Origin of the sequence: Streptomyces sp. NPDC001480 (genome assembly GCF_042894725.1) — a bacterium.
In the GTDB taxonomy this organism is placed as follows: domain Bacteria; phylum Actinomycetota; class Actinomycetes; order Streptomycetales; family Streptomycetaceae; genus Streptomyces.
Genome location: NZ_JBIAVX010000016.1, coordinates 57672 through 115342, shown reverse-complemented (window position 1 = coordinate 115342; position 57671 = coordinate 57672). Strand labels below are relative to the sequence as shown.

General features: G+C 71.9%; 41 protein-coding genes and 2 pseudogenes (2 of these 43 cut by a window edge). 31 read left to right on the top strand and 12 right to left on the bottom strand.

Annotation, left to right across the window (positions count from 1 at the left end; all coding sequences use genetic code 11):
• From ACFY01_RS34165 to ACFY01_RS34155, 3 genes are all read right to left on the bottom strand, one after another.
• Positions 1-1573, bottom strand: the 5' portion of a protein-coding gene (locus ACFY01_RS34165; protein WP_390739646.1) for an ATP-binding protein. 452 nt of this gene lie to the left of the window's left edge; the window shows 1573 of its 2025 coding nt (coding positions 1-1573); its start codon is at positions 1571-1573; its stop codon lies off the left edge, out of view.
• Complete coding sequence (locus tag ACFY01_RS34160; RefSeq protein WP_390739645.1) at positions 1570-2253, bottom strand: DUF4255 domain-containing protein; 684 nt, start codon at positions 2251-2253, stop codon at positions 1570-1572. Before ACFY01_RS34160 ends, ACFY01_RS34165 begins: the two co-directional genes overlap by 4 nt.
• A gap of 154 nt (positions 2254-2407) precedes the next feature.
• Positions 2408-3070: a LuxR C-terminal-related transcriptional regulator gene (locus ACFY01_RS34155; protein WP_390739644.1), complete on the bottom strand. Its 663-nt coding sequence runs from the start codon at positions 3068-3070 to the stop codon at positions 2408-2410.
• A 245-nt stretch (positions 3071-3315) separates the two neighbouring features.
• Here ACFY01_RS34155 and ACFY01_RS34150 point away from each other — a divergent pair, with 245 nt between their 5' ends.
• The 6 genes from ACFY01_RS34150 to ACFY01_RS34125 all read left to right on the top strand — a co-directional run bounded on the left by ACFY01_RS34150 (position 3316) and on the right by ACFY01_RS34125 (position 8914).
• Positions 3316-6105 carry a LuxR C-terminal-related transcriptional regulator gene (locus ACFY01_RS34150; protein ID WP_390739643.1) on the top strand — a complete coding sequence of 930 codons (2790 nt, stop codon included), beginning with the start codon at positions 3316-3318 and terminating at the stop codon, positions 6103-6105.
• Positions 6106-6275: 170 nt separating this feature from the next.
• Positions 6276-6656, top strand: coding sequence for a sortase-dependent protein (locus ACFY01_RS34145; RefSeq protein WP_390739642.1), 381 nt, complete (start codon positions 6276-6278; stop codon positions 6654-6656).
• Positions 6653-7261 carry a class F sortase gene (locus tag ACFY01_RS34140; RefSeq protein WP_390739641.1) on the top strand — a complete coding sequence of 203 codons (609 nt, stop codon included), beginning with the start codon at positions 6653-6655 and terminating at the stop codon, positions 7259-7261. The genes ACFY01_RS34145 and ACFY01_RS34140 overlap by 4 nt, the downstream gene beginning before the upstream one ends.
• Positions 7262-7362: 101 nt before the next feature.
• The gene (locus ACFY01_RS34135; RefSeq protein ID WP_390739640.1) at positions 7363-7854 is read left to right on the top strand and encodes an RNA polymerase sigma factor; all 492 of its coding nucleotides are present in this window, start codon (positions 7363-7365) and stop codon (positions 7852-7854) included.
• Positions 7838-8332 carry a hypothetical protein gene (locus ACFY01_RS34130; protein ID WP_390739639.1) on the top strand — a complete coding sequence of 165 codons (495 nt, stop codon included), beginning with the start codon at positions 7838-7840 and terminating at the stop codon, positions 8330-8332. Before ACFY01_RS34135 ends, ACFY01_RS34130 begins: the two co-directional genes overlap by 17 nt.
• A gap of 57 nt (positions 8333-8389) precedes the next feature.
• Entirely contained in the window at positions 8390-8914 is a 525-nt protein-coding gene (locus ACFY01_RS34125; RefSeq protein WP_390739638.1) for a hypothetical protein, read from the top strand.
• Here the strand turns inward: ACFY01_RS34125 and ACFY01_RS34120 are convergent.
• Positions 8859-10070 carry a serine hydrolase domain-containing protein gene (locus tag ACFY01_RS34120; protein ID WP_390739637.1) on the bottom strand — a complete coding sequence of 404 codons (1212 nt, stop codon included), beginning with the start codon at positions 10068-10070 and terminating at the stop codon, positions 8859-8861. The two genes, ACFY01_RS34125 and ACFY01_RS34120, sit on opposite strands and share 56 nt — an antisense overlap.
• A 273-nt stretch (positions 10071-10343) precedes the next feature.
• Between ACFY01_RS34120 and ACFY01_RS34115 the strand changes: the two genes are divergently transcribed.
• Positions 10344-12041, top strand: a complete 1698-nt coding sequence (locus tag ACFY01_RS34115; protein WP_390739636.1) for an RNA polymerase sigma factor — start codon at positions 10344-10346, stop codon at positions 12039-12041.
• Here the strand turns inward: ACFY01_RS34115 and ACFY01_RS34110 are convergent.
• Positions 12023-12730 (bottom strand): glycerophosphodiester phosphodiesterase, encoded by a 708-nt coding sequence (locus ACFY01_RS34110; protein WP_390739635.1) that lies wholly within the window; start codon positions 12728-12730, stop codon positions 12023-12025. The two genes, ACFY01_RS34115 and ACFY01_RS34110, sit on opposite strands and share 19 nt — an antisense overlap.
• Positions 12731-12750: 20 nt before the next feature.
• Positions 12751-13874 (bottom strand): annotated as a pseudogene (locus tag ACFY01_RS34105) (adenosine deaminase).
• A gap of 99 nt (positions 13875-13973) precedes the next feature.
• Between ACFY01_RS34105 and ACFY01_RS34100 the strand changes: the two are divergent.
• Positions 13974-14759 carry a DUF4190 domain-containing protein gene (locus tag ACFY01_RS34100; RefSeq protein WP_390739634.1) on the top strand — a complete coding sequence of 262 codons (786 nt, stop codon included), beginning with the start codon at positions 13974-13976 and terminating at the stop codon, positions 14757-14759.
• A 21-nt stretch (positions 14760-14780) separates the two neighbouring features.
• On the opposite strand, the gene ACFY01_RS34095 is transcribed toward ACFY01_RS34100, so the two are convergent.
• Positions 14781-15341 carry an NADAR family protein gene (locus ACFY01_RS34095; RefSeq protein ID WP_390739633.1) on the bottom strand — a complete coding sequence of 187 codons (561 nt, stop codon included), beginning with the start codon at positions 15339-15341 and terminating at the stop codon, positions 14781-14783.
• 208 nt (positions 15342-15549) lie between these two features.
• On the opposite strand from ACFY01_RS34095, the gene ACFY01_RS34090 reads away from it, so the two are divergent.
• The 8 genes from ACFY01_RS34090 (at position 15550) to ACFY01_RS34055 (ending at position 25210) form a co-directional block, all read left to right on the top strand.
• On the top strand, positions 15550-17085 hold the full coding sequence (locus ACFY01_RS34090; RefSeq protein WP_390739632.1) for a gamma-aminobutyraldehyde dehydrogenase: 1536 nt from the start codon (positions 15550-15552) through the stop codon (positions 17083-17085).
• 66 nt (positions 17086-17151) lie between these two features.
• The gene (locus ACFY01_RS34085) at positions 17152-18399 is read left to right on the top strand and encodes a spermidine/putrescine ABC transporter substrate-binding protein (RefSeq protein ID WP_390739631.1); all 1248 of its coding nucleotides are present in this window, start codon (positions 17152-17154) and stop codon (positions 18397-18399) included.
• On the top strand, positions 18396-19553 hold the full coding sequence (locus ACFY01_RS34080) for an ABC transporter ATP-binding protein (protein ID WP_390739630.1): 1158 nt from the start codon (positions 18396-18398) through the stop codon (positions 19551-19553). The genes ACFY01_RS34085 and ACFY01_RS34080 overlap by 4 nt, the downstream gene beginning before the upstream one ends.
• Positions 19553-20482: an ABC transporter permease gene (locus ACFY01_RS34075; RefSeq protein WP_390739629.1), complete on the top strand. Its 930-nt coding sequence runs from the start codon at positions 19553-19555 to the stop codon at positions 20480-20482. Before ACFY01_RS34080 ends, ACFY01_RS34075 begins: the two co-directional genes overlap by 1 nt.
• On the top strand, positions 20483-21283 hold the full coding sequence (locus ACFY01_RS34070) for an ABC transporter permease (protein WP_390739628.1): 801 nt from the start codon (positions 20483-20485) through the stop codon (positions 21281-21283).
• A 37-nt stretch (positions 21284-21320) separates the two neighbouring features.
• Positions 21321-22739, top strand: coding sequence for an NAD(P)/FAD-dependent oxidoreductase (locus ACFY01_RS34065; RefSeq protein ID WP_390739627.1), 1419 nt, complete (start codon positions 21321-21323; stop codon positions 22737-22739).
• Positions 22740-22836: 97 nt separating this feature from the next.
• Positions 22837-23295: a hypothetical protein gene (locus tag ACFY01_RS34060; protein WP_390739626.1), complete on the top strand. Its 459-nt coding sequence runs from the start codon at positions 22837-22839 to the stop codon at positions 23293-23295.
• A gap of 85 nt (positions 23296-23380) precedes the next feature.
• Positions 23381-25210 carry a chitinase gene (locus ACFY01_RS34055; RefSeq protein WP_390739625.1) on the top strand — a complete coding sequence of 610 codons (1830 nt, stop codon included), beginning with the start codon at positions 23381-23383 and terminating at the stop codon, positions 25208-25210.
• Positions 25211-25250: 40 nt separating this feature from the next.
• Here ACFY01_RS34055 and ACFY01_RS34050 read toward each other — a convergent pair.
• Positions 25251-25472: pseudogene (locus tag ACFY01_RS34050) on the bottom strand (phosphatase PAP2 family protein); the annotation flags it as partial.
• Between the two features lie 700 nt (positions 25473-26172).
• Positions 26173-27507: a 4-aminobutyrate--2-oxoglutarate transaminase gene (gabT, locus tag ACFY01_RS34045; RefSeq protein ID WP_390739624.1), complete on the bottom strand. Its 1335-nt coding sequence runs from the start codon at positions 27505-27507 to the stop codon at positions 26173-26175.
• 290 nt (positions 27508-27797) lie between these two features.
• On the opposite strand from gabT, the gene ACFY01_RS34040 reads away from it, so the two are divergent.
• The 3 genes from ACFY01_RS34040 (at position 27798) to ACFY01_RS34030 (ending at position 33742) form a co-directional block, all read left to right on the top strand.
• Complete coding sequence (locus ACFY01_RS34040) at positions 27798-30179, top strand: ATP/GTP-binding protein (RefSeq protein WP_390739623.1); 2382 nt, start codon at positions 27798-27800, stop codon at positions 30177-30179.
• Between the two features lie 137 nt (positions 30180-30316).
• Positions 30317-31906, top strand: a complete 1590-nt coding sequence (locus ACFY01_RS34035) for a PucR family transcriptional regulator (RefSeq protein WP_390739622.1) — start codon at positions 30317-30319, stop codon at positions 31904-31906.
• 390 nt (positions 31907-32296) lie between these two features.
• Entirely contained in the window at positions 32297-33742 is a 1446-nt protein-coding gene (locus ACFY01_RS34030) for an aldehyde dehydrogenase family protein (protein ID WP_390739621.1), read from the top strand.
• 82 nt (positions 33743-33824) lie between these two features.
• On the opposite strand, the gene ACFY01_RS34025 is transcribed toward ACFY01_RS34030, so the two are convergent.
• Positions 33825-36665, bottom strand: a complete 2841-nt coding sequence (locus ACFY01_RS34025; protein WP_390739620.1) for a glycoside hydrolase family 3 C-terminal domain-containing protein — start codon at positions 36663-36665, stop codon at positions 33825-33827.
• Between the two features lie 344 nt (positions 36666-37009).
• Between ACFY01_RS34025 and ACFY01_RS34020 the strand changes: the two genes are divergently transcribed.
• The 7 genes from ACFY01_RS34020 (at position 37010) to ACFY01_RS33990 (ending at position 47978) form a co-directional block, all read left to right on the top strand.
• Positions 37010-38704: an extracellular solute-binding protein gene (locus ACFY01_RS34020; RefSeq protein ID WP_390739619.1), complete on the top strand. Its 1695-nt coding sequence runs from the start codon at positions 37010-37012 to the stop codon at positions 38702-38704.
• 27 nt (positions 38705-38731) lie between these two features.
• Positions 38732-39766, top strand: coding sequence for an ABC transporter permease (locus ACFY01_RS34015; RefSeq protein ID WP_390739618.1), 1035 nt, complete (start codon positions 38732-38734; stop codon positions 39764-39766).
• Positions 39763-40701 (top strand): carbohydrate ABC transporter permease, encoded by a 939-nt coding sequence (locus ACFY01_RS34010; protein ID WP_390739617.1) that lies wholly within the window; start codon positions 39763-39765, stop codon positions 40699-40701. The genes ACFY01_RS34015 and ACFY01_RS34010 overlap by 4 nt, the downstream gene beginning before the upstream one ends.
• A gap of 168 nt (positions 40702-40869) precedes the next feature.
• Positions 40870-43062: a 1,4-beta-glucanase gene (locus ACFY01_RS34005; RefSeq protein WP_390739616.1), complete on the top strand. Its 2193-nt coding sequence runs from the start codon at positions 40870-40872 to the stop codon at positions 43060-43062.
• Positions 43062-45029 carry a beta-galactosidase gene (locus ACFY01_RS34000; RefSeq protein ID WP_390739615.1) on the top strand — a complete coding sequence of 656 codons (1968 nt, stop codon included), beginning with the start codon at positions 43062-43064 and terminating at the stop codon, positions 45027-45029. Before ACFY01_RS34005 ends, ACFY01_RS34000 begins: the two co-directional genes overlap by 1 nt.
• Positions 45026-47230 carry a glycoside hydrolase N-terminal domain-containing protein gene (locus ACFY01_RS33995; RefSeq protein ID WP_390739614.1) on the top strand — a complete coding sequence of 735 codons (2205 nt, stop codon included), beginning with the start codon at positions 45026-45028 and terminating at the stop codon, positions 47228-47230. The genes ACFY01_RS34000 and ACFY01_RS33995 overlap by 4 nt, the downstream gene beginning before the upstream one ends.
• 34 nt (positions 47231-47264) lie before the next feature.
• On the top strand, positions 47265-47978 hold the full coding sequence (locus ACFY01_RS33990) for a hypothetical protein (RefSeq protein ID WP_390739613.1): 714 nt from the start codon (positions 47265-47267) through the stop codon (positions 47976-47978).
• Between the two features lie 75 nt (positions 47979-48053).
• Here ACFY01_RS33990 and ACFY01_RS33985 read toward each other — a convergent pair whose 3' ends face one another.
• Both ACFY01_RS33985 and ACFY01_RS33980 read right to left on the bottom strand, forming a co-directional pair.
• Positions 48054-50111 carry a TIM-barrel domain-containing protein gene (locus ACFY01_RS33985; RefSeq protein ID WP_390739612.1) on the bottom strand — a complete coding sequence of 686 codons (2058 nt, stop codon included), beginning with the start codon at positions 50109-50111 and terminating at the stop codon, positions 48054-48056.
• Between the two features lie 174 nt (positions 50112-50285).
• A complete protein-coding gene (locus ACFY01_RS33980; RefSeq protein ID WP_390739611.1) occupies positions 50286-51299 on the bottom strand; it encodes a LacI family DNA-binding transcriptional regulator in 1014 nt (337 codons plus the stop codon).
• Between the two features lie 234 nt (positions 51300-51533).
• On the opposite strand from ACFY01_RS33980, the gene ACFY01_RS33975 reads away from it, so the two are divergent.
• The 5 genes from ACFY01_RS33975 to ispG form a co-directional block, all read left to right on the top strand.
• The gene (locus ACFY01_RS33975) at positions 51534-52343 is read left to right on the top strand and encodes an endo-1,4-beta-glucanase (protein ID WP_390739610.1); all 810 of its coding nucleotides are present in this window, start codon (positions 51534-51536) and stop codon (positions 52341-52343) included.
• 327 nt (positions 52344-52670) lie between these two features.
• Positions 52671-54605, top strand: a complete 1935-nt coding sequence (locus tag ACFY01_RS33970) for an acyl-CoA dehydrogenase family protein (protein WP_390739609.1) — start codon at positions 52671-52673, stop codon at positions 54603-54605.
• Between the two features lie 155 nt (positions 54606-54760).
• Complete coding sequence (gene dxr / locus ACFY01_RS33965; protein WP_390739608.1) at positions 54761-56032, top strand: 1-deoxy-D-xylulose-5-phosphate reductoisomerase; 1272 nt, start codon at positions 54761-54763, stop codon at positions 56030-56032.
• A gap of 8 nt (positions 56033-56040) precedes the next feature.
• A complete protein-coding gene (locus ACFY01_RS33960; protein WP_390739748.1) occupies positions 56041-57330 on the top strand; it encodes a M50 family metallopeptidase in 1290 nt (429 codons plus the stop codon).
• A gap of 170 nt (positions 57331-57500) precedes the next feature.
• Positions 57501-57671: the beginning of a flavodoxin-dependent (E)-4-hydroxy-3-methylbut-2-enyl-diphosphate synthase gene (ispG, locus tag ACFY01_RS33955; protein ID WP_132856061.1), read on the top strand. Its footprint extends 987 nt past the window's final position; the window shows 171 of its 1158 coding nt (coding positions 1-171); the start codon lies at positions 57501-57503; its stop codon lies beyond the right edge, outside the window.

Here is a 57671-nt window from a genome sequence, read left to right as displayed (position 1 = left end):
GCAGCACGGCGTCCGTGCGGTCGGCCTCGGTGAAGATGCGTTCGAGGTTCTTCTCGGTCTCGCCGACGTACTTGTCGACCACGGACGACAGCTGGACCACGTAGAGGTCGAGCCCCAGCTCGGCCGCGACGACCTCGGCGGAGAGGGTCTTGCCGGTGCCGGACTCGCCGGCGAACAGGCCGAGCACGCCCCGGCCCCGCCCGCCGCCCGCGCTGAGCCGCCAGTCGCCGAGGACCCGGTCGCGGTGCCGGGCGCGCAGGGCGAGCTCCCGCAGCTGGGTCAGCGGACGGTCCGGCAGCACGAGGTCGGTCCAGTCGACGGCCGGGCGGATCCGGCGGGCGTGCTGTTCCAGACCGGAGGCGGACTGCTGGCGGGCGGCGAGGCGCAGGTGGGCGGGGGAGAGCGGGACGCCCTCGAAACCGGCGAGGCCCCGGGCGGCGCGGGCGGCGCGGGCGATCCGGTCGTCGGGCAGGTGGTACGGGGCGACGGTGGCCGCCAGGTCGAAACCGGGCTCCTCGCCGAGCACGGCCGACCAGGTGCCCACCGCCCCCGCGCGGCGCCGGGGCACCTCCAGGACGAGGGGGTCGTGGTCGCACCACTGGGGATCGTAGGGCCGCGGGCCGGTGATCAGGACGGTGACGTCGGACGCCGCCCACAGCTCCCCGAGCAGCGCGCCGGGCCGGTCCGGCAGCCCGGAGACGACGACGGCGTACCCGCCGAGCCGCGCCTCCCGCAGTAGTTCGGGCACCCGGTCCTCGGGTCCCGAGAAGCGCACGGCAGGGAGGCCTGCCCTGTCCAGGGCGGCGGCGACGCAGACCGGTCCGTCGCCCTCGCGGCCCTCGCGGAGATAGGCGGTGAGCTGGGGACCGGCGGCGAGCCGGGCGGCCAGCAGGTGCACGAAGCCGGTGAACTCGCCGTCATCCTCGGGGACTTCGCCGTACGACCGCGGGGGCGCCGGCAGCGGATGGAGCTGTCCGGCGAGCGCGGCGTCGGGCGTGTCGTCGCCCAGCAGGTGCGCCACGAGCCGGTCGGGCACGCGCAACGAGCGGCCGAGGAAGGGGCGTTCGGGTTCCTCCACCGTGAGCAGCCCCAGCGCGCACAGCGGCGCCGAGGGGTGCAGCCGGGCCCGGGCGCCCGCCGAGTGGGCGGGGATCCCGCACAGGTCGAGGGCGAGGGCGGCGGTGGCCCGCCGCCTGCTGACGTCGTCGTTGAGGTAGCCGTACAGCGGCTCGAACGTGCGGTCCAGGTCGGGGGCGAGGGCGATGAGCAGCAGGGCGGTGTCGAGCTCGGTCAGGCCGAGGCGGGCGGACAGGGCCGCCAGGCGGTCGTCCGGCGGCTCGGCGGGGCCGGGCGGTCCGGGTGGCAGGGGCTCCGCCGGGCGCAGCAGATGACGTACCGCTTCCTCCGACAGGTACAGGCCGCGCAGGGGGTCGCCGGCCGTGGGGTCGCCGGCCGAGCGGTGCTCGACCAGCAGCGCGACCCGGTCGCGCAGGGCGGCGAGGCGGGCGAGGAGCGGGGCGGCGGGGTCGGTCGGCGGTGCCGTCACGTCGTAGGCCGGGGTCCACGTGGTCATGTCGCCCGGCCCGCCCCGCCACGACGCCGGGCCGCGTTCCGGGCGGCCCGGGCCGCCGCCACCTGCCGGGGCCGGTGCGCGCGTTCCTCCGCCTCGGCCGGGACACCGTCCATGGTGCGCACGCGGACCGCCGCGCCCTCGGTGACCGGCGGCCCGGCGTCGTACTCGGGGTACGCCGGGAAGGGCGCGGTGACCACCAGGTCGAGGGACGGCTTCAGCTCACCGCCGAGCGCGGACCAGATCTCCGCCAGGGAACGCGACTCCGTCTGGATGCCGGCCACCGACAGCGGTACCGCCATGCCCAGCGCGCCCAGCGAACCGGGCAGTTCGGAGGGTGCCAGCAGTTCGCGCGGGATCAGGGTGGCCAGCACGGCGGACAGCAGCCGGTGCTCGTCCTGCGGCTGCTTGGTCCACGCCGTCACCAGGTACGACAGCCGGAACCAGCGCGGCGGCTGGCGGCGCTTGACGACCACCTCGCGCTCGTCGAGCACGGGGACGTGCCCGCGCTGGCGGCGGTTCACGTCCTCCCGGATGTCGTACAGGTAGGCGTTGATCGTGGGGGCGTTGCGGCGGGCGGCCCAGTCCCGGGTGGGGGCGTCGAACGCGACGTCGATACCGGAACCGGTCAGCGCGCCACCGCCGAGCAGGGCCTTGAGTACCTCGTCCACCTCGTGGATCACCGTCGTGCTCCCGCCCTGCCGTGCCCGGCCCCGCCCGTTCGCCTGCCGCCTTACCCGATCCTGCCCTCCGACGGGGCCGTCCCCGCAGGCACGCCGGGGACGGTGGCGGGGCAGAGCGGAGTGCCCGAAGGGCCGGTATCGGATGCCCGTTCGGTCAGATGTAGCCTTCACGCAGGGCGTGCGCCACGGCATGCGCCCGGTTGCGCAGGTGCAGTCGCGTGGTCAGCCCGTGCATGACGTTCTTGACGGTCCGTTCGGAGTAGGACAGCTTGCTGGCGATCTCTCCGGTGTCGAACCCCTCGGCGACCAGCCGCAGTACGTCCACCTCACGTGATGTCAGGCCCGAGGCGGGTGCGCCCGCCCGGCCGGCCGCACCGCGGTGCAGCGTGCCCACCTGGGTGATGAGCCGGCCGAGCAGGTCGGCGGGCAGGTCCCCGTCGCCGCGGGCCGCCGCCAGGACGGCCTGCACCAGCCGGGTCGCGGTCGCCTCGTGGCGCCACACGATCGCGCCCACCCCGCACTCGATCACGTCGAGCAGCTCGGCCTCCCGCAGGGCCCGCACGACGAGCACCGCCCGCGCCCCCTCACTGCGCACCAGCCGGCGCAGCCGGGTCAGCGCGGCCTCGTCGAGCACGTCGTCGACGAGCAGCGCCACCGTGCCCGGCCCCGACTCCTCTCTGAGGTCGATCTCCGGGTACCGGCGCAACTGGCTGAGCACCCCCTCGCGCAGGATCGGGTCCGGGGCGTGCACCGCCACCGGTATCCGCTCGGCGGAACCGGGCGCGCCGGGTTGTGTGGTCCGCGATGAGCTGAGCAAGCTTTTCCCCCATGTCCACGTGCGTGCCACCTCTGTGGGACCGGTGGCAGGCGGGTGGTCCCCACACTCCCGGGGCCACAGGGACCCGCGCAATCGTGGAGCACCACGAGCGGCACCACGAGATCGGCGGTACGACGACCACGAGGTCTGTGACCCGCAGCACGCCCGTGACTTCCGTGCCGACCACGACGACCACGACCACCGCGACGGCTACGACGGTGACCCGTCCGAGCAAGGAGGCAGGGATGTCCGGACCGCACGGTGACCAGCCGCGCGAACACCGCGAAGCCGCCGCGCTGCTGGCGGCCGGGGCCGCGCGCGCCCGGGCCGGCAGCGGCGGCCTGGTGCTGCTGCGCGGGGCCACCGGCACCGGCCGGACCACCGTCCTGGAGGCCGCCGCCGAGGACGCCGCCGGCCACGGCATGCGGGTGCTGCGCGCCCGCTGCGCACCCGGCGACACCACCGTCCCCTTCGCCGCCGTCCACCAACTCCTCGGCCCCATCCAGTGGTTCGGGCAGCAGCAGGGCAGCGGCGGCGAGCGCGAACAGGCCGCCCTGCTGTGGCGGATCCTGCGCGAGTACGCCGACGAGTCCCCGCTGATGGTCGCCGTGGACGACGTCCACCTCGCCGACGCCCCCTCGTACCGCTGGCTGGTGGAGTCCGCCCGGCACATGGACCGATTACGGATGCCGATCCTGCTGGCGGTCACCGAGCGCAGCCAGTACGACGTCGACCCGCCCGCGCCGGGCTTCACCCACACCCTCTCGCCCGCCCTCGTCCACACCCGCACCCTCGCCCCGCTCACCGCGGACGCGGCGGCCGCACTGGTACGCACCCGGGCCCCGGCGGCCGGCGAGGCATGGGTCGACGACTGTGTACGGGCCGGCGCCGGCAGCCCGATGCTGCTGCACGCCCTTCTCGACGACCTCGCCGGCCCGGACCGGCAGCCGGCCGTCCCGGAGACCGCCGCCGCGCTGTACCCGGGCGCGTACCCCGCCGCCGTGTCGTGGTGGCTGGACAGCGCGGGACCGGGCACGGCGGAGGTGGCGCGGGCGCTCGCCGCCCTGGACGAGGGCTGGGACGGCACGGCGGTCTGCGACCCCGGCTGCACCGGCGATGGCCTGGGCGGGCTGCTCGCCGAGCTCGCGGACGCCGACCCGGCCCGGGTGACGGGCTGGCTCACCGCGATGACCGGCCTGGGCGTGCTGTCCCCCGACGCCGACGGCCGCACCCGGTACGCCCACCCCCTGCTGCGGGACGCGGTGCTCACCGGCGTGCCCGCGGCCCGGCGGCGCGCGGTGCACCGACAGGCCGCCGAGCGGATGCTGCACCGCGGCGCCCTCACCGAGACGGTCGCCCGGCAGCTGCTGCTGTCCGGCCCGGTGGGCGACCCCTGGGCACCGGGAGTGCTCCAGGAAGCCGCCGGCCTGGCCCTGCGCGACGGCCGTTCCGACGACGCCGTCGCCTTCCTGCGCCGCGCCCTCGACGAGCCGCTGCCAGACGAGCGCCGGCAGCGGCTGCTGACCGAACTGGGCTCCCTGGAGTGCGCCGGCCCGGGGACCGCGTCCGGGATCTCCCGGCTCAGCGAGGCCCTTCGACTGCCCGGCGCCCCGCAGGACCGGGTCCGGGCCGCCCTCGCCCTGGGCACCGCACTGGCCGGACGCGGCAAGGCCCGCGCCGCCGTCGAGGTGCTGCGCACGGTGGACGGCCAGCTCGCCGACCGCCCCGATCTGGTGGGTCTGCTGCACAGTGCCTCCGCGCTGCTGTCCGACCAGGACCAGTCGATCCGCCGGGACGTGTACCGGTGGCTGTGCGACACCGCCGAACGCTCGCCCGAGCTCATCGGGCCGGCCACCCGGGCCCTGCTCGTCCGGCACGCGGCCACCGCCGGGCTCACCTCGGCGGACGACGCGATGAAGCAGGTGCGTGCCCTGCTCGCCGAGCCCACCGACCCGCTGACCGAGCCGTTCCTGCTGGGCACGGCCGCCGCGGTCGCCCAGTGGGCCGACGAACTGGACGAGGCCGACCGGCTCGTGGACCGCGGTCTGGCCGGTCAGCGTCCCGACCTGCTGCACCCGATGCACGAGGCGCTGCTCAACACCCGGGCCGACATCGCGGCGGCCCGCGGTGAGTACGGGCGGCTGCCCGTCGAACCGCCCGTGACCGCGGACACCGGGCCCGCCAACGCGCACGCCCTCACCCTGATCGCACTCGTGGAACAGGGCCGTACGGACGAGGCGCGGCGGCTCGCCGACGGCTTCGACCTGCACGCGGCGCCCGACTCCTGGGAGCTGAACCGGTTCCTGTACGCACGCGGCGTGCAGCGCGCCGCCTCGGGCGATCCGGCGGGCGCCCTGCACGACTTCCTGGAGTGCGGCCGACGGCAGTCGGCCCGCAAGGTGGTCAGCCCCGTCGTCACCCCGTGGCGCTCGGCCGCCGCCGAGTGCCGGTTCGCGCTGGGCAGCCCCCGGGAGGCGCTCGCGCTCGCCGCGGAGGAGCTGCGTCTGGCCAGGGTGTGGGGCACGCCCCGCACGGTGGGCCGCGCCATGCGGGTGCTCGGCACGGTCACGGGGGGCCGGCGTGGTCTGGAGCTGGCCGAGGAGGCCGTACGCCTGCTGCGGGACGCCGGTACCGGCACGGAGCCGGAGCTGGTCGCCGCGCTCGTCGCGCGGGGCCGGCAGCTGACCGCCGCCGGCGACCGCGTCCGGGCCCGGGAGGGCCTGCGGGAGGCGGTCGGACGCGCCGAGCGGCTGGCCGCGCCGCGCCTGCTCTCACTTGCCGAGGAGGCGCTGCGCGAAGGTGGCGCCCGCCGTACGGGCGCCGTCCGCACCGGCTCCGGCGCCCTCACCGGCAGCGAGCGCCGCATCGCCCAACTCGCCGCCGACGGCCGCACGAACACGGAGATCGCCGCCCTGCTGCACCTCGCCCGGCGCACCGTGGAGACCCATCTGACCAACGTCTACAAGAAGTTGGGGATACGGCGGCGGGGCGAACTGAGCACGGCGCTGAACGCGGACCTGCCCGACGGGCGTTAGCCGGAGGTCAGCAGCGCCGCGCCCCCTGCCCCCCGAAGCGGTCGCCACCGCCCGCCGCGGGACTTTGCCATCTCTTTGCAACCCGCCTGGCCGCTCCCTCGTCTCTCCGCTCGATCCAAGACACGGCCCGTCCCACGACGGGCGGGCCGGCCGACGAAAGAGAGCGATTCATGCGCCGAACTGTCCTCAGTGCCGCAGCCCTCGCGTGCGCCGCCGTGCTGGCGAGCACGGTGCCCGCGTTCGCGAGCGGGGCCGCGAGCCCCGTCCCGTCCACCCGACCGGCCGCCACCGAGGCACCCTCGCCGGTCCCGAGCGAGCGCCGCGGTGCCACCGAGGCCCCGAGCGCCCGGCCGAGCGCCGTCCCGAGCAAGGTGCGGGACCGGGGCCAGGTGGCCGTCGTCCCCAGGGGCGCGGCGAACACCGGTGTGGCCTCCGGGTCCGACGGTTCCGGAAGTGACGGAACGCTGGTCGGCGGGGGAGTCGCCGGAGCCGTCGCCCTGGGCGGTGCGGCGTTCCTGGTGGTCCGCCGCCGACGGGTGACCGGGGCGTGAACCGGCTCTCCAGGCGTGCGTTCGCCGGCGCGGCGGCCGCCGCGCTGCTCACCGGCTGCGGTGGCTCGCCCGCCCCACGGGCGACGGCCCGCCCCGCCGGCACGCACACGCCCGGGCGGCCCCCGGCCCACCCGGTCCGCGCGGCGGCCCGTTCGGTGCCGGTGCGTCTGCTGATCCCGGCCATCGGGGTCGACACCCCGATCGTCAGGCTGGGGCTGGCCCAGGACGGCACGGTGCAGGTACCCCCCGTCACGGCCCACGACCGGGCGGGCTGGTACCGGCACTCGCCGACGCCGGGCCAGGTCGGCCCGTCGGTGATCCTCGGTCATGTCACGGTCGGCGCCTATGGCGACGGGGTCTTCCGGCACCTCGACCGGCTGCGCCGGGGCGACCGGATCGAGGCACGCCTGGAGAACGGCACGTCGGCGAAGTTCACCGTCACCTCCCTGCGGACGGTCGCCAAGACGGACTTCCCGACCGACGCGGTCTACGGCGACGTAGACCGTCCTGAGCTGCGGCTCATCACCTGCGGCGGACCCCGCACCGGCGACGGCTACCTCGACAACGTGATCGTCTTCGCCGCGCTGAGCGCCACCGGCTCCTGACCCGCCGCCCGGAGCCCGGGCCGGCCCGGCGCACGCCCATGGAACGTGCGCGACCGGCCCGGGCTCTTCCCCACGAGTGTCCGAACCCCCCATGGAGAGCGTTGAAACGGTCCCGCGAGAAGGCAGCAGCCGAGCTGTTCGCCGCCCTCTATCCGCGCCTGGCCGGCTGGTGCCGCCGCCTGGTCGACGACGACGAGACGGCCCATGAGGTCGCCTCGGAGGCGTTCACCCGGCTCTGGGCACGCTGGACGTCCGTGGCTGAGCCCCGGGGCTTCCTCTACGTCACCGCCGCCAACCTCGTCCGGGACCACTGGCGCAAGCTGGAGCGTGAGCGCAGGGCCGTGCGCCGCGCCGGAGTCGAAGCGGCCGTCCGCCCGCCCGCCGAGCAGGCCGACCCGTCGGTCCGGCTGCTCGTGCAGGCGCTGCCGGAACGACTGCGCACTCCGATCCTGCTGCACTACTACGCTGACATGCCGATCCGGGAGGTGGCCGTGCTGACCGGGCGCAAGGAAGGAACCGTCAAGGCCGACCTGCACGCGGCCCGTGAACTGCTCCGCGCCCACCTGAGGAGAAGTCTTGATCACACACCCTGACGACGGTCCGGACTTCGACCCCGACGACCCCCTCGCCGTCATCCTCCGCCCGTCGTCCGAACATCTCGCCGCGCCCCCGGGCCGGTTCGAGGAGATCCGCCGGGGAGCGGCCCGCCGCAGGGTGCTCCGCGCGGCGGCCGGAGTCGGCGCGTCGTGCGCGGTCGCCGCCGTCCTCGCGCTGCCGTTCCTGCGGACGAGCCACGAGCCACCCGCGTCCCCCGTGGTCCCGCTCGCCCCGCCCCCCGCGAGCAGTCCGTCGGCCGTGCCGTCCCCGTCGTCCTCGCCCGGCCGCGGTCACACCACCGTCCCGAGCCCTCGCCCCACCCCCCGGCCCACCGGATCGAGCCCGGCCCGCGGTCGGGGACCGACCGAGAAGGTCCCCACGACCGTGCCCGGCCGCTCGGCTTCGGCGACATCGAGGGTGCCCGAGGCGGAGCCGTCGGTGAGTTCGGAGCGGACCACGCGCCCCCGGTCCTGAGCCCCGGTACTGAACCCCGGTTTTGAACACGTTCAACTCTGGGCGTACGCTCCTGTCATGAGCGACAGAGCCGCCCAACTCAAGGGCATCCGTGTCTGGCTGGTCTGCTTCGTCGTGTGCCTGGTGCTCAGCGGCGCCACCGCCTTTCCCCTGGTCCACGAACTGCGCTGGACGGAGGACGTACTGCGCTCGCTGTCCGTGCCGGAGCACCTGCCGGGACTGATGGACTGGATCTCGCGCGTGCGGCGGGGGCTGGACACCGCCGACGCCGAGTACCCCTTCCTCCTCTACGGCACGGACTGGCTGGCCTTCGCCCACCTGGTCATCGCGGTCGCCTTCTACGGGCCGTACCGCGACCCCGTCCGCAACATCTGGGTCGTCGAGTCCGGGATGATCGCCTGCGCCGGGATCATCCCGCTCGCGCTGATCTGCGGGCCGATCCGGCACATCCCCTTCTGGTGGAGCCTGATCGACATGTCGTTCGGGGTGTTCGGAGTCGTCCCGCTGTACGTCGTACGGCGGAAGATCAAGCGGCTGGAAGCGCTCGGTTCGCCGAACCCGGTTCCTGCTCCGGCTGCTTGAGCGCGGCCAGGGCGATCCGCTGGGCCACCGGGTTCATGGCCTCGCCCTTGGCGTCCGTCGAGCCGACCGAGTAGACGAGGGTGCGGCTCAGGTTCCTGGTCGCCGCGATGAGGCTGTTGTAGCCGTACCGGCCCCCGGACTTGAGCCAGTACACCTGCCCCTCGTACTCGAACCGCTGGAGCCCCGCACTGTAGGTGGCGCCGTCGATGCCCGCCGGGACCGTGAACATCTCCTCCAGTTGCGGCTCGGGCACGATCCGGCCCCGGAACAGCGAGGTGAGCAGCCGCTCCAGGTCGGCGGTCGTGGAGATCATGTCCCCGGCCGCCCACCGGTCGGCCTGGTTCCACTCCGTCACGTCGACGAACTCCTTCGTCCCGTCGGCGGCCTTGGTCACCTTCTGGTAGCCGTGGTTGTGCGGGCCGAGGATGCGCGGGTCGGTGCCCGGGAAGTACGTGTCCCGCATCCCGGCCGGGCGCAGCACCAGCCGGGTGGCCTCGTCGGCGTACGAGTGGCCCGTCACCTTCTCGATCAGCATGCCGAGGACCGTGTAGTTGATGTTCAGGTAGTCCTGCTTCTCGCCGGCGCAGAACTCCGGCCCCTTCGCCACCGCCGACTTCACGACCTGGGCCGGGGTGATCGTGTCGAAGCGGTGCGCGTACTGCTCCTCGAAGGAGTCGCCCCAGCCGTCGCCGGACTGGATGCCGCTGGTGTGGTTCAGCAACTGCCGTACGGTGACCGGCTCCCGGAACTTCGGCCCGAGTAGTCCCGGCAGGTAGCGCTCGATCGACGCGTTCAGGTCGACGCGGCCCTCGGCGGCGAGCCTCAGCACGGCCGCCGCCGTCACCACCTTCGTCGTCGAACCGGCCCTGAAGCGGGCGTCGGGGTCCGCGGCCCGGCCGCTCGCCAGGTCGTGCACCCCCGCGCTGCCCCGCCAGGTGCCGTCGGTGCCGCCGACCCGGACGAGCGCGGCGGTCGCGTCGTCGTCGGGGAGGTTCTTGATCGCCTCGCGCAGGGCGGCGGCGTCCGGATCGGACGCCTTGTGCGCGGAGGCCGAGGCGGCCGGCGCCGCGGCGAAGGCGGGCACGGCCAGCGGACCGGCGCCGAGGGCCAGGACGAGCGAGGCGGCGAGGAGGGTGGTGCGGCTACGGGCGCGCATCGGGTGCTCCTGAGGAGGTCGGCGGAAACTTCGTGATCATCCTCGTGGGGTCCGACCGTCCCCGGATCGTCGGAGAGGAGGGCGCGCACCCCTGACGCACCCCTCATCAAGTCGGCTCACTAATAGGGAAGTTGTCGGGGCCGCCCCCTAGGGAGCGGTGATCCGCGCCCACCCTGGCCCCCGAAAAACTGTTATCCCCGGCCCACGACTCCGTCTCCGCACTGTGATCCCCGACATTGCCAACAGCACGACCCCGCCTGAAAGGGTGCGGGCATGAGGACGCACGCGGGCGACAGGACCGGGCGGCAGTGGCGCTCGACCATCGCGGCGGCACAGGACGGCGACCGGCGGGCCATGGACGAACTGGTCCAGGGCTGGCTGCCGTTGGTGTACAACGTCGTCGGCCGGGCGCTGAACGGCCACGCCGACGTCGATGACGTCGTCCAGGAGACCATGCTGCGGGCCGTCGGCAACCTGGGCGCCCTGCGGGACCCGGACAGCTTCCGGTCCTGGCTGATGGCCATCGCCATGCGGCAGATACGGGACCGGTCCCGCCGCAGGACGGACCGGCGGCTGGACGAGAACGTGCCCGAGGACGCCGCCGACTTCGCCGGACTCACCGTGCTGAAGCTCCAACTGGAGGGACAGCGGCGCGAGGTCGCGGAGGCGGTGCGCTGGCTGGACCCCGAGGACCGGCAACTGCTGTCGCTGTGGTGGCTGGAGGTCGCCGGCGACCTGACCCGGCGCGAACTGGCGGCGGCCGTCGGCATCAGCCGGCAGCACGCCGCCGTGCGGGTGCAGCGGATGAAGGAGCGACTGGAGACCTCGCGCGGCATCGTGCGCGCCCTGGACGGGGCGTGCCCCGAACTGCGGGAGCTGACCGCCCGCTGGGACGGCCGCCCCGACTCGGTGTGGCGCAAACGGCTGGCCCGGCACGTCAGGGGCTGCGGCTACTGCGGCGACACCCGCGAGTCGGTCGTACCGGCGGCACGCCTCCTCGCCGGGATCGCTCTGGTGCCGGTCCCGGCGGGCTTCACGCTGTCGCTGGCCCTAGGCGGCAAGACGGCGGTGGCCGCCACCGCGGCGGCCACGACCGGCTCGGCCGGCTGGTCCGCCAAGGTGCTCGGTGCGCTGACCAAGCCGGCCGTGGCCGTGACGGCGGGCGCGACGATCGTCGCGGGCGGCGCGTACGTCGTCGTACAGACCCCCGACGACCCGCCCCCGCGCACCGCGCCCGCCCCCACGGCACAGCCCACGACCGCACCCCCGCCGCCGGGCACCCATCACCCGCCGTCCGCGGCCGCGTCCCCCTCACCGACGTCGTCCCCCTCGAAGAGGACGGACCCGTACGGCACGGTCGTCGACGCAGTCGACCGCGCCCCGGACCCGGACACCCCGCCCGGCGCCCTGCCGCACCGGCCCGCGTCCGGCGTCACCAGCAGCGGAGGGGCGCACGCCACCATGAACCACCGGGGGGACAGCGTGACGCTCAGCGGCCAGGGCTACGTCCTCGTCCGCTGGCAGATCTCGCCGCAGTACCGGGCCGGCAGCCTGGTCATGCCGAGCTGGACCGGTCTGAAGGGCAAGATCTTCCATGTGGCCTCGGGTGGTGGCCGCCGCATGGACGACCCCGTCAGCGACACCGACGCCTCCGCCACCGGCATGGGCGACTCGGCCACCGGCTACGCCGTCCTGCCCGCAGGCACCCAGCAGATGTGGCAGAACGAGTACTTCTACGTCGACGGCAGCGTCACCCTCACCGTGAACGAGCGCGGCGCCGACTACGGGCTGAACGTCTTCCCGACGACCTGGGACGCGGTGGAGAAGGACGTGACGACCGGCCCCGCCCAGGGGGCGAAGCGCTACGGTCTCGTCCGCGACACCGGCAAGGACGACGCCCCGGTTCCCCAGTACCTCACCCGCGCCGCACCGGCCGACCCGGCGACGGTCGCTCAGCGATCGACGGTGTAGCCGGCGGTACCCGGGCGCAGTGTGCTCAGCAGGTCGATGCGGTTCGTGGTGATCGAGTCCACGCCGAGGTCGAGCAGGCGGCGCAGGGAGCGGCGGGTGTCGGGGGTCCAGACCGACAGCAGGTGGCCGTCGCGGTGGACGCGGGCCGCGAGGGCGCGGTCGACCAGCGCGAAGCGGTAGTTCAGCCAGCGCGGCCGCACCACGTCGAGCAGGCCGGCCCGTGGTGGTGCCAGCGTCGTCCAGGTCAGCGCTATCTCGGCGGAGGGATCCGCGGCACGCACCGCGAGCATCATCTCGGCTCCGGCGCAGTAGTACACGCGGTCCCGCGCCCCGCAGTCCCGTACGACGCCGACGATCTCCCGCACCGCGCGAGGGTCGGCACGCCCGGGCAGGTCGATCATCGCCCGGGCGCCGTCCGTCGCGGCCAGCGCGTCCACCAGCGTCGGCACCCCGCCCGCGGTGAGCCCGCGCACCTCGTCGGCTGACAGCGAGCGCAGCGGCCGGTCGTGCCCCCACAGCCGCTTCAGCGTGTCGTCGTGCAGCAGGACGGGCACGCCGTCCCGGGTGAGCCGTACGTCGAACTCGACCGCGTCCGCGCCCCGGTCGAGCGCGGAACGCAGCGAGTCGAGCGTGTTCTCACGGAAGCGGTAGGGGTCTCCGCGGTGGGCCACGGCGGTCACTGTCTGCATGGCCCCCATTGTGCGGGGAGTCAGGAAGCGAGCCACGCCGAGGTGTAGGCGTCGATCTCCCCGGCGATCCTGGCCTTGCCCGCCGCGTCCAGGAAGGACGCCTCGACGGCGTTCTTCGCGAGGTCGGCGAGGCCGCGCTCGTCGAGGTCGAGGAGGCGGGCGGCGACCCCGTACTCGTTGTTGAGGTCGGTGCCGAACATGGGCGGGTCGTCGGAGTTGACCGTGACCAGGATCCCGGCCCGCACGAACTCCCGGATCGGGTGCTCGTCGAGGGTGCGGACCGCGCGCGTGGCGATGTTGGACGTCGGGCAGACCTCCAGCGGGATGCGGTGCTCGGCGAGGTGGGCGAGCAGCTTCGGGTCCTGCGCGGAACTGGTGCCGTGCCCGATGCGCTCGGCGCCCAGCTCGGTGAGGGCGTCCCACACCGTCTGCGGGCCGGTGGTCTCGCCCGCGTGCGGCACCGAGTGCAGCCCGGCGGCGATGGCGCGGTCGAAGTACGGCTTGAACTGCGGGCGCGGTACGCCGATCTCCGGTCCGCCCAGACCGAAGGAGACCAGGCCCTCCGGGCGCAGCCGGTCGTCGGTGGCCAGCCGTGCCGTCTCCTCGGCCGACTCCAGGCCCGCCTCGCCGGGGATGTCGAAGCACCAGCGCAGCACGGTCCCGAACTCGGCCTCGGCCGCCTTGCGCGCGTCCTCGATGGCGTCCATGAAGGCGGCCTCGTCGATGCCGCGCCGGGTCGAGGAGAACGGGGTGATGGTCAGCTCGGCGTACCGCACCTGCTGCCGGGCCAGGTCGCGGGCCACCTCGTACGTCAGCAGCCGGACGTCCTCCGGGTTGCGGATCAGGTCGACGACCGACAGGTACACGTCGATGAAGTGCGCGAAGTCGGTGAAGGTGAAGTAGTCGGCCAGGGCCTCGGGGTCGGTGGGGACCTTGGAGTCGGGGTGGCGGGCGGCCAGCTCCGAGACGATCCGGGGGGAGGCGGAGCCGACGTGGTGGACGTGCAGTTCGGCCTTGGGCAGCCCGGCGATGAAGGCGTGCAGGCCGCGGTCGGCGGTGCCGGCGGCGGGTACGGCGCTGAAGTCGGTCAAGGTTCCTCCCCGGAACGGCGCCCGTGGACCGTGGTCCCGGCGGGCGCGGTGATCGGCTGATCGGTGACTCGGGGATCATCGTAGGCCGGGCCCGTGCCGAGCGTGGCCCGGCCTTACCATGACCGCACGCCGAGGAGAGGGGACCGCCGACCATGTCCGACGAGGCGCCACAGGTTCCGGGGAACACCGCGGGGCCCCTCCCGGGGCAGGAGGCGGGCGACCCCGCGCCCCCGGACCGGCACCCCAGCGCCTCGGGCCCCGGCGTGCCCCTGGACAAGCCGGCAACCCCGGACGGGGCCACCGCGCCCGTGCCGTCCGGCGCCCCGCCCACCGGTCCCGGCGGCTGGGCCGCCCCGGCCTCCCACCCGGGCCCGGGTGACACCGCCGTATCCGGTGCCGCGGACGCCTCCGCGCCGCCCTTCGTCCATGACCAGCGGACCGTCACCTCTCTCCCGGGCGCGCCGCCGGCCTGGGCCGGCCCGTTCGCCGCCCCGCCGCCGGTCCCGGCGCCGCCCGTGGCGGGGCCCCCGAACCCCTTCGCCCCGCCCGCCGCGACCGGCCCGCAGCCCCTGTACGCCCCCGTCCCGCCGCCGCCCATAGCCCCGGACGGTCCCGGACAGCTTCCCTACGGTTACCCGGCCGGGTACGGGCACGGGTACGGATACGGCTGGCCCGGTGTGCAGGCGGCGCCGGACAACGGGATGGGCACGGCGGCGCTGTCGCTGGGCATCCTGGCCGCCATCTGCTTCTGTCTGTGGCCGCTGGCCATCCTGCTCGGCGTGCTGGCGGTGATCTTCGGCGTGATCGGCCGCGGCAAGGGTCGCCGCGGGGAGGCGACCAACGGGGGCCAGGCCCTGGCCGGCATCATCTGCGGCGCCGCCGGCATCGTCCTCGGCCTGGTGATGATCGCCGTCTACGCCTCGACGACCGGTCCCTGACACCGCACGGCCGGGCCACCCTCAGGCTTCGTGCGCCAGCCGCTCCCGTGCCTCCATCAGCGCGAACCCCAGCAGGTTCGGCCCCCGCCACCGCTCCGGGTCCGCCGCCGCCTCGTCGTCCGCCGCGAGACCGATGCCCCACACGCGGTCCACGGGGCTCGCCTCCACCAGGACCCGCTCCCCGGTGTTCAGCAGGAACTCCCGCAGATCATCGTGCGCGGCGAACTTGTGGACGCTGCCCTCGACCACGATCCGGAACCGCTCGCGCTCCCATATCTCCTCGTCGAAGCCGCGCACCAGCCGCCCCGCCTTCTTGGCCTGCGAGGGATGCCCCGCCGCCAGCACCCGGCGCTCCGCCTCCGCGTCCTCGAAGAGCCGTGCCTTGCCGGCCATCATCCAGTGCTCGGCCGTCGCGTACTCCACTCCGTCCACCACGAACGGTGACGGCCACCACTGGCTCAGACAGCTCGCGCCGACCCGCCCGTCCGGCCGCGGCCGGTGTCCCCAGAAGTGCAGGTACTTGACCCTCACCCCCGTGCGGACCTCCCTGATCAGGGCTTCCACACCATCGATCTTCCCCATGCACGCGAGTCTGGCACGCACCACTGACACTCCGTCCCCCCTTTACCGCGCCGACTCGACACCTGGTCGACAGATTCCGTCGCGTAACCAAAAGGCAACAACGGAATCACTTGTTGGAGTCCCTTAGCTCTGTCAGGATCGGCACTCAAATCGAGCTGGAGCTACGCCACCCGCCCCCCGGGACGGGGCGACGGCCGAGGAGAGCGACATGCACAACCCGGGCACCGCCACCCCGGAACGATTCCCCGCGCAGGAGCGCCTCGCGGACGGCGCGCAGTTCATCGCCGGGCGCCTCACCCAGGGCACCTCCGGCCGCACGCACGCCGTGGTCGACCCGGCGAGCGGCAAGGACGTGTACACGTACGAGCTGGCCGGGACGGACGACGTCGACGCGGCCGTGGCCGCCGCCCGCGAGGCCTTCCCGGCCTGGGCCGCGACCACCCCGGGCGAGCGCTCCGACGCGCTGCACCGCTTCGCCGCCGTGATCGCCGACCGTGCCGAGGACTTCGCCCGCGCCGAGTCTCTCCAGTGCGGCAAGCCGCTCAAGCTCACCCGGGAGTTCGACGTCCCGGGGACCATCGACAACACCGCCTTCTTCGCGGGCGCCGCCCGGCATCTGACGGGGCAGTCCGCCGGTGAGTACTCCGGCGACCACACCTCGTACGTCCGCCGCGAACCCATCGGTGTCGTCGGTTCCATCGCACCCTGGAACTACCCGCTCCAGATGGCCGCCTGGAAGATCCTCCCGGCGGTCGCCGCGGGCAACACCGTCGTACTGAAGCCCGCCGAGCTGACCCCGCTGACCTCACTGCTCTTCGCGCAGGCGGCGACCGACGCCGGTCTCCCGGACGGGGTGATCAACATCGTCACCGGCACCGGCCGGGAAGCCGGCGAGCACCTCGTCGGTCACCCGGACGTGGCCATGACCTCCTTCACCGGGTCCACCGCCGTCGGCAAGCGGGTCGCCGAGCTCGCCACCGCCACCGTCAAGCGCCTCCACCTGGAGCTCGGCGGCAAGGCGCCCTTCGTGGTCTTCGACGACGCGGACCTGGAGGCGGCCGTCCACGGCGCCGTCGCGGGCGCGCTCATCAACACCGGGCAGGACTGCACCGCCGCCACGCGCGCGTACGTGCAGCGCCCGCTCTACGAGGCGTTCGTCGAGCAGACCGCCGCACTCATGGAGAGCGTCCGGCTCGGCGACCCCTTCGCCCCCGGCACCGACCTCGGCCCGCTCATCTCGCACGTCCAGCGTGACCGCGTCGCCGCCTTCGTCGACCGGGCGCGTGGCTACGCGCGCGTGGTGGCCGGCGGCGAGGCTCCGCGGGGGGACCTCGCGAACGGCGCGTACTACCGGCCCACCCTCATCGCCGGCGCACCGCAGGACAGCGAGATCGTCCAGGCGGAGATCTTCGGGCCCGTGCTGGTCGTGCTCCCGTTCGACGGTGACGACGAGGGCATCCGGCTGGCCAACGACACCCCGTACGGTCTCGCCGCCTCGGCGTGGAGCCGGGACGTCTACCGCGCGAACCGCGCGACCCGCGAGATCAAGGCGGGGTGCGTCTGGGTCAACGACCACATTCCGATCATCAGCGAGATGCCGCACGGAGGCTATAAGCAGTCCGGCTTCGGCAAGGACATGTCGGCGTACTCGTTCGAGGAGTACACCCAGGTCAAGCACGTAATGTTCGATAACACGGCGGTGGCCCGGAAGGACTGGCACCGCACGATCTTCGGGGACCGATAGCGAAGACCGGCCGCCGCCGACGACCACGGCGGGCCCTACCCACCCTCCCGAAAGGGCACCACGCGCATGGAGCAGTACGAGCCCGACCGCCTGACGCCGGTCCAAGTGGCCGCGATGCGGCGCAGCCTCCGCAACGGCAGGGCTGCCATGACCCGCCGGTCGCTGCTGCGCGCCTCCGCGGGCGGCGCGCTCACCCTGGGCGGTCTCGGGGCGCTGAGCGCCTGCGGGATCCCGGCGGCCGGCAAGACGCAGGGCGGCACGTCCGCCACGGACCACTCGGCCGCGGAGAAGGTCGTCAACTTCTCCAACTGGACCGAGTACATCGACATCGACGACAGCGGCAAGCATCACCCCACGCTGGAGACGTTCGCCAAGCGGACCGGTATCCAGGTCAAGTACACCGAGGACATCAACGACAACAACGATTTCTTCGGCAAGATCAAGCCGCAGCTCGCCGCGGGCCAGGACACCGGCCGCGACATCGTCGTCCTCACCGACTGGCTCGCCGCCCGGCTGATCCGCCTGGGGTGGGTCCAGAAACTGGACCCGTCCAACCTGCCGCACGCCTACACCAACCTGTCGGCGCAGTTCCGTGACCCCGACTGGGACCCCGGCCGTGCCTACTCGTACCCCTGGCAGGGCATCCCGACGGTCATCGCCTACAACAAGAAGGCGCTCGACGGCATCGAGGTGAAGTCGGTCTCCGACCTGCTCGACAACCCCAGGCTGAAGGGCCGCGTCTCGTTCCTCTCCGAGATGCGTGACAGCATCGGCATGACCCTGCTCGACATGGGCAAGGACCCGGCGAAGTTCACCGACGACGACTTCGACGCGGTCATAGCCCGGCTCCAGAAGGCCGTCGACAAGGGCCAGATCCGCCGCTTCACCGGCAACGACTACACCTCGGACCTGACCAAGGGCGACATCGCGGCCTGCGTCGCCTGGGCCGGCGACGTGGTGCAGCTCAAAGCGGACAGCCCGGACGTCGACTTCGTCATCCCGGACAGCGGCTACATGACGTCGACCGACAACATGCTGGTGCCCAACAAGGCGCGGCACAAGACGAACGCCGAGCGGCTGATCGACTTCTACTACGAGCCGGAGCAGGCCGCCGCGCTCGCCGCGTACATCAACTACGCGACGCCCGTCGACGGCGTGAAGCCCTACCTTGCGAAGATCGACAAGAACGCGGCGAACAACCCGCTGATCGTTCCCGACAAGGCCATGCAGGCCAGGTCCCATTCCTTCCGCTCGCTGAGCCAGAAGGAAGAGACGGCCTACGAAGAGAAGTTCGCGAAGCTCACAGGGGCGTGACGACGATGAAGACGACTGACAGCAGCGGCGACGTCCGCCTCTCCGGAATCGGCAAGACCTACGGCGCCTTCACCGCCGTGCACCCGCTGGACCTGACCGTCCCGCAGGGCTCCTTCTTCGCCCTGCTCGGCGCCTCGGGCTGCGGCAAGACCACCACCCTGCGCATGATCGCCGGTCTGGAGGAACCTTCCTCCGGCACGGTGCACCTCGGCGACCAGGACGTCACCCACCTGCCGCCGTACAAGCGGCCGGTGAACACCGTCTTCCAGTCCTACGCCCTCTTCCCGCACCTCGACATCTTCGAGAACGTCGCCTTCGGCCTGCGCCGGCGCGGCATCAAGAGCGTGAAGAAGCAGGTCGAGGAGATGCTGGACCTCGTCCAGCTGGGTGAGCAGGCGCGCAAGAAGCCGCACCAGCTCTCCGGCGGCCAGCAGCAGCGGGTCGCCGTGGCCCGCGCGCTCATCAACCACCCGAAGGTGCTCCTCCTCGACGAGCCCCTCGGCGCCCTCGACCTCAAACTGCGCCGCCAGATGCAGCTGGAGCTCAAACGCATCCAGACCGAGGTCGGCATCACCTTCGTCCACGTCACGCACGACCAGGAGGAGGCCATGACGATGGCCGACACGGTCGCCGTGATGAACGCGGGCCGTGTGGAGCAGCTCGGCTCGCCCACCGACCTGTACGAGAACCCGCGGACCACCTTCGTCGCGAACTTCCTCGGCACCTCCAACCTGATCGAGGCCGAGGTCGACACCAAGAACGGCGACGACATCGTCCTCAAGGCCGGCGGCGGCAAGCTCGTGCTGCCCCAGGCACGCTGTTCCGCCCCGGCGACGGCCGGCGGCAAGGTGCTGGTGGGCATCCGCCCGGAGAAGATCTCGCTCACGCACGCCGACGACGCGGGGGAGGTCCCCGAAGCCCGCAACCGCGTCACCGGCAAGATCGCCGACGCCAGCTTCATCGGTGTCTCCACGCAGTACGTCATCGACACCCCGGTCTGCGACGAGTTCGCGGTGTACGTGCAGAACGTCGAGCGTGACGGACGGCTCGTCCCCGGCGCCGAGGTGGTCCTGCACTGGAGCCCGGCCCACACTTTCGGCCTGGACGCCACGCAGGACATCGACGCGGGCACCGAGGAAGAGGTCGCCGCCTGATGTCGACGCTCACCGAGGCGCCCCCGCCTCTCGCCCCCGCCGCCCCCGAGGAGAAGCCCCCGCGCAGGCGCGGCCGGTTCACGCCGTACTGGCTGCTGCTGCCCGGCATCCTCTGGCTGGTCGTCTTCTTCGCGCTGCCGATGATCTACCAGGCCTCCACCTCCGTGCAGACGGGCTCGCTGGAGGACGGCTACAAGGTCACCTGGCACTTCGCGACCTACTGGGACGCGCTCGCCGAGTACTGGCCGCAGTTCGTGCGTTCGGTCCTGTACGCCGCCGCCGCGACCGTGCTGTGCCTGCTGCTCGGCTACCCGCTGGCCTACCTGATCGCCTTCCGCGCGGGCCGCTGGCGGAACCTGATCATGATCCTGGTGATCGCGCCGTTCTTCACCAGCTTCCTGATCCGCACCCTCGCCTGGAAGACGATCCTCGCGGACAGCGGCCCGGTCGTCGGCGCCCTCAACACGCTGCACGTCCTCGACCTCACCGACTGGCTCGGCTGGACGGCGGGAAACCGCGTGCTGGCCACACCGCTGGCGGTGGTGTGCGGCCTGACGTACAACTTCCTGCCCTTCATGATCCTGCCGCTGTACACCTCGCTGGAGCGGATCGACGGGCGGCTGCACGAGGCGGCCGGCGATCTGTACGCCAGGCCCTGGACCACCTTCCGCAAGGTCACCTTCCCGCTGTCGATGCCGGGCGTGGTCTCCGGCACGCTGCTGACCTTCATCCCCGCGGCCGGCGACTACGTCAACGCCGAACTCCTCGGCTCCACCGACACCCGCATGATCGGCAACGTCATCCAGACGCAGTTCCTGCGCATCCTGGACTACCCGACGGCCGCCGCCCTCTCCTTCATCCTCATGGCCGCGATCCTGCTCATGGTCACGATCTACATCCGCCGGTCCGGGACGGAGGATCTGGTCTAAATGCCCTTCGTCACCTGGCTCAAGAGCCGTCTCGTCGTCATCGCGGGGCTGTTGACCCTCGCCTATCTCCTGCTGCCCAACGTCGTCGTCACGGTGTTCTCCTTCAACAAACCGAAGGGCCGCTTCAACTACGAATGGCAGCAGTTCTCCACGGACGCCTGGAAGGACCCGTGCGGGGTCGCCGACATGTGCGGCTCGCTGTCCCTCAGCCTCCAGATCGCCGTGTGGGCGACGGTCGGCGCCACGCTCCTCGGCACCATGATCGCCTTCGCGCTGGTCCGCTACCGCTTCCGCGCGCGGTCCGCCGTGAACTCGCTGATCTTCCTGCCGATGGCCATGCCGGAGGTCGTCATGGCGGCCTCGCTGCTCACCCTGTTCCTCAACATGGGTGCTCAGCTGGGCTTCTGGACGATCCTGATCGCGCACATCATGTTCTGCCTCAGCTTCGTCGTCGTCGCGGTCAAGGCGCGCGTGATGTCGATGGACCCGCGCCTGGAGGAGGCCGCCCGGGACCTGTACGCCGGGCCGGCGCAGACCTTCCTGCGGGTCACCCTGCCCATCGCGGCACCCGGGATCGCCGCGGGCGCGCTGCTGTCCTTCGCGCTCTCCTTCGACGATTTCATCATCACCAACTTCAACGCGGGCTCGACCGTCACCTTCCCCATGTTCGTGTGGGGTTCGGCGCAGCGCGGAACGCCCGTCCAGATCAATGTCATCGGCACGGCCATGTTCCTGGTCGCCGTGCTGTTCGTCCTGACGTCGATGCTCATCACCAACCGCCGCAACAAGCAAAAGGCATAACCGGGACAACCCGGAATCTCTGTAGGGAGTTGAAATCATGGCCCCAAGCGCCATGACCCATTGGATCAAGTCTCTTTCCGAAGCGCAGCCGGTCCCGTACTGGCTCGAAGACCCCGGCAAGCCCCACCCCGAGCCCGCTCTCACCGGCACCGAGACCTGCGACCTGCTGGTCGTCGGCGGCGGGTACAGCGGACTGTGGACCGCGCTCAACGCCAAGGAGCGCGATCCGGAGCGGGACGTGGTACTGCTGGAGGGCCGTGAGGTGGGCTGGGCCGCCTCGGGCCGCAACGGCGGCTTCTGCGCCGCCTCCCTCACCCACGGACTGCCCAACGGCCTCACCCGCTGGCCGGACGAGATCCACACGCTCCAGAAGCTGGGCGAGCGCAACCTCGACGAGATCGAGGCGGCGGTCGCCCGGCACGGAATCGACTGCGACTTCGAACGCACCGGCGAGATCGACGTCGCCACCGAGACCTACCAGGCGTGGGAACTGCGCGACTGGCACAAGGAGCTCCAGGACAAGGGCCTCGCCGACGGCATCGAGTTCCTCGACGCCGACGCCGTACGGGAGCAGGTGAACTCGCCCACCTTCGAGGCGGGCCTCCACGACCGCCGGGGCGTGGCCATGCTGCACCCGGCCAAGCTCGCCTGGGGCCTCAAGCGGGCCTGCCTCCGGCTGGGCGTGCGGGTCTACGAGCACACGCCGGCCCTGACCCTGAAGCCGTACGGCAGCGGCATGGCCGTGGGCACCCCGTACGGCACGGTCCGCGCCCGCCGGGTCGCGCTCGGCACGAACATCTTCCCCAGCCTGCTGCGGCGCGTGCGTTCCTACACGGTCCCCGTCTACGACTACGCGCTGATGACGGAGCCGCTGTCCGCCGACCAGCTGGCGTCGATCGGCTGGAAGAACAGACAGGGCCTGGGGGATTCCGCGAACCAGTTCCACTACTTCCGGCTGTCCGCCGACAACCGGATCCTGTGGGGCGGCTACGACGCGATCCACCACTACGGCGGCCGGGTCCGCTCCGAGTACGACGACCGCCCGGAGACCTATGCCAAGCTCGCCGGGCACTTCTTCACCTGTTTCCCGCAGCTGGAGGGCGTCCGCTTCACGCACGCGTGGGGCGGCGCGATCGACACCTGCTCGCGTTTCTCGGCGTTCTTCGGCACCGCCCACCAGGGGAAGGTGGCGTACGCGGCGGGATACACGGGCCTCGGCGTCGGCGCCACCCGCTTCGGCGCCGACGTGATGCTGGACCTGCTGGCCGGCGAACGCACCGAGCGGACCGAGCTGGAGATGGTCCGCAAGAAGCCGCTGCCCTTCCCGCCCGAGCCCTTCGCCTGGACCGGTATCGCCCTCACCAAGTGGTCCCTGGCCCGCGCGGACGCCCACGGTGGCCGTCGCAACCTGTGGCTGAGGACGATGGACCGACTGGGGCTGGGCTTCGACAGCTGACGGTTCACTCCGACAAGGTGCCGGAACCCGCGTAATGCCGGCCGCAGACCTCCCTCTCCCTCGTGAACCACGTTCGTGACGAGAGGGAGGTCTTCTCATGACTGGGGCCAAGACGGCGGTCGAGTGGCTGGCATCCGTCGCACCGGATCCCGAGGCGTGCCGCTGGGAATGGGAGCGCAACCCGCGGGGGGTCGCCCTGCTGCCCGCGGGCAAGGCCTGGGACGTGCTCATACTCCCGGGCGCGCTCGGCTACCCGACGCTGGACGTGCTCACCCGGATCCTCGACCGACCGGGACCGGTGCTGGCCGACTTCGGGGACTCACGGGTGGGCTTCCTGGTGCCGCCCGGCACGGCGGCCCGCTGGCTCGGCACCGGCATCCGCGCCGCCGGACCCGGCACCTGGATCGTCGTGCCGCACCCGGGCCGGGCCACCACCACCTTGCGCTGGCTGGTGCCGCCCGACGGCTCCGGCACGCTCACCGATCCCACCCTGCTGGAACTGGCGATGCACGAGGCGGCGGCGGAGCCGGCCAGAGGCGGGGAGAAGGGCAGGTAGCGTCCCGGCACCTTGACAACAAGATTGGTCTGGACCAAGTTGAGTGCGCTCCACCCCTCCAACACCCCCACCTCCGGAGGCCCTTGTGGACCGCGCCAGACACGACCGACGCAGACCCGACCGACACCCCAGATCCGTCCTCGCCCTGCTCACGGCCGCGCTGCTGGCCGTACCCGGCCTCACCGCGCTCTCGTCGGCCGCCCGGGCGGCCGACGCGGAACTCGCGAGGAACGGGGGCTTCGAATCCGGCCTCGACGGCTGGATCTGCACAGCCGGCACGACCGTCACATCACCCGTGCACAGCGGGGGTTCCGCACTCCAGGCCACCCCGGCCGGCAGCGACAACGCCCAGTGCGCGCAGACGGTCACCGTGCAGCCGAACTCGCGGTACACGCTGTCCGGGTACGTCCGCGGCTCCTACGTCTACCTGGGTGCGAACGGCACCGGCACCACCGACGTCTCCACCTGGACCCAGTCGGCCCCCGACTGGCAGAAGCTCACCACCACCTTCACCACCGGCGCCGCCACGACGAAGGCGACCATCTACACGCACGGCTGGTACGGCACCGGCGCCTACCACGCCGACGACATCTCCCTGACCGGCCCGGGCGCGAGCACCGGGCAGCCGCCCGCCGCGCCCACCGGCCTGAAGACCGGCACGGTCACCTCGTCCTCCGTCGCCCTGTCCTGGTCGGCGGTGACGGGCGCGACCGGCTACGCGGTCTACCGCGACGGGGCCAGGGTGCAGACGGTGACCGGCGCCTCGGCCACCGTCACCGGGCTCTCGCCCTCCACCGCGTACAGCTTCCAGGTCACCGCGACCAACGACGCCGGCGAGTCCGCACGATCGGCCGCCGTGACCGCGACGACCACGGCCGGCACCGGCGGCGGCTCGGGCGGTCTGCCCGGCCACGCCCTGGTCGGCTACCTCCACGCGAGCTTCGCCAACGGCTCCGGCTACACCCGCCTGGCCGACGTACCCGACAGCTGGGACGTCATCGACCTGGCCTTCGGCGAGCCCACCTCGGTCACCTCCGGCGACATCCGCTTCAACCGCTGCCCCGTCACCGAGTGCCCGAACGCCGAGAGCGACGCCGACTTCAAGGCGGCGATCAAGGCCAAGCAGGCGGCGGGCAAGAAGGTGCTGATCTCGATCGGTGGCCAGAACGGCCAGGTCCAGCTGACGACGGCGGCCGCCAGGGACACCTTCGTCACCTCGGTGTCGAAGATCATCGACGACTACGGCCTGGACGGCCTCGACATCGACTTCGAGGGCCATTCGCTGTCCCTGAACGCGAACGACACGGACTTCAGGAACCCCACGACCCCCGTGATCGTGAACCTGATCTCGGCCCTGAAGACCCTGAAGGCCAGGTACGGCTCCAAATTCGTGCTGACGATGGCGCCGGAGACCTTCTTCGTGCAGAACGGATACCAGTTCTACGGCACCGGCAAATGGGGCGGCCAGGACCCGCGCTGCGGCGCGTACCTCCCGGTCATCCACGCCCTGCGCGACGACCTGACCCTGCTCCACGTCCAGGACTACAACTCCGGCCCGATCATGGGGCTCGACAACCAGTACCACTCCATGGGCGGCGCCGACTTCCACATCGCCATGACCGACATGCTGCTCACCGGCTTCCCGGTCGCCGGTGACCCGGACAACGTCTTCCCGCCGCTGCGCCCCGACCAGGTCGCCATCGGCATGCCCGCCTCGACGAACGCGGGCAACGGCTACGTCTCCCCGTCCGAGGTCACGAAGACCCTGGACTGTCTGACGAAGAAGACGAACTGCGGCTCGTACGCGACCCACGGGACCTGGCCGTCCCTGCGCGGCCTGATGACGTGGTCGGTGAACTGGGACCGCTACTCGAACTGGGAGTTCCAGAAGAACTTCGACGCCTACTTCGGCTGAGCCCTCGGCTGAGCACGAGCCGCGGCCCGGCGAGCAGTACCGCGCACAGGCACCAGCCGGCCACGACGTCCAGTGGCCAGTGGTAGCCACGCCGGACCAGGCCGAAGGAGACGCCGAGCACGAGTGCGAGGCAGCCGGCGGCGAGTGCGCGGCGGGCCCGGGCCGTGCCGAGCCAGGGGAGGAGGAGCAGGGCCGCCGAGCCGTACGCGACGGCTGCCGTGGCCGTGTGGCCGGACGGGTAGTACCCGACGCCCGGCGGCATCACCGGGGTGCCCGGGCGGGCGGTCCAGTCCTTCAGCGGGACGACGACGGCCGGGACCAGCGCCATCGGGACGGCTGCCGCGGCGGGCGGCAGCCACCAGCGGTCCGTACCGGTGGCACGGCCCCGCCACGCCGCGTACCCCAGCGCGAGCGCGAGCACCGGCACCGCCACCTGGGCGTTGCCGAGGTCGGCGAGGAGTTCCGAGACGCGGTCCGGATGGACCAGGGCGCCGCTCAGCCGCTCGTCGAGACGCACCAGGGGACCGTCGGTGACGACCTGCCAGGTGAGCAGCCCGAACAACAGGGCCGGCAGGCCCGCCGCAAGAAGCAGGGGGGAGAGGAGGAAGGAGGTCGGCCGCCCCGGAACAGGGGGGGTGGTTCCGGGGCGGCCGTCCGGACCGGAACGCCGCGCGCCCCGGGGGGTTTGGGGCGGGCGACCGTCCGATCGGTGAGGAGATCCGGAACCAGAGGCACCGGTTGTGTGCGCGAGGGCACGACCAGGTCGAAGCTGGGGAGGCCCCGGCCTGATGTCGCCCACAGTCCCCTGTGGGCGGGGTGTATCTCTCATCTGGTTAGAACCTACGGCAGCGGGTGGCGCCAGGACAGGTGGAATCGCGTCCCGTCATCCACCCCGCACACGTTCTTCACACGGCCTGCCGTAGCTGTGGGTTCACTGTCCGTGACCGGTGCGGACCAGTGGCTCAGATCCGCGCGAAGGCCTGCTCGATGATGTCGAGGCCCTCGTTCAGGAGGTCCTCGCCGATGACCAGCGGGGGCAGGAAGCGGAGCACGTTGCCGTAGGTGCCACAGGTCAGGACCAGCAGGCCCTCCTGGTGGCAGGCCTTGGCGAGCGCGGCGGTCGCCTCCGGGTTCGGCTCCTTGGTGGCGCGGTCCTTGACCAGCTCGATCGCGATCATGGCGCCGCGGCCGCGGACGTCACCGATGACGTCGAACTTGTCGGCCATGGCGGTCAGGCGACCCTTCATGACCGCCTCGATGTTCTTCGCCCTGGCGTTGAGGTCGAGCTCCTTCATCGTCTCGATGGCGCCGAGCGCACCGGCGCAGGCGACCGGGTTGCCGCCGTAGGTGCCGCCCAGGCCACCCGCGTGCGCGGCGTCCATGATCTCGGCGCGGCCGGTGACGGCGGCGAGCGGCAGGCCGCCCGCGATGCCCTTGGCCGTGGTGATCAGGTCGGGGACGATGCCTTCGTCCTCGCAGGCGAACCACTGGCCCGTCCGGCAGAAACCGGACTGGATCTCGTCGGCGACGAACACGATGCCGTTGTCCGAGGCGAACTTGCGGATCGCGGGCAGGAAGCCCTTCGCCGGCTCGATGAAACCACCCTCGCCGAGCACCGGCTCGATGATGATCGCGGCCACGTTGTCCGGGCCGACCTGCTTGGTGATCTGGTCGATGGCCTGCGCGGCGGCCTCGGGGCCGGCGTTCTCCGGACCGGTCGGCCAGCGGTAGGCGTAGGCGACCGGCACCCGGTAGACCTCGGGGGCGAACGGACCGAAGCCGTGCTTGTACGGCATGTTCTTCGCCGTCAGCGCCATCGTCAGGTTGGTACGGCCGTGGTAGCCGTGGTCGAACACGACGACCGCCTGGCGCTTGGTGTACGCGCGGGCGATCTTGACCGCGTTCTCGACGGCCTCGGCGCCCGAGTTGAACAGGGCGGACTTCTTGGCGTGGTCACCCGGGGTGAGCTCGGCCAGGGCCTCGGCGACCTCGACGTAGCCCTCGTACGGGGTGACCATGAAACAGGTGTGGGTGAAGTCGGCGAGCTGGGCGGAGGCCCGGCGTACGACGGCCTCGGCGGACGCGCCGACGCTCGTCACCGCGATGCCGGAACCGAAGTCGATCAGACGGTTGCCGTCGACGTCCTCGATGATCCCGCCACCCGCGCGCGAGGTGAACACGGGCAGCACGGAGCCCACGCCCTGCGCGACCACGGCGGTACGGCGGGCCTGAAGCTCCTGCGACTTCGGACCGGGGATGGCGGTGACGACGCGGCGCTCCTGCGGAAGTGCGCTCATGGGGGGCTCCTGGTGGTTCTACGGCCTTGACGACTCTTGTCTTGCCTTTGCCTTCTCTTCTCGCAGGCTAGGTCGGCGGGAGGGGAGTAGGCATGCTCCATGTGGGCGTTGTCCGGGATCGATGTTGTCCGTGGTGGACATGGCGGTCCGGCCCGCCCGAGAGGCGCCCCATGGGCGTCCCCCTCTCATCTTGGCCCTCTCTCGGCCGCGTAAGCGGTGAACTCCCCAGGCCGGGGCGTTAGATTGACTCGCTGACGGTGGACGGAACGGCTGCTCAGGGGGCAAGGGAGATGGACAGCGACGGGACGCAGGACGCGCGGGGTACGCATGCGAATCCTGTGCCGCGTCCGGCGGGACCGCAAGACGTCCCCGCGATGCCGCCGAGGCCCCCGGGCGTGCCCGGGACCGAGGGACAGCGGTCGGCCGTCGCCGACTGGCTCGACGAGCCCCGGCCCGCCGCCGCGCCCGGCATCTGGCGCCTCGGCCACCGGCCGCCCAAGGACACGCGGACGCCGGACCGGCTCCCCCCGATCACCGTCGTCGGCCTCCTGATCCCACTCGTCGTGGCCCTGCTCGTGTGGTCTCTGTGGCGCCAGGGCAGCCTGCCCTACGAGTGGGCGCTGCTGAAGCTGTTCACGCCGGGCGACTGGTGGTGGGGCGGGACCGTCTCGCCCCGGCAGTGGCAGGGCCACGAGGCCCTGGTGGTCTACGACGGCGCCTTCTTCGCCGTCCTCGTCTACGCCGTGGTCCGGCTGGGCAGCTGGTCCGAGGTCGTCCGGCACTTCGTGGGCCGTCGCCCGCAGCCCGTACGGGCCCTGCTCGCGGCCGTCGGCGCCCTCGGCGCGCTGAGCCTCGTCTTCCCGGACGCCTTCCCGGTCGTCGGCTGGGACGCCGTACCGGTCTTCGACCCGCTGCTCGCCCTCACCGCCCTGGTCGCGGGCGGCTACGACCTGTTCAGTTCCGAGCTGTTCGTCGACAGCCTCTACACGCTCGTCACCGTGCTGGTCCTCTGGCCGTTCGCCCGTGCCGGCGGCTGGTGGACGTACGCGAAGGAGCTCGCCGAGCGTCGCCGGGCCGCCGCCCACCCCACCACGGCACCGGCCGTGGACCTGCCGCGGTCGCACTGGCCCGAACTCCGCGACGCGGGCCAGCACCAGGCGGCCGAGCTGCTGACCGCCGAAGTGGCCGGGGGCCGGATGAACGACGTGGACTGCGCGCGCGTGGCCCACGCCTGGACGCGGGCCAGGAGCCAGGCGAGCCCGGCCGCCTTCACGGAAACCGTGCTACGGCAGGGCGCCGCGGCCTGGACGCACCCGTCCGGATCCCGGGACCTGCCCGCCCGCACAGCCCGGCACGACCTGCTCGAAGGACAGGTGCGCATCGGGCGGTGGACGCCGGGCGAGCGGACCCCGCGCGCCTATCACGACGCCGGCGCGGCCGTCGGTCCGGACGTTCTCGCCACCTCGTTCCTGCTGGTGGGACCGCCCGGCTCCGGCAAGACCAGGCACGTGGTCGGGCCGGTGACCGAGTCGCTGGCGCTGCAGGCGCTCACCGGCCGGTGCGCCCTGGTCGCCGTCTCCGCCGCCGGATCCCCGCTCGGCCCGGACTCGGCCTACGACGTCGTGGTGCGCATCGGCGACCCGGCGTCCGTCCACGACCTCGATCCGTACGCGGAGTCCGACGACCCCGACGAGGCCGCCGCGTTCCTCGCCGAGGCCCTGGTGGGCGATCTCGACACCGTCAGCAGCCAGAGTGCCGCCACGGCGCTCGCCCAGCTGCTGGGCCCCTACCGGGCCGTGCACGGGCACTTCCCGCCGCTGCCGGTGCTGCGTGAACTCCTGGAGGGGGAGCCGTCGGCGCTGTCGTCGCTGCGTGCCGCGCTCACGGACGACCGGCACGCCGTGATGCGCCGTGAACTCGACGCCCGCATGCGCCAGACCGGGACCGCGGCCGACACGGGCCCGGCGCTCGCCGACCGGCTCGCACTCCTCGACCGGCCCGTCTTCGCCGACTTCTTCGGCGCCGGGGGCGTCGGCCGGTCCTTCTCCCTGCGTGCTGTGGCCCATCACCCGCTGCGGGTCCGTATCGATCTGCCCGAGCGCGGGCACGAGGAGGCGTCCCGGCTGATCACCCGGCTCGTCCTCGCGCAGTTCCACACCGTCGTGCGCGAGGGGCGGGGCCGCCACTTCGCGTGCCTGGTGCTCGACGACGCCACCGGGGCCGTCACCGCCGAGTCGGTGCGCCGGATCCAGCGGCTGCGTTCCGACAACGCCGGCGTCGTCCTCGCGCTGCGCTCGATCGCCGACGTGCCGGAGGCGCTGCACGGCCCGCTGCTGGGCGCCGTCGGGTGCCGTATGGCGCTCTCCGGCGTCACGACCTGGGACGGCAGCCGGTTCGCCCACGCCTGGGGCACCGAGTGGGTGGAGACGAAGGAGGTCGCCAAGCACACCGTCTTCGCGGACCAGCCGATGACCCGCGCGATCCACGCCCTGCGCAAGCTGGTGACCGGCAAGGCCGTGACCACGGACGCCGTGACGACCAAGCAGGTCGAGCGGGAGCGGTGGTCCGCGTCCGAGCTGGCGCACGCGGTACCCCCGGGGCACGCGGTGCTGTCGCTGACGAGCGTCAACGGCGAGCACGCCCCGCCACTGCTGGTGGATCTGCGTGGTTGAGGTCTGCAGCAGGCACAGAGGTACGTACATAAGGTCAGCGGGTGACCGTACGGTGAGGCAGAATCGGCATAGGCCGTTCATACGCGGCGGCCAAAAGATCACAACGATCACCCGATCTCCCCAGACCTGAAGGCCCCATGCCCCCGACGCTCGCCTCGCTCGTCCACCACTCCGCGCTCAAGCTCACCGTGCGCGCGGGCGAGGACCGCCTCGACGTGCCCGTCCGCTGGGCCCACGTCAGCGAGCTCGCCGACCCCGTGCCCTACATGGAGGGCGGCGAGCTGCTGCTGATCACCGCGCTCAAGCTGGACGCCGAGGACCCGGAGACGATGCGGCGGTACGTGAAGCGGCTGGTCGGCGCGGGCGTCGTCGGGCTCGGCTTCGCCGTCGGGGTCAACTACGACGAGATCCCCAAGGCCCTCGTCGACGCCGCCGAACAGGAAGGGCTGCCGCTGCTGGAGGTGCCCCGCCGCACCCCCTTCCTCGCGATCAGCAAGGCGGTGTCCGCCGCCATCGCCGCCGACCAGTACCGGGCGGTGACCGCCGGATTCGCCGCCCAGCGGGAACTCACGCGGCAAGCACTGGGCGCCGGCCCCGAAGGGCTGCTCGGGGCACTCGCCACCCAGGTCGACGGCTGGGCCGCGCTGTACGACGCCTCGGGCGCCGTCGTCGCCACCGCGCCGGAATGGGCCGGGCGACGGGCCACCCGGCTCACCGCGGACGTGGAGCGGCTGCGGGACCGGCCCGCCCCCGCCTCGTCGGTCGTCGGCCTCCCGGACCACGACGACCGGGTCGAGCTGCACACCCTCGGCACCGGGCGGCGACCGCGCGCGGCGCTCGCCGTGGGCACGGCCGCCGCCCTCGGCACGGCCGAGCGGTACGCCGTCCACTCCGCCATCGCCCTGCTCACCCTCACCACCGAACGCTCCCGGTCGCTGCACGCGGCCGAACAGCGGGTCGGCGCGGCCGTGCTGCGCATGCTGCTCGCCGGGGAGCCGGACCACGCGCGGGCCGTCGCCGGCGACCTGTACGGCGGGCTGCTCGACGCCCCGTTCCGGATGATCGTCGCCACCACGCTCACCGCCGCCGCCGACGAGGTCCGGGACCCGCTGGACGGACTGGCCGAGACGGTGGAGTCCGCCGCCGCCCGCTCGGGGGAGGCCGTGCTGATCGTGCCGGAGGGGGAGCGGCTGGTGGTGCTCGCCGCGGACGGCGGTGCCGCGGTGGCCGCCTGCGCGGACCACGCGGCCGCGCTGGAGGCGGCGCGGAGCGGGCCGGAACCGGCCACCGGTGCCGACGAGGGCGAGCTGGTGGTGGGGCTGTCCGCCCCGGCCGGGCCGATCGCCGCCGCGGCTGCCTACAAGCAGGCCGAGCAGGCGCTGTCCGTCGCCCGTCGGCGGGGCCGCGTACTGGTCGAACACGAACAACTGGCGGCCGGTTCGGTACTGCCGCTGCTGGCCGACGACGCGGTGAAGGCGTTCGCGGACGGGATGTTGCGCGCGCTGCACGAACACGACGCGACCGGCCGCGGCGACCTGGTCGCCTCCCTCCGCGCCTGGCTCTCCCGGCACGGCCAGTGGGACGCGGCGGCGGCCGACCTCGGCGTCCACCGCCACACGCTCCGCTACCGGATGCGCCGCGTCGAGGAAATCCTCGGCCGCTCCCTGGACGACCCCGATGTCCGCATGGAGCTGTGGCTCGCCCTGAAGGCCACGTCAACGGAGTGAGCCGAGCGGGTGGGCGAGGTGGCGCGGCCCCCTTCTCAGCCCGTCCGGCGTTCGACGCCGAGGCGGTCCACTTCGCTGGGGGCTCCGCCCCCAGACCCCCGGCCTATGCCCGCCCACCACCCGTGCGAGTGGGCTGGAGGGCGCGGCTCTCGTTTATCAGCCCGTCCGGCGTTTGAGGACGAGGCCGTTCAGGCCGAAAGGGGGGTCCAGGGGGCGCAGCCCCCTGGCGGGGTCGAAGGGGCGGAGCCCCTGGGTACCACGCCAAACCGGCGTACAGCCGACCCGCACCCGTACGACTCGGACAAGCCCTCTCCCCCCGCCCCCGCCCTACCGTGGACGTGGAACAACCACACAGACACCCCCGAAACACGGAAGGGCCGGAACACGCACATGACTTCCACCCACGCCTTCTGGCTCGCCGGCCGCCAGGTCACCGGCGAGGACGCCTTCGACGTCACCTCCCCCTGGGACGGCCGACTGGTCGCCAAGGTCAGCGTGCCGACCGACGCCCAGGTCGAAGAGGCCGTCGCCGCCGCCCACGCCGTCCGCGAGGACTTCGCCGCCACCCCGGCCCACGTCCGCGCCGCCGCCCTCGACCACGTCAGCAAGCGCCTCGCCGAGCGCACCGAGGAGATCGCCCAGCTGATCTCCGCAGAGAACGGCAAGCCCATCAAGTGGGCCCGCGGCGAGGTCGGCCGGGCCGTCTCCGTCTTCCGGTTCGCCGCCGAGGAGGCCCGCCGCTTCAACAGCGGCGAGGCCCAGCGCCTCGACACCGACGCCGGCGGCCAGGGCCGCCTCGCGCTCACCCGCCGCTTCCCGAAGGGCGTCGTCCTCGGCATCGCGCCGTTCAACTTCCCGCTGAACCTGTGCGCCCACAAGGTCGCCCCGGCCATCGCCGCCGGCGCCCCGATCATCCTCAAGCCGGCGCCCGCCACCCCGCTCTCCGGCCTGATCCTCGGTGACCTGCTCGCCGAGACCGACCTGCCGGCCGGTTCCTGGAGCATCCTCCCGGTCTCCAACGACCGCATGCCCGCCCTCGTCCAGGACGAGCGGCTGCCGGTGATCTCCTTCACCGGTTCCGAGAAGGTCGGCTACGCGATCATGGACTCGGTGCCGCGCAAGCACTGCACCCTGGAGCTGGGCGGCAACGGCGCCGCGGTCGTCCTCGGCGACTACGCCTCCGACGCCGACCTGGACTGGGCCGCGACCCGCATCGCGACCTTCTCCAACTACCAGGGCGGCCAGTCCTGCATCTCCGTGCAGCGGGTCATCGCGGACGCGTCCGTCTACGACCGTCTCCTCCCGCGCATCGTCGCCGCCGTCGAGGCCCAGGTCACCGGTGACCCCTCCGACGACAAGACCGACGTCGGCCCGCTGGTGAGCGAGGACGCCGCCAAGCGCGTGGAGTCGTGGGTGAAGGAGGCGGTCGAGGCCGGGGCCACCCTCCTCACCGGTGGTGACCGCGACGGGGCCTCCTACGCGCCGACCGTGCTCACCGACGTACCGGCCGACACGACCATCTCCTGCGAGGAGGTCTTCGGGCCCGTCCTCACCGTGCAGAAGGTGGACGGCGAGGCCGCGGCCTTCGCCGCCGTCAACGACTCCAAGTACGGCCTCCAGGCGGGCGTGTTCACGCACGACCTCCAGACCGCCTTCCGTGCCCACCGCGCCCTCGAGGTCGGCGGCGTGGTCGTCGGCGACGTCCCGTCCTACCGCGCCGACCAGATGCCGTACGGCGGCGCCAAGCAGTCCGGCGTGGGCCGCGAGGGCGTGAAGTTCGCGATGGACGACTACACCTACGAGCGGGTGCTGGTCCTCACCGGGCTCGCCCTCTAGTCGCCCCGAGCGCCCCGAAGGGGCCCGGCATCGATGACTTCCGGTGCCGGGCCCCTTCTCTGTGACGGCTTCGTCCGGACCCTCAACCGGAGAAGCCGACGCGCGCGAGCCGCACCGGGCCGCGCAGCCTGAGGTGCACGTCGTGCACGCCCTCGGCGACGATGCCGGCGCCGAGCGAGACGTAGTCGTACGGGCCGGACGTGGGTTCCTCCAGTGCCAGGGCCGCCAGCGCCGGGCCGCCGTCCAGCGACAGCTCGACCACGCCCTCACCCGCCACCCGGACCGTCACCTCCGTCACGCCCTCGCCGAAGTCGCAGTCGCGGTAGACCAGTTCGCCGGTGCCTGAGTCCGCCGGTGTCACCGCGTCACCCGACACCTTCGTACGGTCCACCAGAGCGACGCCGGAGTGCTCGTCGAAGTCGGCCGCGTCCAGGCCGCGACGCAGGACCGGGCGCGGCTGGGCCGCCTCGCCGTCGAGGTGGACGGTCGTGCGCAGCCGGACGTCCGCGCTGGAGGCGCCGACGAGGAGGTCGTACGGTCCCTCCTCCAGGCACCACCGGCCCTGCGCCACGTCCCAGAACTCGAAGGCGGCCAGGGGCACCTCGAAGCTCAGCTCCGCCCGCTCGCCCGGGCTCAGGGCGACCCGGCGGTGGGCGGCCAGCTCACGGCGCGGGCGGACGGCCGACGGGTCCACCGCGCGGGTGTAGAGCTGGGCGACCTCGTCCGCGGGGACGTCACCGGTGTTCGTGACCGTGAACGACACGTGCACCGTGTCGTCCGCCACCCGGACCGCCAGGTCGGCATAGGCGAAGGACGCGTACGACAGGCCGTGGCCGAAGGGGAAGAGGGGCGTTCCCTCGTAGTACAGGTACGTCTGGCGGGCGCCGATGATGTCGTAGTCGAACAGGTCGGGCAGGTCGGCGTCGGCCGCGTACCAGGTCTGCGGTAGACGGCCCGCGGGGCAGACGTCACCGGCCAGGACGCGGGCCAGGGCGGTGCCCGCCGCCTGCCCGCCGTGCGCGGTCCACAGCACGGCCGGCAGCCGCGCGACGTCCACCGCGTACGGGTACGCCGAGACCAGCACCAGCACCGTGTTCGGGTTCGCGGCCCGCGCCGCGCGCAGCAGCCGCTCCTGGTGGGCGGGCAGGTCCAGGGTCGTACGGTCCTCGGTCTCGCGGCCGTTGATGTGCGGGTCGTTGCCCGCCACCACCACGACCACGTCGGCCCGCGCCGCGACCTGCGTCACCGCGTCCTCGGCCCGCTCGGCGACGACGAGTTCCAGGATCTCCGGATTCTCGTCGGCAACCTTTACCCCGTCCGCGGAGACCGAGACATGGCGACCCGTACCGATGTGCCTGAGGAGGTGGCCGTCGCCGTGCGGTTCCAGGCGGAACGTCTCCTGCACGATCCAGCCGCCCGGCTGGTCGGCGGAGGCGCGGACACGGCCGTCCTCGGCGACCGACAGGTAGCGGCCGTCGGGCGCGCGCAGCGTCAGCACGCCCTCGCCCCAGTCGACGAGCGCGAACTCGGTGCCGGTGGCGTCGGTGGTGAGCGGAGGCAGGTCGGTGCGGCCGGCGAGCAGGGCCGGGTCCAGGGCGCCCTCGGCGCCGCGCGCCTCGTCGGGGGCCTCGGGGGCGGGCGGTACGTGCAGGAACGTACCGGCGGAGGTCCTGAGCAGGACCCGGTCCACGCCCTCCGCGAACTCCACCCGCTCCGCGCCGAACCGCTCGTACAGGCCCTCCAGAGGAGTGGACCGGTGCAGCAGCGTGCCGCTGTACCAGTCCAGCTTGCACTCGTCGGCGAGCAGACCGACCACGGCGAGGCGGGTGTCCGGGGCGAGGGGCAGCAGGCCGTCGTCGTTCTTGAGCAGGACCACCGCCTGCTCGGCCGCTTCCTGGGCGAGCGCGCGGTGTCCCGGGGTGTCGAACTCGCCGGTGCCCAGGTGCGGGTCGTAGTGCGGGTCGAACTCGCCGAGCCGGAAGCGGACCGACAGCTGGCGGCGGACGGCGGTGTCGATGTCGGACTCGGTGAGCAGGCCCCGGTCGAGGGCCCCGCGCACCCGCGCGACGATCCGCGAGCCGTCCGTGCCGTGGTCGGTGAAGCTGTCGACGCCGGCCAGCAGGGCGGCCGCGGTGGCCTCCTCGTGGGTGTCGAAGTAGTGCTCGTGGTCGACCAGGTTCGAGGGCGCGCCCGCGTCGGAGCAGACCAGGAAGTCCTCGTCGGTCCAGGTGCGCAGGTGCTCGCGCAGCTGCGGGGAGAGGTGGTTGGGGCGCCCGTTGACCAGGTTGTAGGCCGGCATCACCCCGGCCACCGCACCTGCCTCCACCGTCTCCTTGAAGGCCCGCAGGTCGTACTCGTGCAGCACGCGCGGGCGGACGGAGGCCGAGGAGGTGGCCCGGTCGGTCTCGTTGTTGTGGGCGAGCCAGTGCTTGAGCACCGGCGCGGTGCGCCAGTAGGTCGGATGGTCTCCGCGCAGGCCGTGCGTGTACGCGGTGGCGATCGCCGAGGTCAGCTTCGGGTCCTCCGAGTAGCCCTCCTCGTTGCGGCCCCACAGCGGGTGGCGCAGCAGGTTGACGGTCGGGGACCAGACGTTGAGGCCGACCCGGTCGTCGCGGGCGCGCATCGCCCGCACCTCCTTGGACACCGCCTCGCCGACCCTGCGGACCAGGTCCGGGTTCCAGGTCGCGCCGAGACCCACCGCCTGCGGGAACACCGTCGCCGGGCCCATCCACGCCACACCGTGAAGGGCCTCCTGGCCGGTGCGGAACGCGGCGACGCCGAGCCGTTCCACGGCGGGCACGAACTGGTGCAGGAAGGCGACCTTCTCGTCCAGTGTGAGCCGCGCCAACAGGTCGTCGACGCGCTTCGCGAACGGCAGTTGCGGATCGCGGAAAGGCGGCGAGGGCGGCGTGTGTTCGGTCACGGGCGGGTTCCCCCTGGGATGGAACGGCGAGGCGCTTTCGAAGCGCTTCGATGCTCATTCGACAACCGGGTGGGTGTCAAGACTCCCCGGGGCAACAACTCGGACTTCTCACCGACAACGCAAGCCGCGCATGAGGCCGTACGGATACGCGGGCACCCGGGAGGAATCTTGGAATCGACCCTTGTGCACCCCCAGGTGTTCACTTAACCTCGCAGCAACATCGAAGCGCTTCGACGACGTGCCAGAACCGCTGCGAACCGCTTCAGCTCAGCCAGTTCCACTCGAGACACCGCAGCCGACGGCCTCCCGCCGGGTGTCCTGGTGTGCCATGAAGGGTTGACGCAATGACGCCGAACGCCGCCTCCGCCTCCTTTGGGCCCAACCGGAGAAGCTTCCTCGCCTCCACGGCGGTCGCCGCCGCAGCGGTGACCGGAGGGATGCCGCTGCTGGCCGCCTGCGGCGGGTCGGACAGCGGGTCGCGGGATGGAACCACGTCGGGCAAGGCCGCCAAGAAGATCCTGCCCGCCTACGTCGCCAGCGGCGCGGTGCAGCCGGACATCCCGTCCAAGAACGGTTCGGCGATGGGCTTCACCGCCAAGCTCGACGTCGGCACCCTCAAGACCTCGGTGTCCAAGAAGCTCGGCAAGGGCGGCAAGGTCACGATCATGTCGCCGTTCTGGGGCTCGCCGCCCAAGCAGAACAACCCCTACTACACGTCGATGAACGACCTGACCGGCGTCGACGTCCAGTGGCGCAACCAGGACGGCAACACCTACGACCAGAAGCTCGGCGCTGTCCTCGCCTCCAGCGACATCCCGGACGTGGTGGTGATCCCCGGCTGGAACATGACCGGCCGGATACCCAGCGCCATCATCGGCAAGTTCGCCGACCTCGGCCCCTATCTGTCGGGGGACAAGGTCAAGGAGTACGCGAACCTCGCGGCGATCCCCAGCGACGCCTGGCAGCGCTCCATCTTCGGCGGCAAGCTGCTGGGCCTGCCGATGCCCGCCCCGTACGTCCAGAACATCGTGCCCCTCTACCGTCAGGACATCTTCGACAAGGAGGGCTACGAGGTCCCGAAGTCCGCCGACGAGTTCACGGCCCTGTGCAAGGAGATCAACGCTCCCAAGGCCAAGCGGTGGGCCTGCGGTGACATGAAGTGGACCGCGTTCAACACCTTCGGCGTGATCAGCGGCGGGGAGAAGCCGCTCGGCTGGACCATGGTCGACGGCAAGATGATCAACCGCATCGAGACCCCGGAGTACCTGGAAGCGCTGGAGTGGGCGCGCAAGCTGATGGCCGCCGGCTACGTCCACCCCCAGTTCAGGCTGGGCAAGAGCCAGATCGGCGACCCGACCCCCCTGTTCGCCGCCGGCCAGTTCCTGATCTGGAACGACGACATCTCCAACTGGTACGGGCGACAGGCCTCCCAGATCACCCAGAACCCCGACTTCAAGGTCTGGGGCATGGACCTGTGGGCCCACGACGGCGGTACCCCGAAGTTCTGGGCCGCGAACCCGGCCGGCATCTTCGCCTTCGTCAACAAGAAGGCCTCCGAGTCCGTCATCCGCGACGTGCTGGCGGTCGCCAACGTCACCGCGGCGCCGTACGGCACCAAGGAGTGGATGATGACCAACTACGGCGTCGAGGGCACGCACTACACGCTCAAGAACGGCCTGCCCGTCAAGAACGACAAGGGCAACAACGAGGTCGTCAACGCCTTCGTCATGGTCGCGAGCCCCGCCGCGACCATCGCGCACCCCGACCTCCCGGACTACACCAAGGGCATGGTCGAGTGGCAGCAGCGGGTCGGCTCCTTCACCAAGAAGTCGTCCTTCTGGGGCATGCAGGTCACCGAGCCCTCCCGTTACACCAACCTCGCCGACAACTTCGAGCAGCTCGAGGACGACATCGTCCGCGGCCACAAGAAGATCAGCGACATGCAGCAGGCCGTCTCCGACTGGAAGAGCAAGGGCGGGGACAAGCTGCGCGACTGGTACAAGAAGCTGCTCGACGAGAACGGCCCGGCGGCGAGCTGATCAGGCTCTGAGGCAAGGAGAACAACCGTGTCCCACAGCACGGTGCCTCGGAGCAGCACCGAGGCCGGCACGCCGACGAAGACCCCGGTGGCGTCCGCCGACGCCACCGGCACCCGGGAACGACGAGGCTCGGGCAGGCTGGGCCTCCGGCTCAGGTTCAGACGCGACCGCGTCCTGATCCTCATGACACTGCCGGCCGTCGTACTGCTCCTCGTCTTCAACTACCTGCCGATCCTCGGCAACGTCGTCGCCTTCCAGGACTACGACCCCTACGTCAGCGACAACGGCATCGTCTCCATCCTGCACAGCCCCTTCGTGGGCCTGGACAACTTCCAGCGGATCTTCGCGGACCCCGACTTCTGGAGCGCCGTCCGGAACACACTGGTGCTGTTCTTCCTCCAGCTCGTGCTGTTCTTCCCGATCCCGATCCTGCTCGCGCTGCTCATCAACAGCGTGGTCCGGCCCCGGGTGCGGGCCGTCGCGCAGGCCGTCCTGTACCTGCCGCACTTCTTCTCCTGGGTGCTGGTCATCGCCGTCTTCCAGCAGATGTTCGGCGGCGCGGGCATGCTCGCCCAACTGCTGCGGCAGCACGGGTACGACGGCTTCGACATCATGACCGACCCGCACACCTTCGCCTTCCTGGTCACCGCGCAGAGCGTGTGGAAGGACGCCGGGTGGGGGATCATCGTCTTCCTCGCCGCGCTGGCCTCGGTTCCCCAGGACCACTACGAAGCCGCCGCGATGGACGGCGCGGGCCGCTGGCGCCGCATGTGGCACGTCACGCTGCCCGCCCTGCGTCCTGTGGTCGCCCTGCTCCTCGTGCTGCGCGTCGGCGACGCCCTGACCGTCGGGTTCGAACAGATCCTGCTGCAACGCGACGCCGTCGGACCGGACGCCGGGGAGATCCTCGACACCTTCGTGTGGTGGAACGGCGTGCGCAACCAGGACTTCGGCTACGCGGCCGCAGCCGGTCTGGTCAAGGGCGTGGTCAGCATCGGCCTGGTCCTCGCCGCGAACAAGGTGGCCCATCTCATGGGCGAGCAGGGGGTGTACAAGAAATGACCGCCGTCATCGACAAACCGTCACCGAGCCGGCCGAACCGGTGGGCCGCGCCCGAGCGCCCGGCGTGGGAGGAAGAGCCCTCGAAGGCCGGCCTCGCGGGCAAGGGCCTGGTCCTGTCGTTCGCCTGCCTGGCGGTCCTCTTCCCGCTGTGGATCGTGGTCGTCACCAGCCTCTCCTCGCGCAAGACCATCGACGAGGCGGGCGGCCTGGTGATGGTGCCCAAGGGCATCACCTTCATCGCCTACAGGGAGTTGCTCAGCGGCGGCCAGGTCACCCGGGCCACGATCGTCAGCGTCCTCGTCACCCTGGTCGGCACGCTGTTCTCGATGACGGTGTCCGTCCTGTGCGCCTACGGCCTGTCCCGCAGCGGCTCACTCGCCCACCGCTGGATCCTCATGACGCTGCTGGCGACCATGTTCTTCAGCGCCGGCCTCATCCCCACCTATCTTCTGGTGCAGTCCCTCGGCCTGTCGGACAACTACCTCGCGCTGATCCTGCCGAGCGCGGTGAGCGTCTTCAACATCCTGGTGCTGCGCGGCTTCTTCATGGGGATCTCGCAGGAACTCGTCGACAGCGCGCGCATCGACGGCGCCGGTGACTTCCGGATCCTCTGGCAGATCGTCATGCCGCTGTCGCGCGCCGTCCTCGCGGTGATCACGCTGTTCTACGCCGTCGGGTACTGGAGCGCCTGGTTCAACGCCTCCATCTACCTGAACGACCAGGACAAGATGCCCTTGCAGAACGTCATGATCCAGCTCGTGCAGAGGCAGCAGCAGCCGGTCGGTCTGGGCCAGGCCATCAGGACCGGCCAGTTGTCGGGGCTGGCCATCCAGATGGCGGTCATGGTGATGGCCCTCCTGCCCGTCGCCGTCCTGTCGCCCTTCGTCCAGAAGCACTTCAAGAAGGGCATGCTGACCGGAGCGGTCAAGGGCTGAAGCCCGAGCCCGGCTACTCGCCGTAGGGGTGACGGCGGTTCGGTGGCTGCGGCTCCGTGGTGGCTGGTCGCGCAGTTCCCCGCGCCCCTGAGGGGGTGCACTTACCGCGCGTCGCGTAGTCACCCCTCTCCGAATCAAGTAACCAACCCCCCTCTGCGAGGTAACCCCATGCCCGCCTCCCCCCTCAGTCGTCGAGCCGTCCTCGCCGGAACGGCCGCCGCGGCCGCCCTGACGGCGATCCCCGTACTCCCGGGCAACGCCCGCGCCGCCGAAGCCACGCGGCCCGCGTACCGTTGGCGCAACGCGGTGATCGGCGGCACCGGCTTCGTCACCGGTGTCCTGTTCCACCCGGCGGTACGCGGTCTCGCCTACGCGCGTACCGACATCGGCGGCGCCTACCGCTGGGACCACCGGGCCGCCCGCTGGACCCCGCTCCTCGACCAGCTCGGCTGGGACGACTGGAACCTCCTGGGTGTGGAGGCCCTGGCGATCGACCCGGCGCACCCGGACCGGCTGTACCTGGCCCTCGGCACCTACGCCCAGTCCTGGGCCGGCAACGGCGCCGTGCTGCGCTCCGAGGACCGCGGGGCCACCTGGAAGCGCAGCGACCTGAGCGTGAAGCTGGGTGGCAATGAGGACGGGCGGGGGACCGGGGAGCGGCTCCTGGTCGACCCGCGCGACAGCGACACCCTCTGGCTGGGCACCCGGCACGACGGGCTGCTCAAGTCCAGGGACCGAGGGGTCACTTGGGCAGCCGTCGGCGGCTTCCCGGTGGACCCCAGCTCCTCCGGGCAGGGCGTCACCCTCCTGGTCGCCGCCGGGCGAACCGTCTACGCGGGCTGGGGCGACGGCGGCGGCACCACCGCCAACCTGTACCGCACGACCGACGGCACGACCTGGGAAGCCGTCCCCGGCCAGCCTTCCGGCGAGGCCGCCGCGGTGCCGATCCGGGCCGCGTACGACCGGCACACCCGCGAGCTGTACGTGACGTACGCCGACGCGCCCGGGCCCAACGGGCAGTCCGACGGCAGTGTGCACAGGCTCGCCACCGGCGCCGGCACATGGACCGAGGTCACCCCGGTGAAGCCCGGGGGCACGGACACCTTCGGCTACGGCGGGGCCGCCGTCGACGCCCGCCGCCCCGGCACCGTCGTCGTCTCCACCAACAACCGCTGGGCGGCCGTGGACACCCTGTTCCGGACCACCGACGGCGGCCGTACCTGGACGTCCCTGAAGGACTCCGCTGTCTTCGACGTGTCCGAGACTCCCTTCCTGAAGTGGGGCGGGGACCAGCCCAAGTTCGGCTGGTGGATCCAGGCCGTCGCCGTCGACCCGTACGACTCCCGGCATGTCCTCTACGGCACCGGCGCCACCCTCTACGGCACCCGGGACCTGAAGCACTGGGCCCCGCGGACCCGTGGTCTGGAGGAGACGTCCGTGACCCAGCTGATCTCGCCCCCGGTCGGCGAGGCGCACCTGATCAGCGGGTCCCGGGACATCGGCGTCATGTACCATGAGCGGCTCACCGCGTCGCCGTCGCGCGGCATGGCCACGAATCCCGTGTTCGGGTCGGCGACGGGACTCGCGCAGGCAGCGGGCAGACCGTCGTACGTCGTCCGGACCGGCTGGGGCGACAACGGCAACGGTGCCTGCTCGAACGACGGCGGACGGACCTGGGCGCCCTTCACGGCCCAGCCCTCCATCGCCCACGACGCACCGGGGCCGATCGCCACCAACGCCGACGGCAGCGTGCTGCTGTGGTCCTTCGTGCACTGGGACGGCACGAAGCACGCGGCGCACCGCTCGGCGGACAACGGCGCGACCTGGTCCGAGGTCTCCTCCTTCCCGAAGGGCGCCACGCCGGTCGCCGACCCGGCCGACCCGGCGCTCTTCTACGCGTACGACACCGACACAGGAACCGTATACGCCAGCACTGACAGTGGCCGTTCCTTCACCGCCCGTGCGACCGGGCTGCCCTCCGGGGACAGCCAGTTCCAGCTGGTCGCGGCGCCGGGCAGGTCCGGTGACCTGTGGCTGAGCGTCAAGGGGAACGGCCTGTACCGGTCCACCGACGGGGGCGGCACCTTCGCCACGATCGGCAGCTGCCGGGCCTCGCACACCCTCGGCTTCGGCAAGGCCGCCGACGGCGCGGAGTACCCCGCGCTCTACCTCGTCGGCTCCACCGAGACGATCACCGCCGTGTACCGCTCCGACGACGAGGCGAAGACCTGGGTGCGGATCAACGACGACGCCCACCAGTGGGGCTGGACCGGCCAGACCGTCACCGGCGACCCGCGCGTCCACGGCCGTGTCTACCTCGCCACCAACGGCCGCGGCATCCAGTACGGGGAGCCGGTCTGATGCCAAAGCTCGCGCACGCGACCCGCGGCCGCATCCTCTTCGGCGGCGACTACAACCCCGAGCAGTGGCCCGAGGAGACCTGCTACGAGGACGTCCGGCTGATGAAGGAGGCCGGAGTCAACTCCGTCACCCTCGGCGTCTTCTCCTGGGCGAAGCTGGAACCGGAGCCGGGCGTCCGGGAGTTCGGCTGGCTGGACCGGCTCATGGACCTCATGCACGAGCACGGCGTCGGAGTCGTCCTCGCCACCCCGACCTCCTCGCCGCCCCCCTGGCTGGGCCGCCTGCACCCGGACACCCTGCCCCGCGACGCCGACGGCCGCGTGGAGTGGTGGGGCGGCCGGCAGCACTTCTCGCACTCCAGCGCCACCTACCGCCACCACGCCGCCGCCATCACCGAGGACCTCGCCGCCCGCTACGGCACCCACCCGGCCCTCACCATGTGGCACATCAACAACGAGTACTGCACCTACGACTACGGCGACGAGGCCGCCGCCGCCTTCCGCCGCTGGCTGCGCGGGAAGTACGGCACCCTCGACGCCCTCAACACCGCGTGGGGCACCGCCTTCTGGAGCCAGGGCTACGACACCTGGGACGGCATCCTGCCCCCGCGTCACGCCCACTACCTGAACAACCCCACCCAGGTGCTGGACTTCCGCCGCTTCACCTCCGACATGCTCCTGGAGTGCTACGTCGCCGAGCGCGACATCGTCCGCCGGCACACCCCGCACATCCCGGTCACCACCAACTTCATGCCGCTGTTCTTCGGCCAGGACGCCTGGCGCTGGGCCGAGGAGGAGGACGTCGTCTCCGTCGACCTCTACCCCGACCCGCGCGACCCCCTCGGCGCCCAGCACGGCGCGCTCGTCCAGGACCTGACCCGCTCCCAGGCGGGCGGCCCGTGGATGCTGATGGAGCAGGCGGCGGGACCGGTCAACTGGCGCGGGGTGAACCACCCCAAGCCCAGGGGCCTCAACCGCCTGTGGTCCCTCCAGGCTGTCGCCCGGGGCGCGGACGCCGTCTGCTACTTCCAGTGGCGGCAGTCCCGGCAGGGCGCGGAGAAGTTCCACTCCGGGATGGTCAGCCACGCGGGCGAGCACGGCCGCACCTTCCAGGAGGTCAAACGGCTCGGCGCCGAACTCGCGAAGATCGCCCCGCGGGTCACCGGCCACCACGTCGCCGCGGACATCGCGATCCTGCACGACTGGCACGCCTGGTGGGGCGGCGCCCAGGACGGCCGGCTCTCCACCGAGGCCGACCACCCGGCCGTCCTGCACGCCTGGCACCGCGCCCTGTGGGAGTCCCACCTCACCACCGACTTCGCCCACCCCGAGCACGACCTGTCCGCGTACAAGTGCGTCGTCGTGCCACAGCTGTACCTCCTCACGGACGCCGCCGTCGCCAACCTCCTCGCGTACGTTCAGAGCGGCGGCACGCTCGTCTGCGGCTTCCTCACCGGCGTCGCCGACGAGGACGACCGGGTGCGCCCCGGCGGCATGGACGCCCGGCTGCGCGAGCTGTTCGGCATCCGCACGCTGCACGAGTGGTGGCCGCTGGACGCGGGGGAGAGCGTCGAGTGCGACGGCTTCCTGGGCACGCTGTGGTCGGAGGAGATCGAGCCCGACGGCACCGTCGACGAGACGATCCCCTACCAGGGCGGCGAACTCGACGCACTGCCCGCCGTACTGCGCCGGGGCCGCGCCTGGTACGTCTCCACGCTCCCGGAACCGGAGGCGCTGCGCGCCCTGCTCGCCCGGATCGCCGGCGAGGCGGGCGCCCGCCCGGTGCTCGACGGTCTGCCCGCCGGGGTCGAGGCCGTGAGGCGCGGCGAGTCGCTGTTCCTGCTCAACCACGGGCGCGAGCCGGTCACCGTCGAGGTGCCCGGCACCCACCACGACCTGCTCACGGGGGCTAGTGTCACCGATCGGATCACGCTCGGACGCTACGGAACGGCGGTGCTGACACCTTGACGCAGGAACTCGCGCACGGAACCTGGGAACCCCTCCCGGCCACCCGCTGGGAGGACGGCTTCCTGAGCGGCAACGGCCACCACGGCGCCCTTGTGTTCGGCGACCCGAACGACGACCGTGTCATCGTCACCCATCACACCCTGGTCCGCCCCAACGGAGGCGAACACGCCCGCCCGCCCCGGCTGGCCGCCGAACTGCCCGCCCTCCAGGACCGGTTGCTCGCGGGCGAGCTCACCGCCGCCGAGACCTTCACCGACGGCCGTCCGCTGCAATGGGTGCAGCCCTTCCACCCGGCCTTCCAGATACGGCTGCGCAGGCCGCCTTGCGCCTGCCGCGGCTACCGCCGCTCCGTGGACTTCACCACGGGCGAGACGATCGCCGAGTGCGCGGACTTCGACAGCCGCGTCTTCGTCTCCCGCGCCGACGACCTGATCGTCCACTCCCTCACGGCGCCCGCCCTCACCCTCGACATCAGCCTCGACCCCAGGCTGCCGAACGCGCCCGCCGGGCTGGGCGTCGGCGACGGCGCGCTCCTCACCCCCGAGGGCGCCCTGCTCACGCTGCGCGCCCGCTACCCGGACAGCGACCGCGCCTACACCGGGCTGACCCTCGTCGTGGTCACGGGCGGCACCACCAGTCTCGCCCCGCCCGGCGTACGCGTCACGGGCGCCGAGTCGGTGCTGCTCCTCACCCGGGTCCGCCGCCACACGGGAGAACTGGACGCGGTGGCCGGGGCCCGGGAACTGCGGGAGGCGTGGGGCGAGCAGCCGTACGACACCCTCCTCGCCCGCCACGTCTCCCTGCACCGCACCGCCTACGACCGCGTCACCCTGGACCTCGCCGCAGACCCGGCCGAACGCGCGCTGCCCGGCTCGGAGTTGCTCAAGCGCCCGCACAGCACCGCCCTCCTGGAGCGGCTCTTCGCGGCCGGCCGCTACCACCTGCTCTCCTCGGCCGGCCTCAACCCGCCCCGCCTCACCGGCCTGTGGACCGGCGACTGGAACACCGCCTGGTCCGGGGCGTTCACCAACGACGCCAACCTCAACCTCCAGACCGCCTCCGCGGCGGCCGCCGCCCTCCCGGAGGTCACCGAGGCGCTCGCCGGTCTCGTCGGGCGGCAGCTTGCCGACTGGCGGGAGAACGCCAGGGCCGTCTTCGGGGCCCGGGGCGCCGTCGCCCCCGCGCACACCGACGGCGAGTCCGGGCTGACGTACCACTTCAGCCGCGAATACCCGCTGCACCTGTGGACCGCCGGCGCCGACTGGCTGCTCAAGCCCCTCGTCGACCACGACGAGACCCGCGGCGAACGCGACCCGCGCACCGCCGCCGCCCTCGCCGAAGTCGCCCGTTTCTACGAGGACTTCCTCACCCGCACCGACGACGCCGGCCACCTGGTCGTCGTCCCCTCCTACTCACCCGAGAACCGCCCCGCCAACGCCAGTTGGGGCGCGATCAACGCGGCCATGGACCTCTCGGCGGCCCGCCACGCCCTGCGCACGGCCGCCGACCACCACCCCGACACCCCCGACGCCGACCGCTGGCGCGCCCTCGCCGACCGCCTCCCGCCCCACCGGATCAACGCCGACGGCGCCCTCGCCGAATGGGCCTGGCCCGACATGGAGGACAGCTACGACCACCGCCACCTCAGCCACCTCTACGGCGTCTGGCCCCTCGACGAGATCAACCCCTACGACACCCCGCAGCCGGCCGCCGCCGCCCACCGCGCCCTCGAACTGCGCGGCGCCGAGAACGACTCCGCCCACGGCCACCTCCACCACGCCCTGATCGCGGCCCGGCTCCGGGACGGCGACCGGGTCGCCCGGGCGCTCACCGACGTACTGGACGGCGACTTCTTCCACGCCTCCCTGATGAGCGCCCACTACCCGAACCGCGACGTCTACAACGCCGACGCCGCCCACACCCTGCCCGCCGTACTGATCGAGATGCTGGTGCACTCCACCCCCGACCGCCTGGTCCTGCTGCCCGCGCTCCCGGCCGCCTGTCCGCAGGGCCGGATCCGGGGCGTACGCACCCGGTTCGGGGCGGAGCTGGACCTCACCTGGAGCCGCGAGACGGCCACCGCCACCGCGGTGCTGCGCCCCACCCGCAGCCACCGCATCGAACTCAGGACTTCCTCCGGCGCACAGCCGCTCGACCTGGTCGCCGGAGAAGACCGCGTCCTCACCCTGGGGACCTGGTAATCCGCGCACTCCCCCCACCCATGGAAGGGACACCATGGCACCTCGCACGCTGCGCAGGATCACGATGGCCGTACTGGCCCCGGCGATGGCCCTCGGCGCCACCGTCGGCCTCGCCTCCGCCCCCGCCTCGGCCGCCGTCTGGAGCTCCTGCGACCAGTGGGGCAGCACCACGCTGAACGGCTACACGCTCTACAACGACATCTGGGGCTCCGGAGCCGGCAGCCAGTGCATCTGGGCCAACTCCGGCACCAACTGGGGCGTCAACGCCAACCACCCGGGCACCGGCGGCATCAAGGCCTACCCGAACGCCAAGAAGGTGGTCAACAAGTCGATCACCTCGCTGTCCTCGCTCACCAGCAGCTACAACGTCACCATCCCGTCGTCCGGCGCGTACAACACGTCGTACGACATCTGGGACACCAACCACAAGTACGAGATCATGCTCTGGGTCAACAAGACCGGAGCCGTCGGCCCCCTCGGCACCTCGCAGGGCAACCTGACGCTCGGCGGCCACACCTGGACCGTCTACAAGGGCAACAACGGCTCCAACGAGGTCTTCTCGTTCGTCCGCACCTCGAACTCCACCTCCGGCACGGTCAACGTCCTGCCGATCCTGAAGTGGATCAAGGACACCAAGGGGTGGTTCGGCAACGTGACCATCGGAGACGTGCAGTTCGGCTTCGAGATCACGTCTTCGTCCGGCGGCCTGAACTTCACCACCAACAGCGAGACGGTCAGCAGCAGTTGATCCACCCGCGCACACCCGCACGTGCGGCCGGTCCCTCCCCTACGGGACCGGCCGCACCTCCGCGTCCGGGGTCGGCTACTCCGCTACCGGCAGCCGTGCCCCGTCCCGCAGGAACAGCGGGATGCGGTCCAGGGGGGCGTCGACCGTCACGGTCGTACCGCCCTCGTACGCCTCACCGGTCCACGCGTCCGTCCAGCGGGCGCCCGCCGGGAGGTACGTCGTGCGGGCGGTGGCCCCCGCCGTCAGCACCGGGGCGACCAGCAGGTCCCGCCCGAACAGGTAGGCGTCGTCGACCGACCAGGCCGCCTGGTCGTCGGGGAACTCCAGGAACAGCGGCCGCATCACCGGCAGTCCCTCCTCGTGCGCCTCCCGCATGACGTGCAGGACGTACGGCTTGAGGCGTTCGCGCAGCCGCAGGTACCGCTCCAGGATCGCGCCGGCCTCCTCGCCGTACGACCACACCTCGTTCGGGCCGCCGGTCATCTCCGGGCCCAGCGGCATGCCCGGGTCGCGGAAGCCGTGCAGGCGCATCAGCGGGGACAGCGCGCCGAACTGGAACCAGCGGACCATGACCTCGCGGTACGCCGGGTCGTCCGGGTCGCCGCCGTGGAAGCCGCCGATGTCGGTGTTCCACCAGGGGATCCCGGACAGTGCGGTGTTCAGGCCGGCCGCGATCTGGCGGCGCAGGGTCGGGAAGTCGGTGCCGATGTCACCGGACCACAGTGCGGCGCCGTGGCGCTGACTGCCCGCCCACGCCGAGCGGTTGAGGGTGATCACCTCGTCCTCGCCGGCCGCCAGCAGGCCCTCGTGGAACGCGCGGGAGTTCTCCGCGGGGTAGCTGTTGCCGACCTCCAGGCCCGGACCCGCCCAGTAGCGCAGGTTCTCCGGGAAGCCCGGCTTCAGCTCGGGCTCGCAGGCGTCCAGCCAGAACGCCGTGATGCCGTACGGATCGAGGTAGTTCTCCTTCACCCGGGACCACACGAACTCCCGGGCCTCGGGGTTGGTGGCGTCGTAGAAGGCCACCTGCACCGTGGAGGCGACCCCCTTGTCCGGCCAGTCGGCGTGCGCCATCGGGCCGTACTGCGTGCCGATGAAATAGCCGCGCTGCTCCATCACCGGGTGGTTCTCCGACAACGGGGACACCGACGGCCACACCGACACCACCAGCTTGACGCCCATCTCCGCCAGCTCGCGGACCATTCCCGCGGGGTCCGGCCACTCCTCGGGGTCGAACTTCCAGTCGCCCAGGTGGGTCCAGTGGAAGAAGTCGCAGACGATCGCGGCCAGGGGCAGACCCCGGCGCTTGTACTCCCGTGCCACCGCGAGGAGTTCGTCCTGGGTGCGGTAGCGCAGCTTGCACTGCCAGAAGCCCGCCGCCCACTCCGGGAGCATCGGCGTCCGGCCGGTCACCGCGCTGTAGCGGCGCTGGCCGTGGGCCGGGGTGCCCGCGGTGATCCAGTAGTCGATCTGGCGGGCGGAGTCCGCCACCCAGCGGGTGCCGTTGTGCGCCAGCTCCACGCGGCCGATCGCCGGGTTGTTCCACAACAGGGTGTAGCCGCGGCTGGAGGCGAGCACCGGGATGCCGACCTCGGCGTTGCGCTGCACCAGGTCCAGGACCAGGCCCTTCTGGTCGAGGCGGCCGTGCTGGTGCTGGCCCAGGCCGTACAGCTTCTCGTCCTCGTAGGCGGCGAAACGCTGCTCCAGACGGTGGTGACCGTTGCCGACCGCCGTGTACAGCCGGGAGCCCGGCCACCAGAAGTGGGCGCGCGCCTCGGCCAGCAGCTCGGACAGGTCGTCCGTGCGCAGGAAGCGGACCAGGCCCCCGGCGTCGACCTCCACCGTCAGCGCGCCGACCGTCAGCCGCGCCTCGCCGTCCCCGATCTTGACGGTGCTCTCGGTGGCGGGCGGGGTGTCGAGCAGGGCGCCCGGCAGGGCGTCGAGCACGGGACCGCCGAGCCGGGCCCGCACCCGGACCGCGTCCGGGCCCCACGGCTCGATGCGTACCGTCTCCTGGCGGCCGCTCCACTCCAGCGCGCCGTCCCGTTCGCGGAACGTGCCGACGGTGGGGGAGGACTGCGCGAGGCTGACCTTGGGCTGCGCTGCGGCAGGCTGGTGTTCGGCAGGCTGATTCACGTGCGTGCTCCTGGGGGAGTGCAGACGGGGACAGCAGGCATGGGGGTGCCCCGGAAGGGGCGGCGGGTTCGTAAAGACACGGAACGCGGGACACGTAACGCCGGACACGGAGCTCCGGCGGGAACTGCGGTGTGGAACTGCGGCGTGAAACTGTGACGTGGAACGGTGGTGCGGTCAGGAACCGGCCGGCGCCGGCCCGGAGCTCGCCCGGACGGTCAACTCGGGTGCGATCAGCACGACTTCGTCGTCCCCGCGACCGTCCAGCTTGGCCACCAGGTGCTCCACGGCGTGCCGGCCCATCTCCTGCGCGGGGATGGCGACCGACGTCAGCCGCACGGAGGCCTGGACGGCGACCTGCTCCGGGCAGATCGCGACCACCGACACGTCCTCGGGCACCGCCCGGCCCTGCTGGCGCAGCAGGGCGAGCAGCGGCTCGACGGCGGACTCGTTCTGCACCACGAACCCGGTGGTGGTCGGGCGTTCGTCGAAGATCCGGGCGAGCGTGACGGCCATCGCGTCGTACCCGCCCTCGCACGGGCGGTGCAGCACCCTCAGGCCCAGCTCCCGCGCGCGGGTGCGCAGGCCGTCGAGGGTGCGTTCGGCGAAGCCGGTGTGCCGCTCGTAGACCGCCGGGGCCTCGCCGATGACAGCGATGTCACGGTGGCTCAGCTTCGCCAGGTGCTCCACGCACAGCGCGCCGGTCGCCGCGAAGTCCAGGTCGACGCAGGTCAGGCCGGTGGTGTCGGCCGGCAGGCCGATGAGGACGGAGGGCTGGTCGGTCTGGCGCAGCAGCGGCAGCCGCTCGTCCTCCAGCTCGACGTCCATCAGGATCATCGCGTCGGCCAGCCCGCTGCCGGTGACCCGGCGCACCGCGTCGGGGCCCTCCTCGCCGGTGAGCAGCAGGACGTCGTAGCCGTGCGCACGGGCGGTCGTGGCCACCGCGATGGCGATCTCCATCATCACCGGCACGTACATGTCGGTGCGCAGCGGGACCATCAGCGCGATGATGTTCGACCTGCTGCTGGCCAGGGCGCGGGCGCCCGCGTTCGGGTGGTACCCGAGCTCCCGGATGCTCTGCTCGACCCGCTGCCGGGTGGTGGTGGAGATGGACCGCTTGCCGCTGAGGACATAGCTCACCGTGCTCGCCGAGACTCCGGCGTGCTGGGCGACCTCGGCGAGGGTGACCATCCAGCTCTCCAAGCTTTGTGAAGCGCTTCGACAGTGCGCGTTGCTGACAAGGACGAGTGAGGGTGTCTCGACAGTAGCTTCAGTGGGGGTGGGTGTCCATAGGTTGTCGAAGCGCTTCGACACCTATTTCGGGGGCAGGGTCTCGGTGGAACCGTCCGCGAAGTACGGCAACTTTTCGGCCGGGCCGCGACCACAGGGGGGCGGTACACGAACCGTCCCCCGGAAGGACCCCCGATGCAACACCGCAGACCGCGCCTGTCGAAGAAGGCGAAGACGCTGCTCGCCGCCTCGGTCGCCCTGGCGGCCGCCGCGGGCGTCACCGTCGCGCAGGCCGGCGAGTCGAGCAAGAAGTGCACGGCCTTCGACACGATCACGCTCGGCAAGTACTACGTGAACAACAATCTCTGGGGTCAGGACAAGGGCACCGGCACCCAGTGCGTCTGGGGCAACTCGGCCTCGGGCTCCACCATCTCCTGGGGTACGGACTTCACCTGGGCGAACAACAGCAAGGGCACCGACTCGGACGTCAAGTCGTACGCCAGTACCGTCCTCGGCTGGCACTGGGGCTGGAAGGTCGACAAGGCGACCACCGGGCTGCCGATCCGGGTCGGCGACCGCAAGAAGGTCACCGCCAAGTGGAACTTCTCCCTCAGCTCCAACCCGGGCACCCTCAACGTCGCCTACGACCTGTGGCTGCACGCCAAGAACACCGCGGACTGGCAGGACCAGCCCACCGACGAGATCATGGTCTGGCTCAACCGCCAGGGCGGCGCGGGCCCGCTGGGCACCAAGTACGGCAGCGTCAGCCTCGACGGCGCCATGTGGGACATCTACAAGGGCAACATCGGCTGGAACGTCTACTCCTTCGTCCGCCGGACCAACACCACCAGCGCCACGCTGAACCTGGACGACTTCACCCAGGCCCTGGTCCGCCGCAAGCTCCTCACCAACGACAAGTACGTCTCCGGCATCGAATCCGGCACCGAGGTCTTCAAGGGCTCGGGCCGCCTGGACACCAAGTCCTACTCGCTCGACATCGGCTGACCGACCACTGGCCGGACGGGCAGGGGGCGCTGCTTCCAGCCCGTCCGGCACTTGGCGGCTCCCCGGTGGGGTCGCAACCCCGGTGGGGTTGAAGGGGCGGAGCCCCTGGGGATGGGAAGGGCAGGGGCGGCGGGGACGAGGAAACCGTCCGCCGGAACGCCCCGCGCCCGCAACCCCCGTACGTCCTGGAGCGGCGGGGTACGGGTTTGGGCCGAACGGGCGCGGCAGGACTGGTGGGGCCGCCCCGTTTCGGGTACCAACGATCCAGTAGCACTGGTCGGTAACGAACGGTCCGCAATCATCCCTCTTCGCGGCGAGGTGAGCCTCATGTCCGCCCCCACCACCAAGAAACCCACCGTCACCGAACGCGAGGCCCGCCAGGTGGCGGAGGCCGCCCGGGAACAGGACTGGCGCAAGCCAAGCTTCGCCAAGGAACTGTTCCTCGGCCGCTTCCGGCTCGACCTCATCCATCCGCACCCGCTCCCCGCGGACGAGGACGCCCAGCGCGGCGAGGAGTTCCTCGCCAAGCTGCGCGACTTCTGCGAGACGAAGATCGACGGCGCCAGGATCGAGCGGGACGCCCAGATCCCGGACGAGGTCATCGACGGGCTGAAAGAGCTCGGCGCGTTCGGCATGAAGATCGACACCAAGTACGGCGGCCTGGGCCTGACCCAGGTCTACTACAACAAGGCTCTCGCCCTGGCCGGCTCCGCGAACCCCGCGGTCGGCGCCCTGCTGTCGGCCCACCAGTCGATCGGTGTACCGCAGCCGCTGAAGCTGTTCGGCACCCAGGAGCAGAAGGACACCTTCCTGCCCCGCTGCGCCCGCACCGACATCTCCGCCTTCCTCCTCACCGAGCCGGACGTCGGCTCCGACCCCGCCCGGCTGGCCACCACGGCCGTGCCCGACGGCGACGACTACGTCATCGACGGGGTGAAACTCTGGACGACCAACGGCGTGATCGCCGACCTGCTCGTGGTCATGGCGCGCGTGCCGAAGTCCGAGGGGCACAAGGGCGGGATCACCGCGTTCGTGGTCGAGGCCGCCTCCGAGGGCGTCACGGTCGAGAACCGCAACGCCTTCATGGGCCTGCGCGGCCTGGAGAACGGCGTCACCCGCTTCCACCAGGTGCGCGTCCCCGCCGCGAACCGCATCGGCCCCGAGGGCGCGGGCCTGAAGATCGCCCTGACCACCCTGAACACCGGCCGCCTGTCGCTGCCCGCGATGTGCGCCGGCGCGGGCAAGTGGTGCCTGAAGATCGCCCGTGAGTGGTCGGCGGCCCGCGAGCAGTGGGGCAAGCCCGTCGCGCTGCACGAGGCGGTCGGCTCCAAGATCAGCTTCATCGCGGCGACCACCTTCGCGCTGGAGGCCGTGCTGGACCTGTCCAGCCAGATGGCCGACGAGGACCGCAACGACATCCGCATCGAGGCCGCCCTCGCCAAGCTGTACGGCTCCGAGATGGCCTGGCTGATGGCCGACGAACTGGTCCAGATCCGCGGCGGCCGCGGCTTCGAGACGGCCGCCTCCCTCGCGGCCCGCGGCGAGCGCGCCGTACCCGCCGAACAGATCCTGCGCGACCTGCGCATCAACCGGATCTTCGAGGGCTCCACCGAGATCATGCACCTGCTGATCGCCCGCGAGGCCGTCGACGCCCACCTCTCGGTCGCCGGGGACCTCATCGACCCCGACAAGTCCCTGCCGGACAAGGCGAAGGCGGGCGCGAACGCCGGCGTGTTCTACGCCAGGTGGCTGCCGAAACTGGTCGCGGGCCCGGGGCAGCTGCCCTCCTCGTACAGCCAGTTCAAGCACGGCGTGGACCTCTCCGGTCACCTGCGCTACGTCGAGCGGCACGCCCGCAAGCTCGCCCGCTCCACCTTCTACGCCATGTCCCGCTGGCAGGGCCGGATGGAGACCAAGCAGGGCTTCCTGGGCCGGATCGTGGACATCGGCGCCGAACTGTTCGCGATGAGCGCGGCCTGCGTCCGGGCCGAGCTGCTGCGCAGCCAGGGCGACCACGGCCGCGAGGCCTACCAGCTCGCCGACGCCTTCTGCCGCCAGTCCCGCGTCCGGGTCGAGGAACTCTTCGACCGGCTCTGGAACAACACCGACGACGTCGACCGCACGGTGGTCAAGGGCGTCCTCGGCGGCGCCTACGAGTGGCTGGAACAGGGCATCGTCGACCCGTCGGGCGACGGCCCGTGGATCGCCGACGCGACCCCGGGCCCCAGCCGACGGGAGAACGTGCACCGCCCGGTCCGCTAGCCCGGCGGTACCGGCCGCCCGGACACCGCGTCGTACCGTTCGACGCGGTGTCCGCATGGTGTCCGAACATGGACAACTGGTGGAGAATCCGGATAAGGCACCCGCCCGAGGGACGCGCTGTCCTTCCGGTCGCCGAATGCGGCAACAATGGGGGGATGACCGACAGTCCCGCCAGTCCGGCGCCCCTCGCCGACCCGCACCTCGTCTACGACCCTCTCGCGGGGGACGGTCCCAAGGACGTGGTGATCCTCGGCTCCACCGGGTCCATCGGCACCCAGGCCATCGACCTCGTGCTGCGCAACCCCGACCGCTTCCGGGTGACCGCCCTGTCCGCGAACGGCGGCCGGGTGACCCTCCTCGCCGAGCAGGCGCACCGGCTGCGGGTGCGGACCGTCGCGGTCGCCCGCGAGGACGTCGTACCGGCGCTGCGCGAGGCGCTCGGCGCCCGGTACGGCACCGGTGAGCCGCTCCCCGAGATCCTCGCCGGCCCGGACGCCGCCACCCAGGTCGCCGCCTCCGACTGCCACACCGTGCTCAACGGCATCACCGGCTCCATCGGCCTCGCCCCGACCCTGGCCGCCCTGGAGGCCGGCCGGACCCTGGCGCTCGCCAACAAGGAGTCGCTCATCGTCGGCGGCCCCCTGGTCAAGGCGCTCGCCAAGCCCGGCCAGATCATTCCGGTGGACTCCGAGCACGCCGCGCTCTTCCAGGCGCTCGCGGCCGGGTCGCGGGCCGATGTGCGCAAGCTGGTCGTCACCGCCTCCGGCGGCCCGTTCCGCGGCCGTACGAAGGAGCAGCTGGCCGACGTCACGGTCGAGGACGCCCTGGCGCACCCCACCTGGGCCATGGGCCCGGTGATCACGATCAACTCCGCGACCCTCGTCAACAAGGGCCTGGAGGTCATCGAGGCGCACCTGCTCTACGACATTCCCTTCGACCGCATTGAGGTGGTCGTGCATCCCCAGTCGTATGTCCACTCGATGGTTGAGTTCACGGACGGATCGACACTGGCCCAGGCGACGCCCCCCGACATGAGGGGGCCGATCGCCATTGGTCTCGGCTGGCCCGAACGCGTCCCCGACGCGGCGCCCGCCTTCGACTGGAGCAAGGCCTCCACCTGGGAGTTCTTCCCGCTCGACAACGACGCGTTCCCCTCGGTGAACCTCGCGCGCCACGTGGGTGAGCTCGCGGGCACCGCCCCCGCGGTGTTCAATGCGGCCAACGAGGAGTGCGTGGAGGCGTTCCGCACCGGCGCGCTGCCGTTCAACGGGATCATGGAGACCGTCACCCGGGTGGTGGAGGAGCACGGCACCCCGGGGACGGGAACCTCACTCACGGTGTCGGACGTCCTCGAGGCGGAGACCTGGGCACGGGCCCGGGCCCGGGAACTGACAGCGCAGACGGCGACCGCGGAGGCGCGTGCATGACGACCCTGATGTTCATCCTCGGCATAGGCGTCTTCGCGCTGGGACTGCTGGTGTCCATCGCCTGGCACGAGCTGGGACACCTTTCCACCGCCAAGCTCTTCGGCATCCGCGTGCCGCAGTACATGGTCGGCTTCGGCCCCACCGTCTGGTCGCGCAAGAAGGGCGAGACGGAGTACGGGTTCAAGGCGATCCCGATGGGCGGCTACATCCGCATGATCGGCATGTTCCCGCCCGGCGACGACGGCCGCATCACCGCGCGCTCGACCTCGCCGTGGCGCGGCATGATCGAGGACGCCCGCTCGGCCGCCTTCGAGGAGCTCCAGCCCGGCGACGAGACCCGCCTGTTCTACACACGGGCCCCGTGGAAGCGGGTCATCGTGATGTTCGCGGGTCCCTTCATGAACCTGATCCTCGCGGTGGTGCTGTTCCTCACCGTGCTGATGGGCTTCGGCATCACGCAGCAGACGACCACCGTCAGCTCGGTCTCCAAGTGCGTGATCTCGCAGACCCAGAACCGCGACACCTGCAAGAAGTCCGACCCCGTCTCCCCGGCCGCCGCGGCGGGCCTCAAGGCGGGCGACAAGATCGTCTCGTTCGACGGCGTCACGACGGACAACTGGAACAAGCTCTCCGACCTGATCCGCGCCAACCCCGGCAAGACGGTCCCCATCGTCGTCGAGCGGGGGGGCCACGAGCTGACCCTGCGCGCGACGCTCGTCGAGAACCAGGTGGCGAAGAAGGACTCCCACGGGCAGATCGTCAACGGGTACACCTCGGCCGGCTTCCTCGGCTTCAGCGCCGCCAACGGCGTGGTGCGCCAGGACTTCGGCGAGTCGGTGACCTGGATGGGCGACCGCCTCGGCGAGGCCGTCGACTCCATCGCGGCCCTGCCCGGCAAGATCCCCGCCCTCTGGAACGCCGCCTTCAACGACGCCCCCCGTCAGCCGGACTCCCCGATGGGCGTGGTCGGCGCGGCCCGGGTCGGCGGTGAGATCTTCACCCTCGACATCCCGCCCACCCAGCAGCTGGCGATGTTCGTCATGCTGGTGGCCGGCTTCAACCTCTCCCTCTTCCTGTTCAACATGCTTCCGCTGCTCCCGCTCGACGGCGGGCACATCGCGGGCGCCCTGTGGGAGTCGCTGCGCCGGAACCTGGCCAGGGTGCTGCGCCGGCCGGACCCGGGTCCGTTCGACGTGGCGAAGCTGATGCCGGTGGCCTATGTGGTGGCCGGGATCTTCGTCTGCTTCACCATCCTCGTGCTGATCGCGGACGTGGTTAACCCGGTGAAAATCTCCTAGCCACGCAGCGTTTCGAGGCGGCCCGGGGCACCCTGTTCCGGGCCGCCTCCCATTGAGTGGGTTTACGGGTGGGATGTGCTCGGGCGTCGGGCCGTGCCGTAATCTCGAAGCCTGGAGCCCGACGCCTGACGGGACCGGACCTTGATCCACGACTTGGGGTTGCACAGCAGATGACTGCGATTTCTCTCGGCATGCCGTCCGTTCCGACCAAGCTCGCCGAGCGCCGGAAGAGCCGGCAGATCCAGGTCGGATCCGTGGCGGTCGGCGGGGACGCGCCGGTGTCGGTGCAGTCGATGACGACGACCCGTACGTCCGACATCGGGGCCACGCTCCAGCAGATC

Bases quoted from the DNA above. Each gene is read 5' to 3' on its own strand.
- ACFY01_RS34070 (WP_390739628.1), top strand. From the start codon at position 20,483: ATGCCCTTCGTCACCTGGCTCAAGAGCCGTCTCGTCGTCATCGCGGGG.
- ACFY01_RS34030 (WP_390739621.1), top strand. From the start codon at position 32,297: ATGACTTCCACCCACGCCTTCTGGCTCGCCGGCCGCCAGGTCACCGGC.
- dxr (WP_390739608.1), top strand. From the start codon at position 54,761: ATGACCGACAGTCCCGCCAGTCCGGCGCCCCTCGCCGACCCGCACCTC.
- ACFY01_RS34060 (WP_390739626.1), top strand. From the start codon at position 22,837: ATGACTGGGGCCAAGACGGCGGTCGAGTGGCTGGCATCCGTCGCACCG.
- ACFY01_RS34065 (WP_390739627.1), top strand. From the start codon at position 21,321: ATGGCCCCAAGCGCCATGACCCATTGGATCAAGTCTCTTTCCGAAGCG.
- ACFY01_RS34020 (WP_390739619.1), top strand. From the start codon at position 37,010: ATGACGCCGAACGCCGCCTCCGCCTCCTTTGGGCCCAACCGGAGAAGC.
- ACFY01_RS34090 (WP_390739632.1), top strand. From the start codon at position 15,550: ATGCACAACCCGGGCACCGCCACCCCGGAACGATTCCCCGCGCAGGAG.
- ACFY01_RS34110 (WP_390739635.1), bottom strand. From the start codon at position 12,730: ATGCAGACAGTGACCGCCGTGGCCCACCGCGGAGACCCCTACCGCTTC.
- ACFY01_RS34085 (WP_390739631.1), top strand. From the start codon at position 17,152: ATGGAGCAGTACGAGCCCGACCGCCTGACGCCGGTCCAAGTGGCCGCG.
- gabT (WP_390739624.1), bottom strand. From the start codon at position 27,507: ATGAGCGCACTTCCGCAGGAGCGCCGCGTCGTCACCGCCATCCCCGGT.
- ACFY01_RS34120 (WP_390739637.1), bottom strand. From the start codon at position 10,070: ATGCGCGCCCGTAGCCGCACCACCCTCCTCGCCGCCTCGCTCGTCCTG.
- ACFY01_RS33990 (WP_390739613.1), top strand. From the start codon at position 47,265: ATGGCACCTCGCACGCTGCGCAGGATCACGATGGCCGTACTGGCCCCG.
- ACFY01_RS34095 (WP_390739633.1), bottom strand. From the start codon at position 15,341: ATGGGGAAGATCGATGGTGTGGAAGCCCTGATCAGGGAGGTCCGCACG.
- ACFY01_RS33970 (WP_390739609.1), top strand. From the start codon at position 52,671: ATGTCCGCCCCCACCACCAAGAAACCCACCGTCACCGAACGCGAGGCC.
- ACFY01_RS33975 (WP_390739610.1), top strand. From the start codon at position 51,534: ATGCAACACCGCAGACCGCGCCTGTCGAAGAAGGCGAAGACGCTGCTC.
- ACFY01_RS34115 (WP_390739636.1), top strand. From the start codon at position 10,344: ATGAGGACGCACGCGGGCGACAGGACCGGGCGGCAGTGGCGCTCGACC.
- ACFY01_RS34035 (WP_390739622.1), top strand. From the start codon at position 30,317: ATGCCCCCGACGCTCGCCTCGCTCGTCCACCACTCCGCGCTCAAGCTC.
- ACFY01_RS34125 (WP_390739638.1), top strand. From the start codon at position 8,390: ATGAGCGACAGAGCCGCCCAACTCAAGGGCATCCGTGTCTGGCTGGTC.
- ACFY01_RS34150 (WP_390739643.1), top strand. From the start codon at position 3,316: ATGTCCGGACCGCACGGTGACCAGCCGCGCGAACACCGCGAAGCCGCC.
- ACFY01_RS34005 (WP_390739616.1), top strand. From the start codon at position 40,870: ATGCCCGCCTCCCCCCTCAGTCGTCGAGCCGTCCTCGCCGGAACGGCC.
- ACFY01_RS34040 (WP_390739623.1), top strand. From the start codon at position 27,798: ATGGACAGCGACGGGACGCAGGACGCGCGGGGTACGCATGCGAATCCT.
- ACFY01_RS34010 (WP_390739617.1), top strand. From the start codon at position 39,763: ATGACCGCCGTCATCGACAAACCGTCACCGAGCCGGCCGAACCGGTGG.
- ACFY01_RS34145 (WP_390739642.1), top strand. From the start codon at position 6,276: ATGCGCCGAACTGTCCTCAGTGCCGCAGCCCTCGCGTGCGCCGCCGTG.
- ACFY01_RS33980 (WP_390739611.1), bottom strand. From the start codon at position 51,299: ATGGTCACCCTCGCCGAGGTCGCCCAGCACGCCGGAGTCTCGGCGAGC.
- ACFY01_RS34100 (WP_390739634.1), top strand. From the start codon at position 13,974: ATGTCCGACGAGGCGCCACAGGTTCCGGGGAACACCGCGGGGCCCCTC.
- ACFY01_RS34075 (WP_390739629.1), top strand. From the start codon at position 19,553: ATGTCGACGCTCACCGAGGCGCCCCCGCCTCTCGCCCCCGCCGCCCCC.
- ACFY01_RS33960 (WP_390739748.1), top strand. From the start codon at position 56,041: ATGTTCATCCTCGGCATAGGCGTCTTCGCGCTGGGACTGCTGGTGTCC.
- ACFY01_RS34000 (WP_390739615.1), top strand. From the start codon at position 43,062: ATGCCAAAGCTCGCGCACGCGACCCGCGGCCGCATCCTCTTCGGCGGC.